Here is a 54061-nt window from a genome sequence, read left to right as displayed (position 1 = left end):
TCGGCATCCAGCATCCCATCGCTGCGAGCCAGTTCGATGGTGAGGTCGCGTTTAAAATCCTGAAAGCCGCGAAACCCCAGCAGGCGGCAAAACCGCACGATGGACGCTTCGCCCGCCTGGGTATCCTGCGCCAGCCCGGCGACGGTCAACAGGGTGACCCGCTGCGGGTTTTGCAAAATAAACTGGGCGATGCGCTGGCTGGTGCGGCTCAGGCTGCTTTGCATCGCCCCGAGGGTGGCGAGGATTTTACCGGGTTGCAGTGGCGGCATAGTGAAGGTGTCGGGTGTATGATTCATCGCTATCCTGAACGGGCTTCCGTCAGATCCCCCAGAACATCAGGTTAATCGCGTTTTTAATGTCATTTTCCCATTTGCTCAGATCGGCAACTTCCTCGCCGATGACCGCGGCCGGGACACTGGCCATATCGGTGGTCATTACCCGATAGTGCTCATCTCCGATAGGCACAACCGGGTAAAGCTCGCGGGAAACTTTATCGGACAGTAAACGGGCGCTGGCTAATGGGATCACCATACGCCGTCCTGGCGTATCAATAATGTCACTCTGGACATCAACGAACAGACTGTAGCGGCTCTCCCGCTTGTAGCTATATACCCGGAATTGCATATCACCAGTCCCTGTTTTCGTCTGCAAAAGATCCGTTTGCGTCGATAAAGCGGGCTACTTCAGCCATGCCTTCCTGATTTTCAGTCTGCCAGCGTTCGGCACGAAGACGACGGGCTTCATTCTGCATGGCGCTATTAACCAGGCCCGAAATATTAACGTCTGCGGCTTTAAGCAACTGATAGTTATCGCTATCAATGGTAACCGTGATTCGCTGCTTCATAGTACATACTCCACATGCATACTTGTCGTATGCATGTCAGTATATACCAGTCAACCCAGGAACAGCGCATCCCGGTGCAGTTTGATCACTACTTTTTTCAGCGGTGCGCGAAGCCAGTCGTGGCAGCCGGGCTTGTGCGGTTCGCCGGGCATAAAGATGGCGAACATGCCCGGTTCCAGCGTGAGGGTCTGGGCATTGTGGATGGCGTTGCACAGCTGGTAATCCTGCTCCGGGTGCCACTCCTTCAGCTCGCGCGCGCTCTCTGCGATGCCGTAATGCACGGTTTCGCAGCCTTCCAACAGCAGTTGAATATCAATATACGCGCGGTGCAGCTCGGCTTTTTTCTCCTGCGGCGGCTGGGTGGTCAGCGTCATCACGTTCATAAATAGCCGTTCGCCGTCCAGGGTGTAGCTGTCCGGCTGCTTTTGCGCCGGGTTTTCCGCCAGCGCCTGAACGATAGCGTCGTACAGCGGTTGGGCTAAGCCTGCCGCCGCTAAATGGTCGATATGGCCTGTAAACATCCGTTACTCCTTTGCGAATAAAGCTGCACCCAGTAACCCGGCGTCCTGGCGGCAGTGGGCGGGCAGCAGTTCGACGTGATAAACCGCCGGCTCCTGCGCCAGCGCGGTTTTGACGCGATCCAGATAGCCCGGCGCGAGGCCGACGCTGCCGCCAATCACCACGCACTGGCAGTCAAAAGCGGCTTTGATATCGGCGATTAAGCGTGCCAGGGTGCGGGCAGACCGTTCGACAAGCGCCAGCGCCTGGGGATGGCCCTGCTGCGCGTGGGCAAAAATGGCTTTTGCATCCAGCCCGGCTAAATCATCGCGCGCGGCGGCGGCAATCCCTCGCCCGGAGGCGAAGGCTTCCACACAGCCAATCCGCCCACAGCCGCAGCGCGGTCCGTTTGGATCGGCGAGAGTGTGGCCCAGATGCCCGGCCAGCCCGCCAGGGCCCTGTAACAGTTTGCCGTGGCTGATAACGCCGCCGCCGACGCCGGTAGAGACGGTTAAAAACACCATGTGTTCGACGGTCGCCGACAGCGCCTGGTATTCCGCCCACGCGGCGGCCTGGGCGTCGTTCAGGGCGATGCCCGGCAGGCCGGTGATTTGCGTCAGGGTTTGGGTGAGGGGGAAGTTTTCCAGCCCGCCGAGGTTAGCGGGGTTAATCGACGTCAATACGCCATCCTGAATAATCCCGGTGGAGGCGATGGCGAAGCGCGTGGCCTGTGCGGCAAGCGGGGTGACCAGCCCGCGCAGCGCCGTCTCCAGCGCCTCGGGGGTTTTGCTGGCGGGTGTCGGCAATTCACGGCGCGTGAGCAGGGTTAAGCCATTGTCGATCAGCGCGGCTGCCAGTTTGGTGCCGCCAATGTCTATCGCCAGGGTGGTCATTTTTTCACGTCCTGTATGGCGTCCCGGAACCACTGGCAAACATGCTCGAGCCGGGTGATTGCCGAGCCGACGGTGACGGCGAATGCGCCGTGGCGCAGCGCCTGTGCCGCCAGTTCCGGCGAGTTGTAGCGGCCTTCCGCCATCACCCGGCAGCCTTTGGCCGCCAGCGCCGAGACCAGCGCCAGATCCGGCTCTTTGGGCGTGACGTCGGTGGTATAGCCGGACAGCGTGGTGCCGATAAGCTCTGTGCCCAACTGGTGGCAATGCAGGCCGTCCTCCTGCGTAGAGCAGTCCGCCATCGCCAGCAGGCCGTGCTGATGAATACGCGCCAGCACATCCTCAACGCTTGCCGGGCGCGGTCGCGCGGTGCCATCAAAGGCGATGATATCGGCCCCGGCAGCAGCAAGGGCGTCGACATCCTCCAGCCACGGGGTGATGCGTACCGGGAAGTCCGGTAGGTCGCGTTTGATAATGCCGATAATCGGCGCACTCACCACGGCGCGCGTGGCTTTAAGATTATCGATACCTTCAATGCGCAACCCCGCCGCGCCCGCCTGTTCCGCCGCCAGCGCCATGGCCGCGACAATCTCCGGCTTATCAAGCGGGCTGCCCGGTACTGGCTGGCAGGAGACGATGAGCCCGCCGAGGTGAGAGATGCGATTTTCCAACTGCATGAGCAATGACATGATTACTCCACTTGTTACCTGAATATGAAATTACACTCCAAATGAAGATAAAGAGCGTGCGGGGGGGCTGCAACCTTTCATACCAGGTTATGTGAAGTGGGTTGGGTTTTTGGCGCGGGGATTACTCGCCCGCTTTTTGCTCGGCTTTGATTTCGCGGATCAACCGATCGGCATATTCCCCGACGATCATCTCCACGGCTTCACTGCGGGTGATATTGCTGAGCAGCGCCAGCAGCTCGATTTTTTGCAGGATCGACATTTTCAGCGACAGCGAAACGGCTTTTTTCTTCTCTTTATCCAGAGAGACATAGCTGACGGGTTCGCTGGATTTACGCTCGGCATTAACGTTCAGCGCTTCGCCCATGCGGCGCAGCTGTTTTTTATCCAGCAGTCCAGGGCTGGTGAGTTGGTAAGTGTGGTGCGCTTTGCTGTATTTGATTTCAGCGGAGTAAAATTCTCTGAGCTCTTTGAGCACCCGGGTCAGGGTGGGTTCAGAGCAGGCCAGCGTCGCGATGATTTTGGCGGCGGAGACAGGCTTGCCCGGCCCCAGCAGGGTGGCCAGCGTATAGACTCGGGCTTGTCGCGTACTCAGTTGCATAATGAAAAACAGCCTGCGTTCAAAGTTTAAGTTCCTCGTGCCAGACGACGCGGCGCAAAATCATCGCCAAACGCCCGGAGGCTGGCAACGTATTCCCTGTAAAAAAATGCGTCTCGTTGTCCATCGATTGCATATTGGCTAATTTTTCACCGTGGCGGTGAGCAGTCGAATGCTGTCCTGCGCCTGCTCGCTGGCGATGCCGTAAACCTGCGCGCGGGCAAGAATACCCGATGCCCAGCGGCGATGGGTCGCCGGTTCGCACATCGCGCCCTGGGATTTAAACACCGCCTGGGTGGAGTTCAAAATACGCAGCGCATCGGCGTGATCGGTGGGCGACACCATCAACGCCGCTTCGATCTTGCTGATTTGATTCGGATGGATCGCGGTTTTGCCTACCAGCCCGTGGGCCATATCCAGCGCCAGCTCGCGGTCCATGATCTGGTGATCGTCGATGTGCTCGCATACCGGCGCGGTCAGGGCAAAATCGCGCGAGGCGAAAACCGCCACCAGCATTTTGATCGCATAGCCCATCGGGCCGTCGTACAGCGTCAGATGGCGCGAACGGCGCAGGGAAATCACGTTCATCAGATCGTTGCCGCCGATACGCAGGGCGATGATCCGTGAGTGACATGGGTGATCCACCAGCGTGGTGGCCAGCTCGCGCATCTGCACCACATCGAACACTTCTTCGGTTTCCAGCGTCGGCATCATGCATAAGTCGGTGGGTTCAAGGATGCGCCACCAGGCGGGCAGCGAGGCCAGCGTGAATTTCGGCAGCACGAAGCCGTCAATGGCGCTGAGGTCCATCTCCTGCACCAGCCGCTCGCCCATCACGGTATCGCGCGGCCTGATAAACACCAGCGGCCAACTCGCGTTGCCCTGGGCGGCTTTCGCTTGCGTGAGTTGGATCAGCAACGCGCGTAAATTTTCCAGCGCTTGCGGAATATCGCCTTCGCTGACCGCGTCTTCCAGGCAAATCACCAGCGAGCGCAGCCCGCTGATTTTATTGTTCAGGATGGCGTCAGCAATATCGGTGCGGGTCGCGGGCATATACAACGTCGCGCCCAGACGCCAGGGTGAAAGCCGTTTATCCATCAGAGCACCTTTTTAATGATTGTGACTGCCCGATACTGGCCGATGGCGTCGCCCACTTCGGTAATGGCGATGCCTTTTTCCCGCGCCAGGTAGACCAGCAGCGCCACGTCAGGATCGTCTACGGAGCGTACCAGCACATGGTCCGGCACCCGGCGCAATACCGCGCGGGTGGCTTCGGCGATGCCGGGCTTGATGCGGTTGATACTGGAAATCTGGTAGGTTTCTGCCAGCGTCTGGATGACGCATTCGCTTTGCTGCTGAAGCTGCGTTTTTCTCGCCGCCGACAGGTCGCCGCGCGGCAGCGCGCTGAAATCCAGGCGCTGGCGGTATTGCGCCACGGTATCCACCAGCATCCGGCTGCATTCGAATTGCGCCAGGTGATCGCAAATCACACAGCCGTGTAAACCTTCGGCGGACCAGATGGAGCGGGAAATCATGCCGGACACCGGCGCGCCCATAATGCCGAACGGGATTAGCCAGTCGTCATCGCTGGCGGTAAGCCACGCTTTGCCGCACGGATCGGCCAGCACCGCGAGGCGCGGCTGTTGCGGGTAGCCAGCACGATGTTGCAAACTGCGCCGCAGCTCGCCGGAAATCGCGCCTTTCCCGGTCCAGCCGTCCACAAATACAATGCCGTCGCTGCCGTGGCGCGCTTCAATCCACGCCAGCGCGGTTTCATCAATGCCCCGGTCGCGGATGATGCTGATGCCGTAATGATGAGATTCTTTGCCCATCTCGCGCAGGGTCTGATGCAGCATTACGCCCAGCGGCACGCCCGCGCGCACCAGGCTTGCCAGAACAATCGGCGCATCGCCGAAGCGTTCCGCCAGCGCCTGTGCCAGCATCACCACCTCTTTGGCTAAGCGCTCCGCGCCGCGATCCAGCGCCTGGGAGAAAATATCCAGATGCCAGGCGGTAGGTTCCGGCTCCTGGCTGAGCATTTCCGAATAGTGGCGCGCGCCGGATTGGATCAACTGCTCTTTCTGGTCAACCGGCGTCATTTCCAGCTCGACCGGGTTGAGTAAAAAGTGGACGTCCTGCGCAGCGTAAGAGCCGGAAAACGGCGTGAAATCAGTCATACAGTTCTCCAAACAGCGTTTGTGTGATGCGCTGGGCAAACTGGCTCTGGCGCGGCAGGCCAAACCAGGTGCAGAGCCGCATAAAGCGGTGGTCGCTTAAGCTGTCCCCGAGGCCAATCACCGGGAAAACCCCACGCTGCTGGCGCAGTTTTTCCAGCAGATAAGTGACCGCCAGCCCTTTTTCCACCACCGTTGGCAGCCAGGCGACGTTATTGCTGTTGCGATGGATGTAGTAGCCCTCGGTGGGGAAAGTCTGTTCGATTTCGTCGGCGATGGCGTTGAGTTCGTCCAGCCGGGTGCTGTCGCGGTGTTTCATGACCAGATACACCGGCACGTCGCCGTATTCGTAGTTAATCCGCGCCCAGCCGTTGATATTGCGCGCCGCCATCAGCTCGGTAATCGCGCTTTGCATGGCGAGCAGTTTGTCTGCATAAGGCTGTAATTTCGCCAGCATCAACGACTTCCAGGTGTCGTCGGGATGGCCTTGCGGGTCGAGGATCACCGCGCCGTGGGTGGTCACCGCCCACGAGCGGAACGGGATGGTGACGCGGGCGATCTCTTCGGTGCCGCGCGCGGTCACCGGGATCAGCTCGGCGTGCTCCAGCATCCAGTCCACCAGCATTGCCTGCTCTTCGGTCATAAAACTGCGCGGCTCAAGGCTGCGATCCAGCGCGCCGGTGCGAAATGGGGCCAGATCCAGCTCGTCCACCATTTTGCGGCGGGTCTGGAATAACGTGTCGTCGAGATCGGAAAATATCACCGGTCTATTCATAGCTAATCACCTCTACGCGGGGCGCAACCTGGCGTAGCGCATCCAGCAACACCGCATCGATGCTGGTAGCGGGGGTTTCTGCGCACAGTAAAATGCGGTCGAACTGCTGGTGCGCAACGTTATAAACAAAATTGGGGATGCCGAGGCCGTAATTGTCGGTAAAGGCAATGGCGGACTGGATGGCGAACCCGGTCGCGATCGGCGAGCGGGTGGTGGAACTGTATTTGACCTCAGCCCCGGCTTTTTCCAGCCGTTCCGCCAGCAAAAACGGTTCCCAGACAAATTCGCTGGTGCCCAGTACCAGGATCTTTTCACCGGCCCGGGGAAGGATATGCGCGCCCAGATCCGCCGCTGGCGTATCCATACCCAGCCGCCCCCAGCGTTGCGGGCCGGTAATCGGTACGCTACCCGCCGCCGTGATGTTTACCGCAGGCATCACCGGAACCGGCGCATCAGGATTCGGCTCCCAGTGCCAGTCGCCCTGCACCAGCGAGACGGTAGTCACGGGCAGCGTGCAACGCCGCGCCAGCGCATCGCCGCTCCAGTCAGTGAGGGTGACCGCAACCACCTGGGTTAACTGCGACAGCCCGGCGTTTTGCAACGCTTCCAGCAAATTAATAAACGTGTTGCCGGTGGTGGCTTCGTCGTCGATTAACACCAGTGTACGGGCGTTGACCACCCGACGGCGCAGTTCGGCGTTGTCTGGCAGATAGATCAGGTGATCCGTGGCGTGGCTGTGGTTCTCTTTAAACTCGCACAGCAACTCACCGGGAACCGGATGGCGCGTCGAAGTCAGATACACCGGGTCCGCCACCCGATTACGCAGTTCATCAAATACGCCTGCGCCAAGCCCGACGGCGGTTTCCGCCATACCGATAAACAGCACCGGGCCCGCATCAGGTTCGGGAAACTGCTCCGCCAACTGTCGATACACCGATCGCATAACGCCAGGCGCAACCGGAATATGACGGCCCAGCACTTTGCTGACGAACAAAAAGGCGCGCTTCGGATTGCGGCGCTCGGCCAGCTCAAACAGCTCGTCTACTTGTCGCATGCCGCCAGTGGGCGTCACGCGTAATGTGCCGCTGGAAAGCGTGCGGCTAAATTCACTCATGGTTATTCTCTTCGCTTAACTGATTGGCAAGCACCGGCGGGTAGCTGACCGCCTCGGTCACGGGCCTGACGATGGCGGGCGCAAAGACGCGTTCCGCTTCATCCAGCACATCCTGCTGGCTCATCAGCCCAAGCTGGCGGAAGGCGAACAGGCCGGGCAGGTTTACGCCGCTAAACTGCGTGTAACCGATGCCGCCGGAAGGGCGCATATTGATTTCCAGCAGCAGGGGTTTGCCGCTGGCGTTGTTGCGGGTTTGCACGTTGACCAGCCCATCGGCTTTCATCAGGCGCGCACAGGCTTTCGCCAGTTCGAAAGCATCGCCGTGGTTTTCCAGATACTGTAACGAGCCCTCTTTACGACGGCCCACCGCCGCCAGCACGTTGCCGTCTTCTACCAGCATATCCACTGAATATTCCGGGCCGGGCAGGTAGGGCATCAGCACCAGCGGTTCGAATTCGCCGGCCTGTTCCAGGGCGCTGAGATAAAAGCGCGCGTTTACTTTGCGGCTGTCCGGGTTAATAAACTGCGCCATCGGCGAGACGCTTTCATCAAACCGCCAGAATCCCATGCCATAAATGCCTTTCACCGGTTTGACGCACAGCGATTTGCTGGCGAACGGCGAGCGGGCAATCAGCGCACGCAGCGCATCCACTGATTCCACACGCAGAGAAGGCACCACCGGCAGACCGGCTTTTTCCATAGCGTGAGCGTATTCGACTTTGTCGTCGGCCAGCGCAAACATGGCGGGCTGGAGAGAACCGGTGGTGAGCGTTACGCCGCTGGCGGTAATCGCCGGGCGATGGGCTTCAAACCAGGCGGCGTGGCGGCCAGTATGGATCGCCTTTACGCCCAGTTTTTTCACTGTGGAAAGGATAAACGCCAGCCGCTGGTCGGCGTCTTTCGGTTCAATCAGGGCGATATCCGCCAAGGACAAGATCTCATGGCGATCGTTACGGTGCGACGCAACCACCGTCACATCGGTCTGCTTAAGATGAGCGAACGCGCGGATGCCCTTAATCAGGTCGCGCTGGGAAGACAAGCCTTCCATTAGCCAGATTTTAATGGTCATTTTTTTTATTACCGATGGGACGGAGTTGAATGGCTACAGTTAGTTTACAAGTCTAGGAAGCGGTAAAAAAGTTGTCAATCATAATATGATCTGATTTTAGCGAGGTTTACTTCTGCGTTTTACTTCGCGTTTTGTTAAGGTTTTTCCGTAAATCATTGTGCGTTGTATGTTTTTAATTTTATGAAAAATAAGTAATTTACCTTTCTTTAAAAATTGGTAGGTAAAATGATCTTGTTCATTAACAGCATCATGATATGATTTTCATCTGAAGGATTTTGGCGTAAAAAATCACCCTTTTTCACGAGCAACTTTATGGAGATCTGACCATGGTTTCATTAACTAAAAACCAAACTGTTTCACTCAGCAAGCAATCGTCGGCGCTCAACCAACTGCATTTCGGCCTCGGCTGGGACCCTATTAAAAAGAAAGGGATGTTAGGCAAACTGTTTGGCGGTAATGATTCCATCGATCTCGACGCGGGCTGCGTACTGCTCGATAAATCCGGCGGCAAAATTGACACCGTCTGGTTCCGCAAACTGAAATCATCCTGTAACTCCGTGGTGCACAGCGGCGATAACCTGACCGGCGAAGGCGACGGCGATGACGAAGTGATCCGCGTGGATCTGACGCGTCTGCCAGCCCAGGTGGAATACCTGGCGTTCACCGTCAACAGTTTCCGTGGCCAGAGCTTTAACGACGTGGAAAACGCGTTCTGCCGCGTGGTCGATCAGAACAACAAAGAGCTGGCGCGCTATCAGCTGAACGAGCAGGGCTCTCACACCGGCATCGTGATCGCCTCCCTGCGCCGCAACAACGGCGAGTGGGATTTCACCGCGCTGGGCAAAGCCTGTAGCGGCCGCACCATTGACGATATGCACAGCGACATCGTCGCGGCGGTGGTGCGCTCATGAACATGACGGCGGGAGGCAATGCCTCCGTTCCTTCTCAAACCTTGACGGTGCGCGTGCTGTCCGGCGCGGCGGTTGACGCCTCCGCGTTCCGGTTGTTCGCCACCGGCAAAGTGAAGGGCGATGCCGATATGGTGTTTTACGGCCAGCCTAAGAATGATGACGCGACCATTGCGCTGACCAATGACGGTAATAACGCCGCGTTTACCGTGGATCTCAACCGTCTTCAGGCCGATGTGCAAAAAGTGGCCTTTACCGTGACGTGCGACGGCAACCAGACCGTGGCGGGCCTGCAACGCCTGGCGATTCAGGTCGAGGCGGCGGGCACGGTGCTGCTGAACGGCGTGGTCGATCTCAATGGCCGCCAGGAAGCGGCGCTGATTTTAGGCGAACTGTATCGCCGCAACAGCGAGTGGAAATTCCGTTTTATCGCCCAGGGCTTTAACGGCGGGCTGAAACCGCTGGCGGAGCATTTTGGCGTGGATGTGGCAGACAGCCCGGCACCGACGGCGGCCCCCGCGCCAGCGCCAGCGCCCGCAGCGTCTAAAATTAATCTCAGCAAGGTTTCCCTGACCAAAGAGAAACCGGCAATTAGCCTGACCAAGCGCGATAACTTCGGCGAGATCCGCATCAACCTGAACTGGCATCGCGGCAATCCGGCGACCGGTTTACGCGCGGTGTTTGGCGGCAGCAAAGGCATCGACCTGGATTTAGGCGCGTTTGTTGAACTGAGCGACGGCTACAAAACCGTGATTCAGGCATTGGGCAACCGCTTCGGTTCCATGGACAGCGAGCCGTATGTTCAGTTGCAGGGCGACGATCGCACCGGCGAGTTTTCTACCGGCGAGTGGCTGCACGTTAATGGCCGCGAGTGGAAGCATATCCGCGAAGTGCTGATTTTCGCCTTTATCTACGAAGGCGTCCCGAGCTGGGATAAGACCGACGGCGTGGTGTCGCTGTTCATCCCGGACCAGCCGCCAATCGAGACGCGAATGACCGAAGGGCAGAACAACCGCAACATGTGCGCCATCGCCCGTCTGGTTAACGAAAACGGCAATATAAAAGTAGAACGAATTAATCAGTTCTTTAATGGACATAGCGATATGGACAAGGCGTTCGGCTGGGGCTTTAGCTGGAAAGCGGGTTCCAAGTAATTTCTTTGGCAGAGGGTGACAGAATGAGTTTTTTCAACAAGGTAAAAGGGGCGTTTAACGCCAGCCGCGACGAGTTAACCAAACAGGTTGGCCGTTTTAAGAACAAAAAATTTATGCAGGGGACGGTGGCGGTCTGCGCGCGCATCGCGGTATCCAGCGATGGCGTCAGTTCCGAAGAGAAGCAGAAGATGATCGGTTTTCTGCGCGCCTCTGACGAGTTGAAAGTCTTCGATACCTCTGAGGTTATCGACTTCTTTAACAAACTGGTGAGCAGCTTCGATTTCGATATGGAAATCGGCAAGGGCGAAACCATGAAGTACATTCTGGCGCTGAAAGATCAGCCTGAAGCCGCTCAACTGGCGGTGCGTGTGGGGATTGCGGTGGCGAAAAGCGACGGCAATTTCGACCCGGACGAGCAGAAAGCGGCGCGTGAAATCGCCCTGGCACTGGGCTTTGAACCGGCCGAATTCGGTCTTTGATAGCATTTCTTAAGGGTTTTGTATGGTATCTACGCATATTGGCTTTCCAACAGAAACGGTCGTGGTATTCGTTGCGTTGGCAGTGGGAGCCATTTTTATCGACCTGTTCATGCACCGGCATGACAAACCGATCTCGCTGAAAAGCGCGGCGCTGTGGTCCGTCTTCTGGGTCGTGGTGGCGATGGCGTTCGCGGGGTTCCTGTATGTTCACCACGGCGCGGAAGTCGCCAGCCTGTTTGTGACCGGTTACGCGCTGGAGAAAGTGCTGTCGGTCGATAACCTGTTCGTGATGATGGCGATTTTCTCGTGGTTCGCCGTGCCGGACCGCTACCGCCACCGCGTGCTGTACTGGGGCATTATCGGCGCCATCGTGTTCAGGGGGATTTTCGTTGCGATTGGTACCGGCCTGCTTAGCCTGGGTCCGTACGTTGAAATCGTCTTTGCGCTGATCGTCGCCTGGACAGCGGTGATGATGCTGAAAAGCGGCGACGACGATGACGAGATTGAGGATTACTCCCAGCATCTCGCCTACCGTATGGTTAAGCGCTTCTTCCCAATCTGGCCGAAACTGAGAGGGCACGCCTTCCTGTTGAACCAGAAAGAAGTGGACGAAGAGCTGGCGAAGCCGGAAAACAAAGACATTACTATTGGCCGTGGCCAGAAAGCCGCGCTGTACGCGACCCCGCTGATGCTGTGTGTGGCGGTGGTGGAACTGTCGGACGTGATGTTCGCCTTTGACTCCGTACCGGCCATCATCGCGGTCAGCCGCGAGCCGCTGATTGTGTATAGCGCCATGATGTTCGCGATCCTCGGCCTGCGTACCCTGTACTTTGTTCTGGAAGCCCTTAAGCAGTATCTGGTGCACCTGGAAAAAGCCGTTATCGTGTTGCTGTTCTTTATCGCCGCTAAACTTGGCCTGAACGCAACCGACCATATCTGGCACCACGGCTTTAATATTTCGGCAACGACCAGCCTGTTAGTCGTTCTGGGTGTGCTTGCGTTGGGTATTGTGGCGAGCATCATGTTCCCCGGTAAACCCGATTCTGAGGAGAAAAAGGAGGGTTAACCTCCTTATCCCCGGCAAATAACAACATCAACCAGAGAGGATTGAACAATGAGTGTTTCTCTTTCTAAAGGCGGGAACGTATCACTGAGTAAAGAAGCGCCGACCATGAAGAACGTGCTGATTGGTCTGGGCTGGGATGTGCGCGCTACCGATGGCCAGGACTTCGACCTCGACGCCTCCGCCTTTCTGCTGTCTGCCAGTGGAAAAGTACGCAGCGATGCAGATTTCATTTTCTACAACAACCTGAAATCCGCTGACGGCTCCGTGACCCATACCGGCGATAACCGTACCGGTGAAGGCGACGGCGATGATGAAACCCTGAAAATCAAACTGGATCTGATCCCGGCTGACGTCGACAAGATTGTCTTCGTGGTCACCATTCACGACGCGCAGGTGCGCCGTCAAAGCTTCGGTCAGGTCTCCGGCGCGTTTATCCGCCTGGTGAATGACGATAACCAGACCGAAGTGGCGCGCTACGACCTGACTGAAGACGCCTCCACGGAAACCGCGATGCTGTTTGGCGAGTTGTACCGCCACAACACCGAGTGGAAATTCCGCGCGGTAGGCCAGGGCTATGCAGGTGGACTGAGCTCTGTTTGCGCCCAGTACGGCATCAATGCCTCTTAATTTGAATACACAGCGGGCAGTGAACGCTGCCCGTCTCTCTCCCTAAAAGCAGGAGCTTTAAAATGGCAGTTTCTCTCGTAAAAGGCGGTAACGTATCTCTCACTAAAGAAGCACCGACCATGAACATCGCCATGGCTGGCCTGGGCTGGGATGCGCGTGTCACCGATGGACAGGGCTTCGACCTGGACGCATCCGTGTTTATGGTTGGCGAAGATGGCAAAGTGCTGAGCGACAGCAGCTTCATCTTTTTCAACAACAAACTCAGCGCCTGCGGCTCCGTTGAGCACCAGGGCGACAACCGTACCGGCGAAGGCGACGGTGACGACGAGCAGATCAAAATCGATCTGGCCAAAGTCCCTGCTGAGGTGAAAAAGCTGGTTTTCGCGGTCACCATTTATGACGCAGAAGCCCGTAAGCAGAACTTCGGTATGGTAAGCAACAGTTACATGCGTATCTTTAACAATGACAACGGTTCTGAAATCGCCCGTTTCGATCTGTCTGAAGATGCGTCCACGGAAACGGCGATGGTGTTTGGCGAACTGTACCGCCACGGCGTAGAGTGGAAATTCAAAGCGGTAGGACAGGGCTTCGCAGGCGGGTTGTCTGCGCTGGCTTCGCAGCATGGTGTTAACGTTTAACGTTTGACGCTGTGGTTATACAAAACCTCGGTTCGCCGGGGTTTTTTTATGGTTGTTGTTTAGGGAAGGGGGGCGGATTTGTTCAGTGGAATTGTTCCGTTCGCCTGGGCTTTCGAGTCAGTCTCTGGCGCCAGTGTACGCGAACGGGCCAGTGGGGCTCGCCGCCGCCCCCCTGGCGACCCCGGCTCCCCCGAGCGAAATCGCCGCTTCGCGGTGCCCTCGGCTTATCGCGTCCGGCTCCGGGTCGGGCGCGATGCTACATCCTGTAGCTCGCACCCTCTGGCGGCATCCATGCCGCCAGCCCCGGCCTCCCGCGAACGCCTCGGCGATTTCGATGGGGAGGAAAACCCCCGCAATACGTTCAGGTTTTCAATGAAGCCAAAGTGTTGCTGAAAGTATGAAAAATACTTACAGCGACAAAGACAGCTTCGTAAAAAATAAAAATCTCAAAATTGGGGGTGTTGAGTCCGGCATCAAAATCGCCGAGGCGCAATTGACGAGCCAGGTCAGCCCCGCAGGGATGCGGGGCTGAGGTCGTGAGCTACAGGATGTAGCATCACGACCGACCTGAAGCGAGGAGATGGAGCCGAGGGCAGCGGCGTAGCCGCCGATTTTGCTGGCCGGGAGCGGGGATTGCAAAGGGGAGTGCGGAACTCCCCTTTGCCCGTTCGCGCGCTACCGAGTTGCGTCGAGCCACAAACGCCTGGCGAACGGAACAATTCCACCGAACGGAACTTACTCCGGCAACTCCGTCACCCGAACCCGCTGTACCGGCGAGCGGCGTTTCGACCAGGCGGGATGAAAATGCCGCCAGTGGGCATCCTGCGCTGCCGCCAGCAGCTCATAATCCCCTCGGGTATCGCCCCAGGCGCGCAGATGGTATTCACCCAAATGCCCGTACACGTTCTCCAGCCGTTTTACCTTTTGCTCGCAGCGGCAGTTATGACCAGTAATGCGGCCCGTCAACGCGCCATCGCTCACTTCCAGTTGGGTGCCAATTAGCTTAATCCCCAGGCGGTCTGCGAAGGGTTGCAGCACCAGGGCCGGTGAAGCGGAACAGATGGTCACTTCCGCGCCGGAATTGACTTCCGCCGCCACCGCCAGCAGGCCGGTGGGGCGCATCAGACGGTTCCAGTAGATCTCGCAGAATGCCTCGGCTTTCTGGCGTAGCCAGTGTTCGTCCACACCGGTCAGAAAGGTTTGGATCAACACTTCTTTCAGTTCGTCCCGGGTAAGCTTTTTGCGCATGCAGCGCAGCGTCGGCAAGGCCAGGCGCACCATGCGCGCAGCGAACACGCGCTTGCCGAAGGCGAAGCGGAGAAAGGGAATAAAGCTGTCGTGGTGCGTCAGGGTGCCGTCGAAATCAAAAACTGACAGAACCTTTGCAGCGTGTGGCGTGGTGCTCATTCCAGAAACTCCCGTAAACAAATTCATCTTTCCATTCTGTTAAAGGGGATGATAGCAGAACCCCTGCCGGGTGGCAGCGCTGTTGGCTGAACGTGATAACCCAGGCAGACAAGCGATGCTGTCATTTTTTAGCCAAAGGGCGGGGCTGCTCAGTTAATTATTTAAAAAACAAAGAGATAATCTCAATTTTGCCAGCTTTTATTAAAATTCTAATCTTTTCATGGCGTTATCATTTTCCTGGCGTAACTTCACGCTTTCAGGCCGGACCTGTCTAAAGTAATGACTTGCCGGGTCGTTAAATGATGTATCTCTCCTTGCATAAGCTTATACATCATGTGGAAAACAACGCACTCTCGCTTCACCCTTATGCTTATCGGCTTTTTTGTGGTTTTACTGGGCGTGACGTTTTTGGTCATTCGCCAGTTTGTGGCACCACAGCTTATCGCGACGGAAAGCGAACTGATTCGCTACACGGTTGATGCCCAAAGTGATGCCATCACCGAGCAGATGAACCGCGTCAAGGCCCAGCAGCGCACCATCACGGAAGTGGTCAGCGGCCTTGAAAGCGACCAAATCGATCGGTTGCTGCCGACGCTTGTGAATCAATACAACGATCTCAACGTGTTTGGCGGCGGGATATGGCCCCTGCCGGGCAACCGTGCGCCGGACCGCGACCGCTTTAGCACCTTTTTCGCGCGCGATAATGGCGGCAATTTGCAGGTCAACACCGTCTGGAACCAGCCGGAGTCCGATAAATACTGGGAGCAGCCCTGGTACAAAGACGGCATGAACGCCCCGAAAGGTGAATGCGCCTGGGCCAAAGCCTATCAGGACGCCGCCAGCCCGCAGCCGCGCACTAACTGCGCTATGGCAATCTGGCGCGACGGCAAAGTCTGGGGTGTCGCCACCATCGACGTGACCCTCGGCTTCTTCAACAATCTGGCGAAGCAAATGAGCGAAGCCAGCCAGGGACGCGTGCTGATCGTCGAGCAAGACGGCAAAGTGGTCGGCAATGGCTCGCCAGAGCAGGGCAAAGCGGATCTGCAATACCTGCGCGATCTGAAAATCCCGGCGGAAGCCACCGTATTGCAACTGCTGAAACAGGCAGGCGCAGAGCACGTCAGCGAGGTGTATGAAGGCGAGAACGGCGAGCAGACCCTGATGGTGCAGTCCATCAGCGGCAGCCCGTGGTATCTGGTGGTGGATATTCCCTCCAGCCTGCTGTCCCGCCAGTCATCCAGCATCATTACCCAGATTTCCCTGGTGCAGATTGGGCTTGGCTTGCTGCTGGTCCTGGCACTGTTAGGCTTTGTGCGCACCCTGTTCAAAAACCTGGATGCGCTGAATAAAAATATTGTGTCACTGTCCAGCGGCGGCGCAGATTTAACCCAGCGTTTGCCGCAAAGCAAAAGCCCGGAGTTCAACGCGGTTATCAACAGCTTCAACAGCTTTATCGCCTATTTACAGGATTTGATGGGGCAGGTGGGGCAGAGCGCGATGGCGATCTCGTCGGCGTCACGCCAGATTGCCGGCGGCAACCTCGATCTCTCTTCGCGCACGGAACAGCAGTCTGCGTCGATTGTTGAAACGGCGGCCTCAATGGAGCAACTCACCAGTACGGTGCGCCAGAACGCCGACAACGCCGTGCAGGCTAACCAACTGGCGTCTCAGGCATCTGACGTGGCTCGGGAGGGCACGGCGGTCGTCAGCAAAGTGGTCACCACCATGGATAAGATCAACACCTCATCCAGCAAAGTGGTGGATATCATCGGCGTGATCGACGGGATCGCCTTCCAGACCAATATCCTGGCGCTCAACGCGGCGGTGGAAGCGGCGCGCGCTGGGGAACAGGGGCGTGGCTTCGCGGTGGTGGCTGGCGAAGTGCGTAATCTGGCAAGCCGTAGCGCACAGGCAGCCCAGGAGATTAAAAAGCTGATTGAAGAATCGGTCAGCAATATCGAACAGGGCAGCGCACTGGTGCGCCAGGCGGGTACCACGATGGATGGCCTGATGGAGCGGGTGGAAGGCGTCACCGTGCTGATCTCGGAAATCAGCTCCGCCAGCAGCGAACAGAGCCGCGGTATCGACCAGATCAACCTGGCGATCAACCAGCTCGACAACACCACCCAGCAGAACGCCGCGCTGGTGGAGCAGGTCTCCGCCGCCGCCCAGTCTATGGAAGAGCAGTCCAACCAGCTGGAGCTGGTGGTGGCAGGCTTTAAAATCTAACCTCAACGGCGGCTGGGCGTGTCGTGTGTCTATACTTGGGTGACAGGAAATCACACCAGGGAGACACACGACGATGACCCAGCCAACCCGTAAACCGGTTCTGTTTGTGCTCACCAGCTACAGCGATGTGGCGCACAACATTTCCGGTTTTTATTTTTCTGAACTCGTTCACCCCTTGCACGTGCTGGAACAGGCGGGCATACCCACTGTTATTGCTTCGATCCAGGGCGGCTTGCCGCCGGTATATGGCGTGGATTTAGATGACGACGTTAATGCCCGCTACTGGAATGACGATGCGTTCCAGCAACGGCTCAGCCATACTCTGAAGCTGTCGGAAACCCATAGCGACGATTACAGCGCGGTACTGTTTGTCGGCGGACACGGCACCATGTGGGATTTCCCGGACTGCCCGGACGTTCAGCGCCTCATCCGCGATCTGTACGAAGCGGATAAACCGGTCGCTGCCGTTTGTCATGGGCCGGCGGCGCTGGTTAACGCCACGCTCAGCGACGGGCGTTATCTGGTGGATGGCAAGCGGATCGCGGCTTTTACCGATGCGGAAGAACGCGCGGTAAAACTGGATGAGGTGGTGCCATTCTTACTGGAAACCACCCTGAAGAGCCGTGGCGCACAGCACCAGGCGGTAGGGGAGTGGCAGCCGCTGACCCTCGTCGACGGCAACCTGATCACCGGGCAGAACCCGCAGTCCGCCACTGGCGTCGGCGAAGCCCTGCGCGATAAACTTAACGGCTAACCGTTACGGCGTTCCATTGTCGCCATGACGGCGGAACGCCGGGCGTTGCCCAAGCCGCGCAAACCAGGCGTCAATGGCAGGGACGGCAGGACGATCGATTGGCGTCATTTTCCAGCGGTTCACCGACAGGCCGAGCACGATATCCGCCAGGGTGAAAGTCTGGCCGGTCACCCACATCCCGCTTTGCTGGAGTTTGTTATCCAGAAGAGTGATGCAGCGGTTCCAGTCGGCAATGCTGGCGTCAATCTCGCTTTGCAGGTTGTAAGCTGGGTTTTTGCGCACCAGCGCGTTAAAGGCATAGCGCCAGGCGCTGTTTAACTCGGTGGCCTGCCAGTCCATCCATTTTTCCACCCGCGCCCGGCCACGCGGCGTGCTCGACAGCAAATCATCGCGGCCCGCTTTCCCCACCAGGTAGCGGCAAATGGTATTGGATTCCCACAGCACAAAGCCTTCATCAATCAACACCGGCACCAGCCCGTTGGGATTGAGCGCCAGGAACTCCGCCGTATCGGTGGGCGCAAAGCCGCTGCCGTAATCTTCCTGATGATAATCAAGGCCCAGCTCTTCACAGGTCCAGAGCACTTTGCGCACGTTAATCGAGGTACTTTTTCCTAAGATTTTTAGCATCTGCCGCCGTTCTCTATTTACGGGTGATAGAGAGAATATAGCAGCACGTTGTTCAGGCGTGCCGTTTGCGGGCAAAGCTGGCCGACAGGCGATCCAGCAGGATTGCCATCAGCACTACCACCACGCCGCTTTGCAAGCCGAGGCCGATATCCAGTTGTTGAATGCTGCTTAAAATGTCGTTGCCGAGACCGCCCGCGCCGACCATTGAGGCGATAATCACCATCGACATCGCCATCATGATGGTCTGGTTAACCCCCGCCATAATCGACGGCTGTGCGGCGGGAAGCTGTACCTTCCACAGCAGTTGCCACGGCGTACAGCCGAAGGCGAGGCCCGCCTCAATGCGCGCTGTGTTCACCTGGCGGATACCCAGATCCGTGAGTCTGACCACTGGCGGCATCGAGAATAAAATAGTGGCGAAAATCCCCGGCGGACGGCCCAGGCCGAACAATATCGTCGCCGGGATCAAATACACAAACGCGGGCATGGTTTGCATAAAATCCAGCAGGGTACGCACCACGCTGCCCACCGTTGCCCGGCGCGCGCTCCAGATCCCCAGCGGAATGCCGATCAGCAAACTGAAGAAGGTGGATGACAGCGTTAGCGCCAGGGTAATTGAGGCGTGCTCGCTATAGCCGCTGTAGATGATGTACAGCGTCGCGAGCAGGGCGAACAGAGCGAACGCTTTGCCGATGCGCCATACGCCAATGCCCACCGCGAGGATCACCAGCCCCCAGGGTGTCAGCCAGCCGATAAAGGTTTCCAGCCCACCGGCGAAGCTGTCAATCACCCCTGCAATGCCGTCAAAAATGCCGCCCGCGTGGGCCAGCAGGGTGTGGATCGCGCTGTCTATTTCGCGGCTAAAATCTAAGGGATACGCCATAAATACCTACTCAACTATCGATGATTATGCCTGGGGTTGCCAGACGTCGGCATAGCTGTCCGCCAGCTGCCAGCGCGCCGTATCCACGCCGGAAAACAGGTGTCGCACATAGGGCGTTGCCGGGGCGTTGATAATCTTTTCCGGCGGACCAACCTGGATCAGCTTGCCGGCTTCCATAATCGCGATGCGGTTGCCGAGGCGCAGCGCCTCTTCCATATCATGGGTAACAAACACGATGGTACGCTGCTCCGCCTCCTGCAAACTGAGCAACAGCGTCTGCATTTCGCGGCGGATAATCGGGTCGAGCGCCGAGAATGCCTCGTCCATCAGCAATACCGCAGGATCCACCACCAGCGCCCGCGCCAGCCCAACGCGCTGCTGCATCCCGCCGGACAGCTCCGCCGGGTATTTATCTTCAACGTGCGACAGGCCAACTTTTGCCAGCATCTCCCGCGCACGCTGATGGCGAACCTCACGCGCCACGCCCGCCACTTCCAGACCGAACGCCACGTTATCCAGCACATTGCGCTCATCGAACAACGCGAAGGACTGGAATACCATCCCGGTTTTCTCGCGTCGCAGGGCGATCATCTGTGCCGTGCTCAGCGAACCCAGAGCCTGCCCCTGGAAGCGCACTTCGCCGGAAGTTGGGGTGATCAATGCGTTCAGGGTGCGCAGCAACGTTGATTTCCCCGAGCCCGATAGCCCGACAATCACAAAAATCTCGCCAGGCCAGATACGTAAATTAATATCGGTTAAGGCATTTACCGTCGGTTTATTTTCTTTGCGCGCAAACAAACCCTTGCGCGGCACAGAAGAATAATTCTTTTCGACATGGTGTAATTCAATGATGGGTTGTGACATAGCCGGACCGTTTATTTCCTGATTTGGTTATACGCTATCGCAAAAACGATATAAGCAGTGATATCTTTTTTAAATTTGGTTAGCTCCATTTTGCAATAGCTTATTAATAATTGAGCAATAGGCGTTGATACTAAAATTGTCATTAATAAATTTACATTAAGCATGATGGTTTTTAATTATTAAACAATAAAATTCAATAAATTACATTGTTTCTTTAACGGCAGGTACGCCTGGGGATTCTTGCTATTTAGCCTGAGTCCCGGCCTGAAGATGCCTCTTCACAGAATGAAAATGGCGTGAGATAAAAAATAACACGAATTAATGACTCTTCTTCTGGTCGGATTTAAAGATGCTTATAAATAAACCGAATATCGTTATTCTGATGGCGGATCAGTTAACGGCGAGTGCATTACGCACTTATGGAAATAACGTCAGCCTGACGCCCAATATTGATAAATTAGCCAGCGAAGGGGTGGTGTTTGAATCCGCCTATTGCAACAGCCCGCTGTGCGCGCCGTCGCGGGCGGCCCTGATGACCGGCCAGTTTTTATCGAAGAACGGGGTATTTGATAACGCGGCGGAATTCCGCGCCGATTCCCCCACCTTCTGCCACTACCTGCGCGAACAGGGTTACCGTACCTGGCTATCCGGGAAAATGCACTTCTGCGGACCGGACCAGCTGCACGGCTTTGACGAGCGACTGACCACCGATATTTACCCGGCGGATTTCGGCTGGACGCCGGACTGGCAGTACCCAGAGCGCCGCCTCGACTGGTTCCATAATATGAGTTCAGTGCTGGAAGCCGGGGAGTGCGTGCGCACCAACCAGCTTGATTTTGATGACGAGGCGCTGTTTATGGCCCGCCAGCGGCTGTATGACGCGGCGCGCCAGCCGGACGACAGGCCGTTCCTGATGCTGCTGTCGCTTACCCATCCGCACGATCCGTTTGCCATTCCGCGCCGCTATCTGGACCGATTTAACGAAGCGGATATTGATTTGCCGGTGACCGGGACAGGGGACGTAGAAACCGATCCGCACTCCGGGCGGCTGCGCGCGATGTACCAGCTGGAAGAGGGGTTGCTGAGCGAGGCGGACATCCGCCGCGCCCGCCACGCCTATTACGGCGCGCTGGCCTACGTAGACGATTGCTTCGGCGACGTGATCCGTACCCTCGAAGAAACAGGCCTGGCGGAAGACACGGTGGTGTTTGTGATTGCCGACCACGGCGAAATGCTCGGCGAACGCGGCCTCTGGTACAAGATGACCTTTTTCGAAGGGGCGGTGCGCGTGCCGCTGATCGTCCATAACCCGAAGCGCTTTGCCGCACATCGGGTGAGTGAAAACGTCTCGCTGGTGGATTTACTGCCGACCTTTACCGATCTGGCAGGTGGCGCATCGCGTCTTGCATCCCCGGTTGCGCCGCTGGACGGCCACAGCCTGGTGCCGCATCTGCGCGGTCAGCCGGGTTCAGACGAAGCCTGCGGTGAATACCTGGCGGAAGGGGCGATTGAGCCGGTGGTGATGATCCGCCGCGGCCCGTGGAAATACATTCATTCACTCAGCGAAGCGGCGCAGCTCTACAACCTGAAGCAGGACCCGCACGAGCGCCGCAACCTGATCCGCGATCCGGCGCATCAGGACACCGTACAGGCGTTTGCCGCCGAAGTCGCCGCACGCTGGGATCTCGATACGCTGAATAAGGACGTACGCGCCAGCCAGCAAAAACGCCTGTATTTGACCGCCATAGCCGGGCGCGACGCCATTCCGCAATGGGATTTTCAGCCGCACCAGGCGGCATCGCACCGCTTTATCCGCAATCACCAGACGTTGGATGAGCAGGAGGCTTTTGCCCGCTTTCCGCGTCCCACTAAACACCCTGTCGGGGAATAATGATGATGAGCATGAAAAAATTAACCACCTTACTGCTTTTGGCAAGCACAGCAGGGCTCTCTTTCGCCAGTTATGCCGCCGATGACGCAAACTGCGCCACCGTTACCCAATCCGATCCGGGCTGGACCGATATCGCCGCTACTAACGCCCTGTCCGGCGCGGTGCTTAATGCGCTGGGCTATCAGCAAAAAGTGCAGAATCTGTCGGTAGCGCTGGCGTTCCAGGGACTGAAAACTGGCCAGGTGGATGTGTTCCTCGGCAACTGGATGCCAGCCCAGACGCCGGTTATCAGCAAATTCACCGAGGACGGCGTTATCAAAGTGCTGGGCGCGAACCTACCGTCCGCTAAATTCACCCTTGCGGTGCCGGATTACGTCGCTGCCGCCGGGGTCAAAGATTTTGCCGACTTGCAGAAATTCGCCGATAAGTTCGACCATAAAATTTACGGTATTGCACCGGGCGCGCCCGCAAACCAGAACATCAAAAAGGTTATCGACCAGAAGGAACTGGGCCTGAAGGGGTGGAAGCTGGTGGAATCCAGCGAAAGCGGCATGCTGGCGCAGGTGACGCGTGCGGTGAGCCGTAAAGACTGGGTGGTGTTCCTCGGCTGGGAACCGCACGCCATGAATACCCGCTTTAAGCTGACCTACCTGAGCGGCGGCGACCCGTGGTTTGGCCCGAACTACGGCAGCGCGACCGTTAACACCGTCACGCGCAAAGATTTTGCGACTCAGTGCCCGAATCTCAACCGTTTCTTCACGCAGCTTAAATTCGACGTGGCGCTGGAAAACGCGGTGATTACCCGCGTACTGGATGACAAACAGGACGTTAACGACGCGGCGCGCGCTGAGTTAGCCAAACGCCCGGAATTGCTGAACGGCTGGCTCAACGGCGTTACCACCCGTAACGGCGAACCGGCAGAATCGGCGGTAAAGAAAGCGCTGGGGATTTAACCCGCAAGGTTCAGTCCCTTGTAACAACATTGCCCACACATATAACGATTGGCTATAACGCATATTTATTTATTCGTTCTAAGCCTTAGACCGGATGGTTATATTTCTTTGAAAACGCAGTTAAAGAGAGAAAACCTTACGCGCCTCTAAGGCGCGTATTTGTGGGGCTCTGGGGACACCGACACATCATGATTGTTTTGCGGAATATTTCGAAGATCTTCCACCACGGCAAGGATGCGCTTACCGCGGTGGATGACGTCAGCCTCGATATCGAGCGCGGGCAAATTTACGGCATTATCGGCTACAGCGGCGCGGGGAAAAGTACCCTGATCCGCCTGCTTAACGGGCTGGAAAAACCGACCTCCGGCAGCGTGACGATTGCCGGGCAGAATATCTCTGCCGCCAGCGGGGAAACCCTGCGCCGGGCGCGGCTGAAAATCAGCATGGTATTCCAGCACTTTAACCTGCTGTGGTCGCGTACCGTCAGCGAGAACATCGCGTTCTCAATGCAGATTGCAGGCGTCCCGAAAGCGGAAATCAAAAAGCGCGTGGCGGAGCTGATTGACCTGGTCGGCCTGAACGGGCGCGAAAATGCGTATCCGTCAAAGCTTAGCGGCGGTCAGAAACAGCGCGTAGGCATCGCCCGTGCGCTGGCGAATAACCCGGACGTGCTGCTGTGCGATGAAGCGACCTCGGCGCTCGATCCGCAGACCACCGATCAGATCCTCGATCTGCTGGCGGACATCAATCGCCGCTTTGGCCTGACCATCGTGCTGATCACCCATGAAATGCACGTCGTGCGCAAAATTTGCGATCGCGTGGCGGTAATGGAAAACGGCCGCGTGGTGGAAGAGGGCGAAGTGCTCAGCGTCTTTACCCATCCGCAGCAGGAAATTACCCGCCAGTTTGTGCGCCAGATTAGCCAGGAAAGCGACGCCTTCGATGAAACGTTGGTCAACAACCTGGACGGCGCCATTATCAAACTGACGTTTGTCGGCCACAGCACCCATCAGCCGGTGGTCGGTGAACTGACCCTGCGCTACGGCCTGCCGTTTAATATTCTGCACGGCAAGATGAGCCAGACCGCCCACGGCGTATTTGGTCAACTGTGGCTGCACGTCACGGCGAATAATCAACAACTGGAAAGCATTCTCGCGGATTTGCGCCAGCATGAGATCCACTGCGAGGTCATCAAACATGGATGATTCACTGTTTCCGCACCTGAAATGGCCGCAACTGCTGGCGGCAACCCAGGAAACCTTATACATGACTGCGCTGTCCGGTGTGGCGACCTTCGCTCTCGGCATCGTGCTCGGCCTGGCGCTGTTCCTGACCGCGAAAGGCGGCTTATTCCAGAACCGCGCGATTTATAGCGTGATTTCCATTGTGGTGAACGTGTTCCGCTCGATCCCGTTCATCATCCTGATTGTGCTGTTGATCCCGTTTACCAAAGCGATGGTCGGCACCATTCTCGGGGCCAACGCAGCGCTGCCTGCGCTGATCGTCGGCGCTGCGCCGTTCTACGCACGGCTGGTGGAAATCGCCCTGCGTGAAGTGGATAAAGGCGTCATTGAAGCCACCCGCTCCATGGGCGCGCGCATGAGTACCCTGATTTTTCGTGTTTTGCTGCCTGAATCATCACCCGCGTTAGTGTCAGGCATCACCGTTACATTGATCGCCCTGGTCAGTTACAGCGCCATGGCCGGTGTGATTGGTGCTGGCGGGTTAGGAAATCTTGCTTATCTGGAAGGATTCCAGCGTAACCACAATGACGTCACCCTGGTGGCGACGGTGACCATCCTGATCATCGTTTTCATCATTCAGTTTATTGGTGATGCCATTACCTCTTATTTAGATAAACGTTAAAAACAATAGAGAACACACATCATGAAAAAAGTACTGACACTGATAGCAGCAGCAACCCTGAGTTTCTCCGCCTGGGCCGACACCCTGACCGTAGGCGCGTCTAACGTGCCGCATGCGGAAATCCTCGAACAGGCGAAACCGATTCTGGCGAAGCAGGGTATTGACCTGGAGATCCGTCCGTTCCAGGATTACATCCTGCCGAACACCGCGCTGGCCAGCCGTGATATTGACGCAAACTACTTCCAGCACATCCCTTACCTGAACAGCGTTCTGAAAGACCATGCTGGCGACAAAACCTATGATTTCGTCAGCGCAGGCGCGATCCATATCGAGCCGATCGGCATTTACTCCAAAAAGTACAAATCCCTGAAAGATCTGCCGGAAAATGGCCGCGTGATCATGCGTGATGCGGTGGCGGAAGAGGGCCGTATCCTGTCTATCTTTGAAAAAGAAGACGTGATCAAACTGAAGCCGGGCGTGGATAAAGTTTCCGCACGCATCAGCGACGTGGTGGAAAACCCGAAAAAACTCCAGTTCCTGCCGAACGTAGAAGGGTCTCTGCTGCCGCAGATGTATAACAACGACGAAGGCGATGCGGTGGTGATCAACGCCAACTACGCCATCGATGCGGGTCTGGACCCGGTGAAAGATCCGATCGCGGTTGAGAGCGGCGAAAACAACCCGTACGCCAACATCATCACCGTACATAAAGGCGACGAGAAGAAAAAAGATATCGTCGCGTTGGTAGATGTCCTGCACTCCAAAGAGATTCAGGACTGGATCCGCACCAAATACAAAGGCGCGGTTATCCCGGTTAATAATTAAGATACCGCTGTTAAAAAACGCCCGTCAGCCTGTGCTGGCGGGCGTTTTGCTTTCTAACGCAGATTAGCGCGGTCCAGACCGTTAGCGGCATCGAGCGCGCCCGGCGTCATGCGCGATAAAATTTGCAGCCGGTTCCAGCAGTTGATCAGCGCAATGGCGAAAGTCAATTCAGAGAGCTCCGCCTCGCTGAAATGCGCCTGCACTGCGCGATATAACTCGTCCCCTACGCCGTGCTCGCTAATGCGCGTTAAGGCTTCCGCCAGCGCCAGCGCCGCTTTCTCTTTGGCGCTGAACAGCGGTGATTCGCGCCAGATCGGCAGGTGGTGAATGCGCAATTCGCGCTCCTCTTTTAACTTTGCCTGCTTGACGTGCATATCAAGGCAAAACGCGCAGCCGTTAAGCTGGGATACACGAATATCGATCAGGTTCTTGATGGTTAAATCCAGCGAGCTTTTGTGCGACGCGATGCTGGCGTCTGCGAGCGCTTTCGCCAGCGCCGGGGCCGCCTGGAAATGATTGATGCGAGTCGTCATTGTCTTATCCTCTTTGTGGCAGGTGTTGAGTGTGAAAGGGAGCGCTACGTTCCGATAAGCTGTATCTTAAAGCGATATGACGTACCCGAAAGGGTCAAAAACCGTTAAAACAGGTAGGACATGGCGATGGGATACCGGGAGATTTATGAGCGTTACCGGCACAACATTCTCGCGGGAGTGTTAAAGCCGGGGGACAAACTGCCGTCTATCCGCGTACTGGCTGAAGAACTCAACGTGGCCCGTAAAACCGTCGAGGCGGCGTATGCGGTGCTGGTGGGCGAGGGCTATCTGGTGAGCCAGGGGGCGAAAGGCACCTGCGTAAACCCGGATTTGGTGATTCATTCCCCGCTGCCGGACAGGGCACCCAATAGCGACGATGCGGCGTTGAATCAGTTTCTCGATCTGCGCGACGGGGCGGGCTATCTGCGGCTCGGCCTTCCGGCGCTGGATGCGTTCCCGAATAAAAAGTGGCTGTTGCTGGCCGGAAAAGCGGTGCGCGCCTTGCGTCCGAATGAGATGACCAACCCGCCGGTCATGGGTTACACCCCACTGCGCGAAGCCATCGCCAGCTATGTGAATATCTCTCGCGGGCTGAACTGCACGGCGGAACAGATATTCGTCACCAGCGGCTATCGCAGCAACATGATGCTGATCCTCCACGCGCTGGGAACTAAAAGCGACAAAGTGGTATTCGAAGATCCGGGTTATTTTTTCGGTCAGCGGCTGTTAAAGCGCTTTGTGACACAGTTGCACTACGCGCCGGTGGATCGACAGGGCATCGACGTGGATTACCTGCTGCGCCATCATGCCGACGCCCGCTTTGCCCTCGTCACGCCATCGCATCACAGCCCACTCGCCGTGACGCTCTCGCTGCCGCGTAAACACCAGTTGCTGGAGTGGGCGGCGGCCAGCCAGAGCTGGATTATTGAGGACGATTATGACGGCGAGTTTCACTACACTCGCAAAGTGCTGCCTGCGCTGAAGAGCCTGGATAGCCAGGACCGGGTGATTTACGTGGGAACCTTCAGCAAAACCGTAATGCCTGCCGTTCGCATCAGCTATATCGTCATGCCGAAAGCGGCCATTGCGCGGTTTCGGGAAATTGGCGAAATCATGGAAGCCGGGCAGCCGGTATTAACCCAAAAAATCCTCGCGGCGTTTCTCGCAGAAGGCCATTTTTATAAGCATCTCAAGAAAATGCGCGCGCTGTACCAGCAGCGGCGGAAATTGCTGCTGGAGGCGCTGCAAACGGTTTATCCGGGGCTGTTCGAGGTGGAGCTTTCCGACGGCGGGATGCATATCGTCGCCTTTCTGCGCACCAGCACGCGCGATAACGAATTAGCGGCGCTCTGGCAGCGCCATCAGTTACAGGTCAGCGCACTGTCCGGCTGGTATTGCCTGAGCGCAAAACGCTATGGACTGGTGATGAGCTACACCAATATCGCGTCTACCGGGCAGGCCATCGCGCTCATCAGCCGCCCACGTACCGAAACCCTGGCATTATTAACTTAGCTCGCCGGGGAAAGCTGCTGGGCGGCGGCGAGAATATGCAGCGCTGCGCCCTGTTCCAACGGGCGTGAAAAATAATAACCCTGCATAAAATGCACGCCGCACTGTTTCAGGATGGCGACCTGGGTTTCGGTTTCCACGCCTTCGGCAATAACATCAAAATCCAGGCTTTCAGAAATATCCTTCACCGCCTGAACAATAGTGCGGCCTTTATTTTCAATGTTATTAATAAACGACCGGTCGATTTTAATGAAGTCGATGTTCATATTATGGATGACCGACAGGCTGGAATAACCGGTGCCGAAGTCATCGACCGAAAATTTCACGCCGCGCTTCTGCAACTGGCTCACCTTCTGGTAAATAGTGTGCTGCTCTGAGTGAATAATCGATTCGGTGACTTCGAGGTGTAATAAATGCGGGGGAATGGCATAGCGGTCAATCACGTTATTGACGTTATCAACGAATTCTTTATCGTAGAACTGAATAATGGAGATATTGACGCACATCGAAATACCCGACTTCAGCTTTAACATTTCAGAGAGGATCCGGCAGGCTTCTTCCATTATCCAGTTACCGATCTGGACAATACGCCCGCTCTGCTCCATTAACGGAATAAATTCCGCCGGAGAGATATCCCGGCCCTGGAAATGCCAGCGCAGCAGCGCTTCGAAACTGACGATTTCGCCGTTGCTGTCGACGATGGGTTGATACACCGCGCGAAACTCGTTGCGATCCAGCGCGTAGCGCAGCGCCTCGTTCAGGGTGATTTTGCGCCGCAGGCTCTCTTCAAGTTCATGATTATAAAAAGCAACGCGCTCCGGATATTTGCCCTTCTGGGAATACATGGCGATATCCGCCAGTTGAATCAGGCGGGTAATTGAGGTGTCGTGTTCCGGGCACACCGCAATGCCGATGGTTGCGCCCAGCGTGATGGTTTGATCGTCCAGCAGGATAGGCCGCGACAGGCTGGTGACCATATTTTCTGCCAGCTGCCAGGTCAGGTGACGGTCGGTTTCGGTGGTCAGATAGATAAATTCATCGCCGCCCCAGCGGCAGATTAAATTCCCCTGGCGATAAAAATCGTTCAGCCGGGCGCTGAGGGAAATTAACACCATATCGCCGATATCATGACCGAGCGTATCATTGATATTTTTGAAACCGTCTAAATCAATAAAGAAGATTGAAAACCCTTTTTCTTTATTGTCTCTATAGCGACTGGAAATTTCTTCCGCGGCAGATAAAAACGACACCCGGTTATATAAGCCGGTAAGCGCATCAATATGGGATATTTCGTAAACTTCCTGGGTGCGCCGTTTGATGGTTTTTTCCATCCGTTCTAATAGCGTCTGGTTTCGATAGCGTAATAAAATGGCTTCTTTAATATAACGGGCAGCTTTCATTGAAGAGATAATCATCGTCAGGGTAAAGCAGACGCCCAGGAAGCCTAAATTAACCCGGTATTGCTCGGGCTGCAAAATTAATAAGACCGACATCGGCAGCAAGATAATAATGTTATACAGCGAGGATAACATCAAATTACCGGATAATACGCTGGTGGCACCGCCCGCCATCGCGGAAAGAATAACAAGGGTGGCGGTAAATTCCTCGGTTGAAAAAGAATGATAAAAACACAGGATATAGGCGCTCCAGATCGCGGCGGTCAGCAGACAGCCGGATGAAAAACGTACAATCCAGGAAATATCGCCTTTTCGTTCAGGACGCGCATTTACCCACAATTGAGTATCTATGATGCGAATAGTGAGGACGACCATCATCAGTCCCCACCAGGTCAATTTGGTGAAAAGGTTACTTGAATGAAGAAATGAGAAGGCCAGGGTAGAGGAGGTGATAAAGGTGATTAAGATGCCGGGTAATGCATTGTTGTATAACAGTTTTACCCCTTCCGACAGGTATAGCTTTGTATGTTCTTGATTTTTAGTCATTATTATTCACACCGCTGTCATACCGTGATGGCTAATACATTAATATGGCTTATGTAAAAGAATACGTAAAAGTATTATCGGCCAGGACAGCGAAAATGTTAATTATTTTGCGTTTTCGCAAGAGGATCTGTGGAGAAGGGCAAAATAGCGTGTTCAGAGCGCCGTTATCAAAAAACGACAGCGCCCTGACAGGTGTGGCTGGCGGAATAATCTATCGGCGAGCAATAAAATTATCCGGCAAATTTTCATCAAAAAGTTAAGTATTGCCGATTTATTGAACGACAGCCGGATTCACCTTATTTGATGTTCAGATGCTTGTAGTAATACGTCGTGGAACACGATGCGCCGTCCGGCATCAATGCATAGTCTGGAATGTCTCCCACCCGCTGCCAGCCAGTTTGCTGATAAAAAATCTCTGCGCCGCTACCGGTTGCCGTATCCAGCACCAGCACTGATTTATGCTGATCTGCGGCCTGCTTTTCCAGCTCAGCCATTAACTTTTGTGCAATACCCTGGCGCCGCGCGGCTGGGCTGACCAACAACTTTGCGACATCCGCGCGGTGCGGCTGGTTTTCGGGCTGATCGAGGATTAACTGCACCGTGCCGGTGATCTGCTGTTGCGCATCCAAAGCAACCAGCACAAGACGTTCCGCACGTGCGGCGCTGTCTGCTACCCGGGTCCAGAATGCCTGCGCTTTGTCGCCTGTCATCGGCAACATAAAGCTCACCGATGCGCCGTCGTTGACGCAGTCGATCAGTAACTGGCTTAAGGCATCCCGCTGCGCCCGGATTTGCGGCGCAGTAAAGAGGGTAATTGTGGTCATTTTCGGAACCTTTTTTTTGAGGATGTCTTACCTTGTCAGGAAGCCATATCGCTGACAAGCGGCAGAATCAGAGGTTTTTCTTATGATGATGTGGGCACCGATGATGATTGCTGCCGCCGTGGCGATGCCTGCCATTCCGCTGCCGGTATTCTGCCTGATGGTTGGCGCAAGCCATCGGCCTGGGCAGTATTTTGACGCCGTATGCCACCGGCCCAAGCCCGATTTACTACGGTAGTGGGTATTTACCAACTTCTGACTACTGGCGTTACGGCGCGATTTTCGGCGGGTTGTTTTTAATGCTGCTGATTGCCACCGGGCTGTTGTGGATGCCGGTGATACAGTAGAGCGTTCGGCTTCTGGCAAAGCAGCAGATCACGGCCCGATCTGCTGCTTGTACATTTGGTTACCTGCCGATACCAATCACTCACGGAAGGCTAACTCTCACATCACTATAGTGAACTCAACGGCCCACAGGGGCTGAATCACACACTACTTGAGGGTTAGAAAATGAAAAAAGTATTAGCACTGGTTGTTGCTGCCACTATGGGCCTGTCTGCTGCGGCATTCGCTGCTGATACCGCTGCAGCTCCGGCTACCGCCACTGCCGCGCCGGCCAAAGCGCACACCACCCAAACTACCCATAAGAAAAAACACGCGAAAGTAGAGCAGAAAGCCCAGGCAGCGAAAAAGCACCACAAAAAAGCCGCCGCGAAACCGGCCTCTGAACCGGCTGCGCAAAAAGCCCAGGCCGCTAAAAAACACCACAAACAAGCGGCGCACAAAGCTGCAGCAAAACCGGCTGCTCAGCCAGCGGCATAATGCCACACCCGGCGAACCGGGTGCGATGAAGAGCCCTGATTCCCTCTGGAATCGGGGTTTTTATTTTTCTGACGCCAGATGCGCGGCAATGTAACGTTGATAGCGCGACGCTTTGATAAACGTTAAGTCCACCAGCACCAGCCCATCAATGCAGTGACTGAACACCGGATCGCTGCCGAAGTCGATAAACTGCACGCCGCCCGGCTCGCAGAGTTCCGAATACTGTTTATACAGCGGCGGAATACCGCATCCCAGGTTGTCGAGCAGCGATTTCAACCGGGTGAGATCGTCGTGATAATTCTCGCCAGTGAATTCCCGCAGTACATCGGGCAGCGAAGCGGGGCAGGGGCGACGCGACGCCGCCAGCGGATGAGTGGGCGGGAACCATAGCCGGTAAAAGGCAATCAGCAAATCGCTGGCGGCAGGGGGTAAACCGCCAGAAATGGAGACCGGCCCGAACAGATAGCGATACTGCGGATAGCGGGCCAGATAGGCGCCGATCCCGGACCATAAATAATCCAGCCCGCGTCGTCCCCAGTACTGCGGCTGAATAAAGCTGCGGCCCAGTTCAATGCCCTGGTCCAGCACGCCATTCATCTGCTGGTCATAGTGAAACAGGCTGTGGCTGTAGAGCGCGTCATGACCACGGGCGTGAATAGCCTCGCGGGTTGGGATAAAGCGATAGGCACCAACGATTTCCAGCTCGTCGTCATCCCACAGGATCAGGTGCCAGTAATCGTCGTCATAACGATCGATATCCCGGCGTTTGCCGGAGCCTTCCCCCACGGCGCGAAACGCCACTTCCCGCAATCGGCCCAGCTCGCGCAGCACTGGCGCGTCTTCCACGCCGTTACGCCGCCATAGCCAGATGCTTTTACCGTCAGGTGTTGTGCCTAATGACTCCGCCTCCATGAGTGCCCGGCGCAGTGTAATGCGCGCTTCTGCCGGCGCGATGGCGCTTTCACTGCGAAAACAGCCCTTATGACCCGCACGGGTCAGCAACAGATGCTGGCGAAACCGGCTGGCGGTTTCCCGCGAGGGTTGGTTGGGCGAATGCCAGTAATGCCAGGGGATGCGCTCGCCGATGCGCAACGTTATGCGGCTGCCGCGTTTGGTAAACATTTCGCGGATCAGCAACAGCATGGCGAGCGAAGGTGACAGCAGGCTGCTGCCATAAAACATCAGGCTATTGCGCCCGGTGATGTGCACCGGCAATACGGTAGCGTGGTGTTTGCCAGCAACTTTCACGAAACCGGCATTCCACGGGCCTTCCTGAATGCCGTTCAGCCCCATGCGCGCCACTTCCCCGGCGGGGAAGAAAATCAGTACGCCGCCGTTCGCCAGATGCTCATCCATCTCTTTCACCGACGACTTGCGGGTGCGATTGCTGAGATTATCTACCCGGATAAACAGCGATGCGAGCGGCTGCAAATGGCCAAGCAGGGGATTGGTCACCACTTTAATGTCCCGGCGTACCCGGGAAACGGCATTCAGCAACGCCAGCCCGTCGAGGGTGCCGGTGGGGTGGTTGGCGACAATCACCAACGGGCCGGTTTCAGGGATTTGTTCGAGGTCGCGGGCAGGGATATCACAGTCAATTTGAAGGTGTTCAAGCACTTGCTCCACCATATCCAGACCCCGAAGGTGACGGTACTGGCTGGCGAATTCCTGAAATTCCTGTTGGTACAATAATCGTTTGATGCTGCGTTTTAGCAAAGGTGATGCGGGGGCGGTGGGCCATAAATCATCGAGAACGCTATCGATGCTGAACATGGTCGTCTCTCCAGTCGTTTTGACCTGACGGTAGACCAGATTTATGACCGTGGCATTTCAACGCAGTGACGTGAGGATGGCAGTAAAAAGGGAGCCTTAGCTCCCTTGCCGATCATTTTAGGATCTTCTTCTCGGCCAGATCGAGGGCGAAATAGCTGAAGATCAAATCCGCGCCTGCGCGTTTAATCGCGCCCAGGCTTTCGAGGGTCACTTTCTCTTCATCAATTGCGCCCGCCTGGGCGGCAAATTTGATCATCGCGTATTCACCGCTCACCTGGTATGCGCCCAGCGGCAGAGTGGTGCGCTCGCGGATATCGCGCAGCACGTCCAGGTATGCCCCGGCCGGTTTCACCATCAACGCGTCCGCGCCTTCCGCTTCGTCAATCAGCGATTCACGGATCGCTTCGCGGCGGTTCAGCGGGTTCATCTGATAGGTTTTACGGTCGCCTTTCAGCGCCGTGCCTGCGGCTTCGCGGAACGGGCCGTAGAACGACGAGGCGAATTTAGTGGAGTACGAAAAAATAGCGGTATCGGTGAAGCCCGCAGCGTCCAGCGCCTGGCGGATGGCTTTCACCTGGCCGTCCATCGCAGCAGACGGGGCGATAAAATCTGCGCCTGCCGCGGCGGCGACCACCGCCTGTTTGCCGAGGTTCGCCAGGGTCGCGTCGTTATCCACGCCGTGATCGCACAGCACACCACAGTGGCCGTGGGAGGTGTATTCGCAGAAACAGGTGTCGGACATGACGATCATTTCCGGGACCGCGTCTTTGCAGATGCGCGACATGCGCGCCACCAGGCCGTTTTCATTCCAGGCATCGCTACCGGTGGCGTCGGTGTGGTGGGAAATACCAAACGTCATCACCGAGCGAATTCCGGCATTGGCAAAGCGCTCGATCTCGCGCGCCAGATATTTTTCCGGAATACGCATTACGCCAGGCATAGCGGTAATGGCTTTGTAATCATCGATCTCTTCTTCAACAAAGATGGGCAACACCAGATCGTTTAAGGTCAGGGTTGTCTCTTCGAACATAGCGCGCAGCGCGGGTGATTGACGCAGACGGCGCGGGCGAGAAATCAGGGAGAAATCAGACATGGTAGCTATCTTATGTGAGTCAAAGAGGCCGTTATTTTACCTTATGTGATACAAATTTGTTTCACGAATCTCGGCGTAAAAAAAGCAATGCAATTGCATTGGCAATGCATTTGCATTACATTGCGTGTGTAAACCGTGAAACGGGAGGGATAAATGAATAACGTAGTCATGGCAGGCGTAACACTGCGAGCTTCCTCGAAATTAACCGCTCGTAGCCAGACAACCATTCCGGCTTCTGTTAGAGATGCTATGAATTTAAAACCTGGCGAAGAGATTGAATATGCCGTCCTGGCTGACGGGCAGGTGCTGATGACGAGAAAGCAAACGGATGCCGAAGACGATCCGGTTATGGAAGGTTTTCTGAGCTTCCTCGCTCACGATATTCAGCACAATCCGTCGCAGATCCACGCGCTGGATACAGCGTTCTGGGATGACGTAGAGGCCTTAACTAAAGGTGTGGATGTCGATCTCGATGCGCCGCTTGCTGATGAGAAATGATAATGAATGGATTGCGGGCAGAGGCCCCATGGAAAGTGTATCAACACCCCTGCTTTGTTGCCCAGGTTAAGGCGCTTCGGGACGAGGTAGCCGCGCTCAAACATCACTATCCTGATGACTACCGAAACAAAGCGCCAACCAGGCTGTTAGCGGCTATCAACAAAGCCCGCAAAGATATCTCTGCTGACCCAACCCAGGCAAAGTATCGCCTGGGTGACACGCTGGGCGTGGGTTACAGGCACTGGTTTCGGGCAAAATTTCTCGGCCAGTATCGTTTGTTCTTTCGCTATAGCCTGAGAGAACGCATCATCATTCTCGCGTGGGTCAATGATTCGCAAACCAGGCGAGCTTACGGTCATAAGCGAGATGCGTATAAGGTTTTTGGTGCAATGTTGGCGTCAGGGCATCCACCGGATGACTGGGAGACGCTGGTGAAAGAGACGGTGAAGCAAATTAACCTGAGTCTGTGTGAACCCCTGCCTTTAAATGTACAAAACCCGGCATAGCGCCGGGTTTGCTGTTTCAGGCGCCCGTTTTATTCGTCACTTACCGGGACCTGCGCCGAGGCGGTGACGACCACCGGCTTATTGCCAGTCAGCTCGGTGACCAGGTTATTCACCCCGTCGCTCATGTTCACAAAGCGGGTGAGCGGTGAGCGGGTGACCACCACGAAAACGCCGATATTGCTCTGGGGCACCATCGCCATATAGGTGATGAACCCGCCGCCGCCGCCGGTTTTCTGAAGAATGCCTGGACGGCCATTTTTCGGCTGCATATATACCCAACCCAGGCCCAGCGCGTCGGCACGGCCCGGCACGTCCATACCAATGACTTTGGTGAACTGGCTACGCTGGTAAATCAGCGTTTGCATCCGGTCCGCCTGGCTGGTGCGGGTATGGAAATCGGACGCCAGGAATTGCTGCATCCAGCGCATCATATCGTCAGGCGTGGAGTAGATCCCGCCGCTGCCAATGGCCGCCAGGGTGTTGTTACACGGGCTGGCGCCTTTTTCCGCCACCATTAAGCGACGGCACTGATCCGGCGATGGCGTAAAAGTGGTGTCTTTCATGCCAAGCGGACGGGCGATGTATTCGTCAAACAGCTGCGGATAGGGCTTGCCAGCCGCGCGGGACAGCGCGTCCGCCAGCAGATCAAACGCGATATTGGAGTAAGCGACCACGGTGCCGGGCGCGGCTTTTAAATTCGCTGTGGCAAGCCAGTTCCAGCGCTGCTCACGGGTCGGCCAGACAAACACCGGACGATGTGCCGCACCGCCCGGTTGTTCGCGGGGCAGGGCGCTGGTGTGAGTCGCCAGATTCACCAGAGTAATGGGTTTACCCTGGTACGTCGGCACCCGCGCGCCGGGAGGGGCGTATTTACTCAACGGATCGTCGAGCTTTACGGTGCCCTGATCGAGCAGCTTTACCAGCATTTCGCTGGTCATCAGCTTGGTGAGCGAGGCCACGCGTACCACAGAGTCAAGCTGCGGGCGCACATTATTACCCGGGCGGGTTTCGCCAAAGCTGCGAAATACCCGCTGGTTGCCGTCAATCACCACCAGCGCCATGCCCGTTGCACCGCTGCCATAATAAATATGCTCAGCGTAACGGTCAGTGATTTCGGAAGCGAAGACCGGATCGGGGGAAGTTTGCGCCTGGCTTGCGGCAGGCAACAGCACGGCACTCAGTGCGGCGAAAGTAAGCAGACAACGTTTCAACGAAGCAATCCATTCAGTCAGTGGCGATAAACGCTATTTATACTATGGTTGCCGCTCCGGCAATGGGCGGATTAACGAAGTGTAGCGAGAAAAAACGTAACCACGGATTACAGTGGCGCAATTTTTGCCACGGCTCACAGTGCAAGCTGTTAAAAAACAGGGAATACGCTACGTTTTTACCGTTGCGTACGCAACGGAACAGATTGTTACCCAATGGGCCCGGAACTAACCAGGCAGCGCTATGTCTGATTGTCGCTGCCCCTGAGGCAAATTTTTGGGTTGTGATTCAACCCTGAACTGGATGTAAAAACGTTACGCGCAGCAATCGCGATAACAACAAGAATGAGCAGGAGTGAAGTGATGTTTAAATCGTTCTTTCCCAGGCCGACCGCTTTTTTTCTGTCGGCGTTTATTTGGGCGATGATCGCCGTGATTTTCTGGCAGGCGGGCGGTGCCGCATGGGCCGCCAGGCTGGTGGGTGCAAGTAAAGAGGTGCCGATTAGCGCAGCGCGGTTCTGGTCGCTCAGCTATCTGACTTTTTACGCTTACTACGCCCTCTGCGTGGGCCTGTTCGCCCTGTTCTGGTTTATCCGCAGCCCGCATCGCTGGCAGTACTGGTCGATTCTCGGTTCCGCACTGATTATTTTTGTCACCTGGTTTCTGGTGGAAGTGGGCGTGGCGGTCAACGCCTGGTATGCACCGTTCTACGATCTGATCCAGACCGCGCTCAGCTCGCCGCATAAAGTGTCTATCAATCAGTTCTACAACGAAGTGGGCATATTTTTAGGTATCGCCCTGATCGCGGTGGTGGTGAGCGTGTTGAATAACTTTTTCATCAGCCACTACGTATTCCGCTGGCGTACCGCGATGAACGAATACTATATGACGCACTGGCAGCGCCTGCGCCATATCGAAGGGGCCGCGCAGCGTGTGCAGGAAGACACCATGCGCTTTGCCTCTACGCTGGAAAGCATGGGCGTCAGCTTTATTAACGCTATTATGACGCTGATCGCCTTTCTGCCGGTGCTGGTAGCGCTGTCCCCGCATGTGAAAGAGCTGCCGATTATCGGCTATGTGCCCTATGGCCTGGTGGTTGCCGCGATTATCTGGTCGCTGATGGGCACCGGTTTGCTGGCGGTGGTGGGGATCAAACTGCCGGGGCTGGAATTTAAAAACCAGCGTGTGGAAGCCGCGTACCGTAAAGAACTGGTTTACGGCGAAGATGACGCCAACCGCGCCACGCCGCCGACGGTGCGGGAACTGTTCGGCGCAGTGCGCCGCAACTATTTCCGTCTGTACTTCCACTATATGTATTTCAACATCGCCCGCATTTTGTATTTGCAGGTCGATAACGTATTCGGGTTGTTCCTGCTGTTTCCATCGATTGTCGCGGGTACTATTACCCTCGGCCTGATGACCCAAATCACCAACGTATTCGGCCAGGTACGCGGGGCGTTCCAGTACCTGATTAGCTCCTGGACCACGCTGGTAGAATTGATGTCTATCTATAAGCGTCTGCGCAGTTTCGAGCGTGAGCTGGATACGCCAGCGCAGGAGATGGCCGAAGCGAATTAACCCCCTACACGGAGCGCGAATGCGACTGCAAAACGGAAAACACCTAAGCCTGCTGGCGCTGTTGGTGCTGGCAGGCTGCGCCAGCGAACCCACCCCGGAGAAACCCTCCGGCCCCACGGTGGATGTGGCGCAAACGGTGAAGCGTAAAATGCCTGCCAGCGTAAAAGATCGCGACGGCTGGGCGAAGGAAATCGCCACGGCATTCGACAGCCAGAAAATCGCGCCTACCGAAGAGAACGTCTGTTCGGTGCTGGCAGTGGCTGAGCAGGAAGCCAACTATCAGGCCGACCCGGTGGTGCCAGGCTTAAGTAAAATTGCCTGGAAAGAGATTGAACGCCGCGCCGACCGGGTTCACGTGCCGATGTTCCTGGTGCGCACTGCGCTGATGATCACATCGCCCAACGGCAAGAGCTACAGCGAGCGGCTCGATAAAGTGACCACCGAGAAACAGCTGAGCGCCATTTTCGATGACTTTATCGGCATGGTTCCCATGGGCCAGACGCTGTTCGGCAATTTAAACCCGGTGCATACCGGCGGTCCGATGCAGGTCAGCATTGCGTTCGCCGAAGCCCACACCCGGGGTTATCCGTGGAAGATGGACGGCACGGTGCGCCAGGAAGTGTTTAGCCGACGCGGCGGTTTGTGGTTTGGGATTTACCATCTGCTGAACTATCCGGCCAATTACACCCAACCGCTGTACCGCTACGCCGACTTTAACGCGGGCTGGTACGCCAGCCGCAATGCGGCATTTCAGTATGCAGTCAGTAAAGCCAGCGGCGTGAAGCTGGCGCTGGACGGCGACTTAATTCGTTACGACAGCGACGAGCCCGGCAACACCGAGCTGGCGGTGCGCAAACTGAAAACCGGTCTTAGCGACAGCGACATTCATCGCGCCCTGAAGAAAGGCGATGGGTTAGATTTCGAGCAGACGGCGTTGTACAAGAAAGTGTATGAGTTGGCGGAGAAGAAAACCGGTAAACCGCTGGCGCGTGAAATGCTGCCGGGTATCCAGCTTGAGAGCCCGAAAATCACCCGCAATCTCACCACGGCGTGGTTTGCAAAGCGGGTTGACGATCGTCGGGCTCGCTGTATGAACAAATCGTAAGGTTAATAGCGTCGTTGTTGAAAGCGTAGCCACAGGCTAATCGCCGCCGCGATCAGGCAGCCCACTAAAAAGGGCACCAGTCCAAAGATCGTGCCGACCAGCATTCCTATCTCGATGTGCGGTCGGCCGCTCTCCTTCACATCAAGTTGCATCAAGTGCTCAAACACACCGGGTGCATTCACCAACATGTTCAGAATCTGCGATCCGACCCAGAAGCAGAACAGGACAAAAACCGCGTACGCGATGTTGCCGAGCGTGGTCGACGGCTCGCGCTTTTTCCCTGCGATGATGGTGGACTTCGACAAAGTAAACTCTGCCATAATGACCTCCCGGAAACGCATAAAACCCAGGCATTTCGCCTGATGACTCACAGGCGAGTCTGACAGTTGATTGCAAATGTCAATATCGGATTTCTGGTAAATTCGTGTCCAGATTACTCCTGGATGTCAGAAGTATGTCTGTAGTCACATTTTTGTAACTTTTATGAATGGCGATTAACATCATGCTTTTGGCTTATTTGTCACGGCGTGTAAAGGCGCGCGCCACGCCGCAGACAGCCTGTAAACGATATGCGATGATGCCGTTTTTCTTCTCTGGAGCGACCATGAATCTGCCCACAAAAATTCGCCGCGACTGGCACTACTATGCCGTGGCTATTGGCCTGATTTTTATCATGAACGGCGTCGTCGGCCTGCTGGGTTTTGAAGCCAAAGGCTGGCAAACTTATGCGGTAGGGCTGGTAACTTGGGTAATCAGCTTCTGGCTGGCGGGGTTAGTGATTCGCCGTCGCCCGGAAGAGCCGGACGCGGCGAAAGAGTAACGATTACAGCGTAATGGTGCTCTTCAGGGCGCTGTCCTGGGCGTGGCGCTCCAGCGCCAGCTCAATCAGTTTAGTAATCAACTGCTGATAACTGATGCCGCTGGCCTGCCACAGCTTCGGATACATGCTGATATTGGTAAAGCCGGGCAGAGTGTTGATCTCATTGATAATTACCTGGTTATCCGGCGTCAGGAACACGTCTACCCTCGCCATGCCGCTGCACTCCAGCGTCTGGTAAGCCTGTACCGCGATGGCGCGAATTTTATCGTTGATTTCTGTAGGAATCGCCGCAGGCACGTCCACCCGCGCGGCGTTGCCGTCAATGTATTTGGTGTCGTACGAGTAGAACGCGCTGTTGACGACGATCTCACCGCAGGTGCTGGCCTCGGGACGATCGTTACCCAGCACGGCGCACTCGATCTCCCGGCCCACGATCCCGGTTTCAACCACCACTTTATGATCGAATTCAAACGCCAGATCCACCGCCGCCCGGTATTCCGCCTCGTTGGTCACTTTACTCACACCGACCGATGAACCCTGGTTTGCGGGCTTAATAAACATCGGTACGCCCAGCTTAGTTACAACATACTCAAAGTCATACTGCGAGCGATTGGCGCGAGTCAGGGTGATAAAAGGCGCAACGGACAGGCCGGCATCGCGCAGTAAACGCTTGGCAACATCTTTATCCATGCTGACGGCGGAGCCCAGCACGCCGGAGCCGACAAACGGCAAATTAGCGACGCGCAATAACCCTTGCAGGCAGCCATCTTCGCCGAGGGGACCGTGGACGATAGGGAAAATCACATCCACCTGCGGCAGCCTTTCATGGCTATGGGTTTCGATAAGCTGTTGCACGGTCTGACCGGGGATCAGCGCCAGGGTTTTCTCAGAGCGGTTAAGTGCAATATGCGCGGGATCGTCGGCGTTGAGCAGGTATCCGCTGGCGTCATTCAGATGCCATTCGCCCTGCTTATCAATGCCCATCAGCACCACATCAAACTTCTCTTTATCAATGGCGTCGACGATATTTTTCGCTGATTGAAGTGATACCTCGTGTTCAGAGGATTTGCCGCCGAACACAATCCCTACCCGCAGTTTTGCCATTTCTTTGTCCATCTCATAAAAACGAAAGCACACAACATAGCACGCTCAATCCGGCTATTCATGCTCAATCGTAGGGGGATATAGACGGCAGCCGCTATACTGGTAGTTCACTGGAATGGAGGGCGTGGATGGCGACGACGGGCGGAATGGTGACCGGGCTTTTACTCACTGCGCTGGCGGGGTGGGGCCTTTATGAGTATTTGCCGCCACAGTACAACCCCTTCGCACCGCTCTCCCCCAGCGACCCGCCCACCGTGGTAACCCGTTATAAGCTGCGTCAGTTAGCCAACGATCCGGCGGCCTGTATGGCAGTGCTCAGGCAGGCCAGCGAGCAGGGGATGATCCAGTTTCGGGAACAATCCAGCACGACCGGTAACTGCCCGCTGGATTCTCCGGTGCGCGTCACCCGTTTTGGCGAGGTGCAGCTTAGCAGCAGCTTTCTCGCCAGTTGCCCGCTGGCGCTGAGTTCGGCGATGTACATCCAGCAGCGCGCGGCGCCGTTGGCGCAGCAGATTATGGGCAGCCCGCTGCGGCGCATCGATCATCTTGGCAGCTTTGCCTGCCGCAATATCTACAATCGAGAGCAGGCGCGGCGTAGCGAACATGCCACGGCGGACGCGCTGGACATCAGTGGGTTTCGCTTTGCCAACGGCCAGCAAGTCACGGTACGCAAAGGATGGAATGAAAGCGGGCCGCGCGGCGAAGTGGTGCATGAGCTGTTCAGCCACAGTTGCGCGTATTATGGAAATTCTCTCGGGCCGAACTATAACGCCGCCCATGCCGATCATTTCCATTTAGGCATGCGCGGATTCGGAATTTGTCGTTAAAGCATATTCCCCGGCGTGCAGGCGGTTATTTCGTGATGTGTGTCACGTTTGTTGGCTTTTGTGTGATAAATCACTAAATTTCACCGCACCGCATGGATCGCAAGAAGTCGCAGGCCGACTCTTGCTACCCTGCCATAAGATCTTCACATCTTATTGAAAACGCGCGTTATGGAATCCTGGAAAGTTAATCTTATCTCTGTCTGGTTCGGCTGCTTTTTTACCGGGCTGGCCATCAGCCAGATTTTACCGTTTTTGCCGCTGTACGTGGCGCAGCTTGGCGTGACCTCTCATGAAGCGCTGTCGATGTGGTCAGGGCTGACCTTTAGCGTCACGTTTCTGGTTTCCGCTATCGTCTCGCCGATGTGGGGTAGTCTGGCGGACCGCAAAGGCCGCAAACTGATGCTGCTGCGCGCGTCGCTGGGCATGGCGGTGGCGATCCTGTTGCAGGCGTTTGCCACCAACGTCTGGCAATTGTTCTTTTTACGCGCCCTGATGGGCCTGACATCTGGCTACATTCCTAACGCGATGGCGCTGGTGGCGTCCCAGGTGCCGCGCGAGCGCAGCGGCTGGGCGCTGAGCACGCTTTCCACCGCCCAAATCAGCGGCGTGATCGCCGGGCCGCTAATGGGTGGTTTTCTTGCAGACTGGGTTGGTTTGCATTGGGTATTTTTAATCACCGCCGGGTTATTAATGGTCAGTTTTGTCGTCACGCTGTTCTTTATTAAAGAGGGCGTACGGACGGTTGTGACCAAAGATCAGCGCCTGAGCGGCAAAGCGGTGTTTGCCTCGTTACCTTATCCGGGTCTTATCGTCAGCCTGTTTGTCACTACTCTGGTGATCCAGTTATGTAACGGCTCAGTCGGCCCGATTCTGGCGCTGTTTATCCAGTCGTTAGCCCCGGACAGCAATAACATCGCGTTTTTAAGCGGCCTGATTGCCGCCGTGCCCGGGGTTTCTGCGCTAATGAGCGCGCCGCGTCTTGGCAAACTGGGCGATCGTATCGGTACCGCGCGGATCTTAATGGCGACGCTAATCGTCGCCGTGGTGCTGTTTTTCGCCATGTCGTTTGTTACCAACCCGGTGCAACTCGGCATTCTGCGTTTTCTGCTGGGTTTTGCGGATGGCGCCATGCTGCCAGCGGTACAAACGCTGCTACTGAAATATTCCAGCGACCAGATCACCGGGCGTATTTTCGGGTATAACCAGTCGTTTATGTATCTTGGCAACGTTGTCGGGCCGTTGATGGGCGCGGGCGTCAGCGCCGCTGCGGGCTTTCGCTGGGTATTTATCGCCACGGCAGTGGTTGTACTGATAAATATCGTCCAGCTCGCGGTTGCACTTAATCGCACCGCCGGGAAGAGACGGGAGTAAGCTGATGATATATCATATACAAAAAGAGCGGAGGCCAGAGATTAATAATGGTTGGTGAAGGGTTTAATCGTCCTCTGCAATCATATATATTCAGTGAAACGTTTCGCTGAATATATTATTCGTGGTTTCACATAAATACGATAAAATCGGCAAAATACTACTTTTCCCCCCTATCAAAAATGGGGAGGGGATGTTAACGTCATTTGACTTTTTAAAGGGATAATCTTCATGAAAAACTTAATTGCTGAACTATTAGTGACACTGGCTGATAAAGAGCATGAGTCAAAAGCGTTAGTGGCTCAGGTTGAAGCGTTGGAGATTGTGGTGACAGCGCTGTTGCGTCGCATGGAGCCCAGCGAGCAAGAGGCGCTTATCAACAGCATCGACGGTGCAATGGATGGTGCGCGCGTAAAGTCTGAGGTCTCTGTAGAGGATTCGGAGCTCCTACAGCAGTACCTGAAAAAGCTCCTTAAGCATCCAAGATCCTGATATGTATCTTTAAATGCCTGTTATTTCTTAAGCTTAAGTGAAATTAATCGCTACGCTGATCTCTCTATTATTTCAATGTCATGATGCCGTCGGGAAATAAATAAAAAGCCTTTTTATTTCCCGGCTATCATGCCGCGCTTATTTGTTTAGCCGAAATATAATTAACGATATTACCGTTTCGGTAATTGAACGGCATTTTGCGTAGTCTGAAAATTGCGCCCCTGGATAATAAGCGAACGATCGGGCTTATTTCGCTTTGCTTATTTTTGGTAATGTGTAAAAAAAGACACACAAATTAGTGTTATCCCGGTGGCAATCCTGAAACGCGCCAGTGGTTTTTCTCCTGCGCCAGGCCAGGCTTAAAACGCCTTATTTCAATTGGGATAGTGCTATGAAATCAACATTACTTTTCACAATCCTGGCAGGAATGTTAAGCAGTACGCCAGTCCATGCCGCCGAAAGAGCCTTAACCCCGCAACAGCAGCGAATGACCACCTGCAACCAGCAGGCGACATCGCAGGATCTCAAAGGCGACGCGCGAAAAACCTATATGAGCAATTGCCTGAAGAACAGCCAGTCTGCGCCGGGCGATAAAAGTTTGACGCCTCAGCAGCAAAAAATGAAAAGCTGTAATACCGAAGCGGGAAATAAATCCCTTAGCGGAGATGCGCGTAAAACCTTTATGAGTGAGTGTCTGAAAAAGGCCAGTTAATCATCCATTAGGGTGAGTTTCATTTAGGGCTCACCCTAAATTTCATACTCCGCGCCGTTGACCCGTTTCTATACTCTGGGAAATTTATCCAGTAAATCTCCTATACCAATGAATGATGAACAGACCTTCAGCAAATGGCGTCTCTGGGATATTTCGGCGCGCGAAAAGCCTCTTAACGACGATAAACACCGCAGCGGTTTACGCTTTGCCCGTCGTATCTGGTTGCCACGCACGGTAGGCCATTTTTGCAGTTTCATCATGTTTGCCGGGGTGCTGGTAGACCAGGCGCTGCCAGGATGGTGGTGGCTGGCGCTGGTGATGTACGCCTTTGTGTGGCCGCACCTGGCATTGCAAATTGCTGAACGCGCGTCGGACCCGATGTCGGCGGAGCGGCGCAACCTGATTATCGATACCCTGATGGCGGGCATCGGGATTGCCATCATGGGCGGCAATGCGCTTCCCTGCCTGCTGCTTGCGATGATGGTCAACATGAACAATATCGGCGCATTCGGCGTGCGTTTTTTTGCCACAGGGCTTGTGCTGCAAATGATGACGGCGCTGATGGCCATGCAGTTTATCGACGCGCCTTTTAACGTCACTACCACGCCACTGCAATTTTTCCTCAGTTTACCGACGCTGATCATCTATCCGGCGCTGTTCGCCTTTGTTTGCTATCGCACGGCGGTCAATCTGGCGGAGCATAAGCGGCGGCTACAACTGATCAGCACTCGCGACGGAATGACGGGGGTATATAACCGCCGCCACTGGGAGCAATTGCTGAGCATTGAATATGAAAATGCGCTGCGCTATCGCCGCGCCTCAACGCTGCTGCTGATCGACATCGACCATTTTAAGCAAATTAATGATACTTACGGGCACGATGCCGGCGATAAAGCGATCATTGCCGTGACGCAGTATTTACAGTTAACGCTGCGGGTTAGCGATGTCATCGGGCGGTTTGGCGGCGATGAGTTCGCGGTGATCATGAGCGGGACGACCCCGGAAAGCGCCGTCGCCGCGATGGATCGCGTCCACGAGCGTTTGCAAAACCTGAAAATTGATAATGCCGCGTCGCTGAAGGTGCAAATAAGCGTCGGCATCGCACCGTTCAGTACCCATATGAAAGATTACCAGGCGTGGCTGAAAGCCGCAGACACCGCGCTTTATCAGGCTAAGAAGGCGGGACGTAACCGAACCGAAGTCTATACGGTCACATGAGCGCGTATCTGCGCTCATGTAACACGGCATGTTAACCCTTACTCAGCGCCTCGGATTTCGCCATGCATGTCGTCATGGCTTCCATCACCGCCGCGCGCAGGCCTTTCTCTTCCAGCACTTTTACCGCTTCAATCGTGGTACCACCCGGCGAGCACACCATATCCTTAAGTTCGCCGGGATGTTTCCCGGTTTCCAGCACCATTTTGGCCGAACCCAACACCGCCTGCGCGGCAAATTTATAGGCCTGGGCGCGCGGCATCCCGCCCAGTACGGCGGCGTCCGCCATCGCTTCGATAAACATAAAAACATAGGCGGGTGCGGAACCGCTCACGCCCACGACCGAGTGGATCATGTATTCCGGCACGTTTTCCGCCTGGCCGAAACTGCGGAACATGGCCAGCACCGCGTCGGTTTCTTCCGGTGACACCAGCGCATTGGCGGTAATCGACGTCATCCCGGCATTGACCAGCGATGGCGTGTTAGGCATAGCGCGAATAATTTTGCGGTCATGGCCCAGCGCCACGGCGAGCTGATCGAGCGTGATCCCGGCGGCGATAGACACCACCAGCGAATCTTTATTGAGGCTGGACGCGATATCGCCCATCACTTTCAACATGATGTTGGGTTTTACCGCGCCAAATACGATATCCGCCGCCTGGGCGACTTCCTGTGCGCTTTGCGCGCCGTTGATGCCATATTCGCTCTGCAACGCGGCGACGTTATCGGCTGAAGGGGTATAGACCCAGATATTGCTGGCGGATACGTCGCCGTTGGCGATCAAGCCGCCGAGAATGGCTTTCCCCATATTTCCACAGCCAATAAAACCGATCTTCTTATCCATTTCATCCCTCCATCATGGTTATTTTACGTTGTGCATGGCCTCTAGCTTAACGCGCCTTTTACCGTTTTCGCTATGGCGGCGGCTTTATCCGGTCGTTAAAAGTCGCCATACTTTTACCCAAAGCGGGTAGAATCCGCGTTTTAATTGTCACGCCGCAGGCGGATCTGGAGTCAAAATGTCGATATGGGTAGATGCCGATGCGTGTCCGAACGTAATTAAAGAAGTGCTGTGGCGCGCGGCGGATCGCTGCCAGGTCATGGTGACAATGGTGGCGAACCAGAATCTGCGCGTGCCCCCGTCGAAATTTGTCCGCGCCTGGCGGGTAGAGGCCGGGTTTGACGTGGCGGATAACGAAATTGTACGCCACTGCCAGCCAGGAGATTTGGTGATCACCGCCGATATCCCGCTGGCGGCGGAAGTGATTGCCAAAGGCGCGCATGCGTTAAATCCGCGTGGCGAACGCTATATCGAGGCCACCATTCGCGAGCGCTTAACCATGCGCGATTTTATGGATACGCTGCGGGCCAGCGGCATCCAGACTGGCGGACCGTCAACCCTCAGCCCGCGCGACAGGCAACAGTTCGCCGCCGAGTTGGATAAGTGGTTACTGGCCCGCGCCCGTCGCGTTTAGGTCCAACTGTCGTCGTCGCCGCCGAAATCGTTGCCGAAATCATCATCATTACCGAAGTCCGCATCGTCATTGATGGCATAGTCGTTGACGTTATCCTGGGGTAGCCCGGCGTCCTGGTTGAGAAACTGGCTGTCATCCGCTTCGTTATAATCTTCAACGGCGTTGATTGCGCCGGTATCTGTCGGCTGGGTCGGATCGTCAATGATATTCACGATCTCTTCCGGCTGGCTGTGGCTGAACATGCTGGTTAGCATATTCGCCATAATCACGCCGCCGGCCACGCCCACAGCCGTTTGCAGCGCACCGCCCATAAATCCCTGGCCTCTCGGCGCGCCATAGCCCTGCGCACTGGGTGGCGGCGCGTTGTACTGGCCCGGCGCGGCGCGGGCGTATTGGTCGGCACCCGGGATAGGCTTGTCTACCGGGCGGGCAGGGGCATGATTACCGCCGCCGAATAGCCCGGCAAGAAAACCGCCGCTGCTCTGTTTTTGCTCCGCTTCATGCTCGCGCTGCGCCAGCTGGCCTTCCAGCGCCTGTAGGCGCTGGTTCAACTGTTTGATGGCGGCCTCCTGAATCAGGATGGTTTGCGCCATATAATAGGGGGCCTGCGGCTGCTGCTGGAGATGGTTGACGATACGCGCCTCGGCTTCAGCGTCGCGTGGTGCGCTCTGGCTTTCAGCCTGTTGCAGACGGCTAAAAAGCCCATCGATCAGGCGTTGCTCTTCGGATTGCATGATTCATATCTCCGTCATTATGCATCTGTAATAACTATAATCCTGATTTATCCCCCCGTTCGCGTTACGGGATAAATCTGCAAAACAGGCCCGGTTCTTAAAAGTGGAATCCAGAATGCGTATCAGGGGGTTGTAATTGATAGTCAGTTTCAAGTAAGGTGGGCGCACCTTTCAGTGGTAGAAATTCTTTACATGCAACAGCCTTATTCCACACGGCTTGGTGGCGGTAAAAAGTCGATACATTTCATTTTCGTAACTAAATTTTTACACCTTTCCTGTGTACTAGCTTGCTGGTATGATTACCATTCTAAACGTTAATGACGTCATCTCAACGGCTGAGATGCTGAGGACAATCCTTTCATGACTCAACCCCTTTTTCTGGTCGGGCCGCGCGGATGTGGCAAAACAACGGTGGGTCAGCGTTTAGCGGCATCGCTGGGGTTTCATTTTGTCGATACCGACCGCTGGCTGTTAGAACAAAGCGGCGCGACGGTGGCGGAAATTGTGGAACAAGAAGGATGGCCGGGGTTCCGCGCCAGGGAAAGCCAGGCGTTGCAGGCGGTGACGCAGCCCGCCACGGTGGTCGCCACCGGCGGAGGTATGGTGCTGGCGGAGGTGAACCGTCTGTTTATGCGCAATCACGGCGCGGTGATCTATTTGCAGGTTCCGGCTGTCACCCTGGCACAGCGCCTGCTGGCATCGCCGGAAGAAGAGCAGCGGCCCACGCTGACCGGCAAACCGATGGTCGAAGAAATCGAAGATGTGCTGGCTCAGCGAGAAGCGCTCTACCAGGCGGCGGCGCACCATGTTATTGACGCCAGTCTGCCGGTTGACCTTATCATTGCGCGTATTCTGGAAGTGTTGCGTTTAGCACGCGCCAGCTAGCGGTTGTCTATACTTAATACTTCGAATCCATTGATAAGGAAGTGTTATGGCATCCAGACCCCCGTATCCCCGAGAAGCGCGCATTGTTACGATTGAGAAAGGCACCCCAGGGCAGACGGTGACCTGGTATCAGCTGCGGGCGGATCATCCGAAACCTGACGCATTGATTAGCGAGCATGACACGGAAGCCGAAGCGCTGGATGCGAAGCGGCGCTATGAAGATCCTGATAAAACGTGACGCCATTCACAAGGGAGAGCGGCTGGCTCTCCCTTCCTTCCTCCCTTCACTTCGCCAAATTCTGAATTTTCAATCGCCGGAGCGGTTAAATTCCCGTTACTATTAAAACCTTACTTTAAGACCCGCCGCGACGAGGAGAAAATGCGCGGCAAGATTACCAGAAGCTGCCAGGCTTTATGGTTAATTTATCTCCAATAAATGCATGGCGCGGTAAGCAGTGCAGTAGAAAAGCAAGAGATTAGACAGGCGGAATGAACATGAACCCTACGTTAGCGATACTCACGATTGGCGTTGTACCTGTCAGTGCCATTATGCCGTTACTGGCGGAGCAGGTCCCGGAAGAACAAATTAAGCATATGAGTTTAATGGGATCGCTCAGCAAAGAAGAAGCGCTGCAAGACTATGGCGTCGAGCCCGGTCATGAGGGCATGCTGACATTACTCAGCAATAAAGAAGTCGTGGAAGTGTCGCGTCAAAAAACCGAGCTGGCGTTGCAAAGCGCCATTGAAGTGCTGGAGAACCAGGGGTATGACGTCATTCTGCTCATGAGCACTTACCGCTTCACCAAACTCCATGCCCGCAACGCGATCTTACTGGAGCCGCAGCGCATCATTCCGCCGCTGGTCGCTTCCATTGTCGATGGTCACCAGGTTGGCGTGATTGTGCCAATCCCGGAACTGCTGCCGTTACAGGCTGAAAAATGGGCGATGCTGGAAAACCCGCCGCTGTATGCGCTGGCGAGCCCGGTATTCGGCACCGAGCAGGAGTTGCTGGATGCCGGACGGACGCTCATCGAGCAGGGCGCGGATGTGCTGATGCTGGATTGCCTTGGCTATTACCAGATTCACCGCGATCTGTTGCAGCAGGAGCTGGATGTGCCGGTGCTACTCTCCAACGTGCTGGTGGCCCATCTGGCCTCTGAACTGCTGGTTTAACACAATTTTGTGAGCTGAAGTGGGCTTGCCTGAGATACCCGTCATTGTTAACGCTGCAAGTTATCTGAATTCGGGTATATTGGTTTTTCGACCATTTCTATAAGGGCCAGTCCATGCTTCAAAGTAATGAATACTTCTCCGGTAAAGTGAAATCCATCGGTTTTACCAGTAGCAGCACTGGCCGCGCCAGTGTCGGGGTGATGGCGGAAGGGGAATATACTTTCGGCACCGCCCAGCCTGAAGAAATGACGGTCGTCAGTGGCGCACTGCGCGTGCTGCTGCCAGGGGACGTTGAGTGGAAAACTTACGGACCGGGCGACGTCTTTCATGTGCCTGGCCACAGCGAGTTCCACCTGCAAGTGGCGGAACCCACCTCTTATTTATGCCGCTATCTGTAATTTATTCACCCTCCTCGCGAGGGTGAATGCTGTTAGCGCTGGGCTTCGCCGCCCAACCCTTCCACCAGGCTCTTAATCAGGGCTGCCAGTTCGCCGGTCATCAGAATAAAATCGGCATCGAAACGCTGAGCCACGTCTTCACGGTCGATATCTTCATTCTGATCGCGCAGTTCGTCGGCAAACTTCAGGCGCTTGATCGAACCGTCTTCACACATCATAAACTGGATGCGCTGCTGCCAGTCGAGCGCCAGTTTGGTCACCACTTTGCCCGCTTCGATATGCACGGCGATTTCGTCGCTCACCAGCTCCTGCTGCTTACAGCGGATCACGCCGCCGTCTTCCAGCATGGCTTTCAACTCGGCTTCGTCCATCAACTGGAAACCCTGCGCGGCGCTGCCGCTGCGCACCCATTCGGTCAGGGTCAGTTCCGGCGGCGTTTCCAGGGTTAGCGGCACCACCGGCAGCGAACCCAGGCTTTTTCGCAGCAGCGCCAGGGTGTCTTCGGCTTTTTTGGCGCTGGCACAGTCGACCATAATCAATCCGTTAACGGTATCGATCCACATCATGGTCTGGTTAAAACGGCTGAAGGCGCGCGGCAGTAAAGAGTGCAATACTTCATCTTTCAGCGAATCTTTTTCGGTCTTTTTTAGCTTGCGTCCCTGGTCTGCTTCCAGTTTGGCGATTTTCGCTTCCAGCGCCTGTTTGATCACCGGCGCAGGCAGGATTTTTTCCTCTTTACGGGCGCAGATAACAATTTGACCGTTCGCAGTATGCGTCAGCGCATCACTCTGTGAGCCCATCGGTGGCACCCAACCGGTTTTCGCCATATCCTGGCTGCCACAGGGAGTAAAGGAAAACGCCGCCAGCTGTTTTTCCATTTCTTCGGCTCGCAGCGAGATGTCGCGGCTAACGCGATAAACCATTAAATTTTTGAACCACAGCATGATATTTTCCACGGTCTGGTAGTTAAACGCAGCGGGCATGATAACCAAACCGCCGCTCAGTTTCATGGCCTTTGAGAGAAAGGCCCGCAACCGTCACGCTGATCTGCATAAATAAGGGGCTTCTTGTGCGTATTGGGATTGATTTAGGTGGTACGAAAACTGAAGTGATCGCGCTGTCTGACGACGGTCAGCAATTGTACCGTCACCGGCTGCCCACGCCGCGTGACGATTACGCGCAAACTATCGAAACCATCGCTGAACTGGTGCGCCTGGCGGAAGAGGCCACCGGCGAGCGCGGCACCGTGGGGATGGGCATCCCCGGCTCGATTTCGCCCTATACCGGCGTGGTCAAGAATGCCAACTCAACCTGGCTTAACGGTAAGCCGTTCGATAGCGATCTCAGCGCCCGACTGGGGCGTGAAGTGCGCCTGGCGAATGACGCTAACTGCCTGGCGGTGTCCGAAGCGGTAGACGGCGCGGCGGCAGGGGCGCAAACGGTGTTTGCGGTGATTATCGGCACCGGCTGCGGGTCCGGGATTGCGTTAGGCGGCCGCAGCCATATTGGCGGCAACGGCACGGCGGGCGAGTGGGGCCATAATCCGCTGCCGTGGATGGACGCCGACGAGTTGCGCTATCGCGAAGAAGTGCCGTGTTATTGCGGTAAGCAAGGATGTATCGAGACGTTTATTTCCGGCACCGGTTTCGCCACCGATTACCGTCGGTTAAGCGGGCATCCCCATAAAGGCAGCGAGATTATCCTGCGGGTTGAACAACAGGATCCGGTGGCTGAACTGGCGCTCAGCCGTTACGAGATGCGGCTCGCCAAATCGCTGGCGCACGTGGTGAATATTCTCGATCCTGATGTGATTGTGCTGGGCGGCGGGATGAGCAATGTGGATCGGCTGTATCAGACGGTGCCACAATTGATTAAGCCGTGGGTGTTTGGTGGGGAGTGCGAGACGCCGATATTGAAGGCGAAGCACGGGGATTCGAGTGGGGTACGCGGGGCGGCGTGGTTATGGCCTCAGTAGTGGGCTAGCTCTGGGGTGGAATGTTTCGTTCGCTCTAAGGGTTTATTTATAGGGTGGAATGTTTCGTTCGCTCAAACTATGTTCATTCATGCGACACCGGTGTACGCGAACGAGTCGGAGACGCTCGCCGCCGCGTCCCCGACACCCCAGGCTCCCGGCCAACAAAATCGGCGGCTTTGCCGCTGCCCTCGGCTCCATCTCCTCGCTTCAGGTCGGTCGTGATGCTACATCCTGTAGCTCACGACCTCAGCCCCGCATCCCTGCGGGGCTGACCTGGCTCGTCAATTGCGCCTCGGCGATTTTGATGCCGGATGAAAACCCCCTGCTTTGACTCCGCTGGTGTGAGGGGAGTTAACTTACTGCGTATTCCTTTGCTAATCGGCTGATGCCGAGGCCGTTTATCTTTTTCACTTTGATTTGTACCGGGATGCGTTCTTTCATGGCTTCGACGTGGCTGATGACGCCGATGGTTTTGCCGCTGGCGTTCAGGGCGTCCAGCGCGTCGAGGGCGATGTCCAGCGTTTCGGCGTCGAGGGTGCCGAAGCCTTCATCGAGGAACAGCGAGTCGATGCGGGTTTTGTGGCTCACCAGATCCGAGAGCGCCAGCGCCAGCGCCAGGCTGACCAGGAAGCTTTCGCCGCCGGAGAGGGTGCGGGTGTCGCGTACCGCATCCGCCTGCCAGGTATCCACCACTTCCAGCTCCAGCTCTTCGCTCAGTTTACGCTTCAGCAGGTAGCGCCCGTGCAGCCGGTTAAGCTGCTGGTTCGCCAGCCAGACCAGGTTGTCGAGGGTTAAACCCTGGGCGAACTTGCGGAATTTATCGCCTTTTTGCGAGCCGATTAAATGGTTGAGATGCGCCCAGGTCACCAGATGGGCGCTGGCGTTATCTATCTGCTGTTGCAGACCCGCGAGCCGCTCGCGGTTGTCCGTATCCTGTTTGAGTTGCTGGTTCAGTTCACCCTGGCGGGTGGCGTTTTCGCGCAGCGTCTGGCTAAGTTGCGCCAGTGTCGCCTGTAAGGCATCCAGATCTACTGCCCTATCAATCTCAGCAGGCATGGCTTGCAGATGCGCGTTCAGCGCCTGTTCCGCCTGAGCCAGCCGGGTTTGCTGTTCGTGAAGCTGGCGCTCGGTTTGGATTTTTAACGCGTTGAGGCGCTCCAGGTCCTGTGGCTCCAGCACTGCGGCAAGAAATGCAGTTTCATCAGCAAAGCGGCTTTGCGCCAGGGCTTGCTCAAACTGCTGTGACAACTGCGCTTCTCGTGCCTGCTCCTGTTTGCACTGTTCGCTGAGTGTTGCCCACTGCGCTTCCAGCGTCAGGCACTGGTTGTGACACGGCTGCCAGTGATCCAGCGGTTCGCCGGTAAAGGGGGCGGGCTGCGCGTCTTCTTCCGGCAGCACTGCCAGGATTTCATCACAGCGGATAAGCAAGTTTTGTAGGGCAAGCTGGCGGGTTTGCTGCTGTTGCCACTGTTGTGCTTCCTGCTCGCGCGCCCGCAGCCAGTCAGCTTCCTGGATCTCATCCGGCAGCGCCAGATCCAGGGCGGCAAATTGTTCGCTGAGCGCCTGGTAGCGCGCTGCCGTTTCTGCTTCATATTGCGTGATAGCCTGCTGCCTGGCGCGGGCGTCATCCGCCAGGAGCTGGTGCTGTTGCAGCAGGTAAAGCTGCTGTTCGTAC

Annotated in this window: 60 protein-coding genes and 1 pseudogene (2 of these 61 running past the window's edge); 33 read left to right on the top strand and 28 right to left on the bottom strand. The window is 56.0% G+C overall.

Going from position 1 to position 54061, the window contains the following annotated elements; genetic code table 11:
• The 12 genes from ACVV26_RS16950 to ACVV26_RS16895 all read right to left on the bottom strand — a co-directional run.
• A protein-coding gene (locus ACVV26_RS16950; RefSeq protein WP_474798385.1) for a MurR/RpiR family transcriptional regulator crosses the window boundary here: on the bottom strand, nt 1-296 show its 5' portion. Its footprint begins 580 nt before the window's first position; only the first 296 of its 876 coding nucleotides appear in the window; its start codon is at nt 294-296; its stop codon lies off the left edge, out of view.
• Between the two features lie 22 nt (nt 297-318).
• On the bottom strand, nt 319-624 hold the full coding sequence (gene ccdB / locus ACVV26_RS16945; RefSeq protein WP_474798383.1) for a type II toxin-antitoxin system toxin CcdB: 306 nt from the start codon (nt 622-624) through the stop codon (nt 319-321).
• A 1-nt stretch (nt 625) separates the two neighbouring features.
• A complete protein-coding gene (gene ccdA / locus ACVV26_RS16940) occupies nt 626-844 on the bottom strand; it encodes a type II toxin-antitoxin system antitoxin CcdA (RefSeq protein WP_312983641.1) in 219 nt (72 codons plus the stop codon).
• 50 nt (nt 845-894) lie between these two features.
• Complete coding sequence (gene nanQ / locus ACVV26_RS16935; protein WP_474798381.1) at nt 895-1365, bottom strand: N-acetylneuraminate anomerase; 471 nt, start codon at nt 1363-1365, stop codon at nt 895-897.
• A gap of 3 nt (nt 1366-1368) precedes the next feature.
• Complete coding sequence (gene nanK, locus ACVV26_RS16930; protein ID WP_474798379.1) at nt 1369-2235, bottom strand: N-acetylmannosamine kinase; 867 nt, start codon at nt 2233-2235, stop codon at nt 1369-1371.
• Nucleotides 2232-2921 carry an N-acetylmannosamine-6-phosphate 2-epimerase gene (locus tag ACVV26_RS16925; RefSeq protein WP_474798377.1) on the bottom strand — a complete coding sequence of 230 codons (690 nt, stop codon included), beginning with the start codon at nt 2919-2921 and terminating at the stop codon, nt 2232-2234. Before ACVV26_RS16925 ends, nanK begins: the two co-directional genes overlap by 4 nt.
• Nucleotides 2922-3042: 121 nt before the next feature.
• Nucleotides 3043-3519 carry a tellurium resistance protein TerW gene (locus ACVV26_RS16920; protein ID WP_474798376.1) on the bottom strand — a complete coding sequence of 159 codons (477 nt, stop codon included), beginning with the start codon at nt 3517-3519 and terminating at the stop codon, nt 3043-3045.
• 138 nt (nt 3520-3657) lie between these two features.
• The gene (locus ACVV26_RS16915; protein ID WP_474798374.1) at nt 3658-4614 is read right to left on the bottom strand and encodes an HpcH/HpaI aldolase/citrate lyase family protein; all 957 of its coding nucleotides are present in this window, start codon (nt 4612-4614) and stop codon (nt 3658-3660) included.
• Nucleotides 4614-5693 carry a cysteine protease StiP family protein gene (locus tag ACVV26_RS16910; protein WP_474798373.1) on the bottom strand — a complete coding sequence of 360 codons (1080 nt, stop codon included), beginning with the start codon at nt 5691-5693 and terminating at the stop codon, nt 4614-4616. The genes ACVV26_RS16915 and ACVV26_RS16910 overlap by 1 nt, the downstream gene beginning before the upstream one ends.
• Complete coding sequence (locus tag ACVV26_RS16905) at nt 5686-6465, bottom strand: HAD family hydrolase (protein WP_474798371.1); 780 nt, start codon at nt 6463-6465, stop codon at nt 5686-5688. Before ACVV26_RS16905 ends, ACVV26_RS16910 begins: the two co-directional genes overlap by 8 nt.
• Nucleotides 6458-7579: a phosphoribosyltransferase domain-containing protein gene (locus ACVV26_RS16900; RefSeq protein ID WP_474798370.1), complete on the bottom strand. Its 1122-nt coding sequence runs from the start codon at nt 7577-7579 to the stop codon at nt 6458-6460. The genes ACVV26_RS16905 and ACVV26_RS16900 overlap by 8 nt, the downstream gene beginning before the upstream one ends.
• On the bottom strand, nt 7572-8648 hold the full coding sequence (locus ACVV26_RS16895; protein WP_474798369.1) for an ATP-grasp domain-containing protein: 1077 nt from the start codon (nt 8646-8648) through the stop codon (nt 7572-7574). Before ACVV26_RS16895 ends, ACVV26_RS16900 begins: the two co-directional genes overlap by 8 nt.
• A 326-nt stretch (nt 8649-8974) precedes the next feature.
• Here ACVV26_RS16895 and ACVV26_RS16890 point away from each other — a divergent pair, with 326 nt between their 5' ends.
• From ACVV26_RS16890 to ACVV26_RS16860, 7 genes are all read left to right on the top strand, one after another.
• The gene (locus tag ACVV26_RS16890; protein ID WP_125295067.1) at nt 8975-9559 is read left to right on the top strand and encodes a TerD family protein; all 585 of its coding nucleotides are present in this window, start codon (nt 8975-8977) and stop codon (nt 9557-9559) included.
• Nucleotides 9556-10710 (top strand): TerD family protein, encoded by a 1155-nt coding sequence (locus tag ACVV26_RS16885; protein ID WP_474798368.1) that lies wholly within the window; start codon nt 9556-9558, stop codon nt 10708-10710. Before ACVV26_RS16890 ends, ACVV26_RS16885 begins: the two co-directional genes overlap by 4 nt.
• 23 nt (nt 10711-10733) lie before the next feature.
• Nucleotides 10734-11189 (top strand): tellurite resistance TerB family protein, encoded by a 456-nt coding sequence (locus ACVV26_RS16880; RefSeq protein WP_144130008.1) that lies wholly within the window; start codon nt 10734-10736, stop codon nt 11187-11189.
• 22 nt (nt 11190-11211) lie between these two features.
• Nucleotides 11212-12255 carry a tellurium resistance membrane protein TerC gene (terC, locus tag ACVV26_RS16875; protein ID WP_312983665.1) on the top strand — a complete coding sequence of 348 codons (1044 nt, stop codon included), beginning with the start codon at nt 11212-11214 and terminating at the stop codon, nt 12253-12255.
• A 48-nt stretch (nt 12256-12303) separates the two neighbouring features.
• Nucleotides 12304-12882 carry a TerD family protein gene (locus ACVV26_RS16870; RefSeq protein ID WP_312983667.1) on the top strand — a complete coding sequence of 193 codons (579 nt, stop codon included), beginning with the start codon at nt 12304-12306 and terminating at the stop codon, nt 12880-12882.
• Nucleotides 12883-12944: 62 nt separating this feature from the next.
• Nucleotides 12945-13520, top strand: coding sequence for a TerD family protein (locus ACVV26_RS16865; RefSeq protein ID WP_474798366.1), 576 nt, complete (start codon nt 12945-12947; stop codon nt 13518-13520).
• 397 nt (nt 13521-13917) lie between these two features.
• Nucleotides 13918-14052, top strand: coding sequence for a hypothetical protein (locus ACVV26_RS16860; RefSeq protein WP_474798364.1), 135 nt, complete (start codon nt 13918-13920; stop codon nt 14050-14052).
• Between the two features lie 203 nt (nt 14053-14255).
• On the opposite strand, the gene ACVV26_RS16855 is transcribed toward ACVV26_RS16860, so the two are convergent.
• Entirely contained in the window at nt 14256-14927 is a 672-nt protein-coding gene (locus tag ACVV26_RS16855) for an HAD family hydrolase (RefSeq protein ID WP_474798363.1), read from the bottom strand.
• 333 nt (nt 14928-15260) lie between these two features.
• Between ACVV26_RS16855 and ACVV26_RS16850 the strand changes: the two genes are divergently transcribed.
• Nucleotides 15261-17156, top strand: coding sequence for a methyl-accepting chemotaxis protein (locus ACVV26_RS16850; RefSeq protein ID WP_474798362.1), 1896 nt, complete (start codon nt 15261-15263; stop codon nt 17154-17156).
• Between the two features lie 73 nt (nt 17157-17229).
• A complete protein-coding gene (locus ACVV26_RS16845; RefSeq protein ID WP_474798360.1) occupies nt 17230-17910 on the top strand; it encodes a type 1 glutamine amidotransferase domain-containing protein in 681 nt (226 codons plus the stop codon).
• 3 nt (nt 17911-17913) lie between these two features.
• Here the strand turns inward: ACVV26_RS16845 and ACVV26_RS16840 are convergent, their stop codons facing one another.
• From ACVV26_RS16840 to ACVV26_RS16830, 3 genes are read right to left on the bottom strand one after another with little or no spacing between them, the layout of a single operon-like run.
• Complete coding sequence (locus ACVV26_RS16840; protein WP_474798359.1) at nt 17914-18537, bottom strand: glutathione S-transferase family protein; 624 nt, start codon at nt 18535-18537, stop codon at nt 17914-17916.
• Between the two features lie 52 nt (nt 18538-18589).
• The gene (locus tag ACVV26_RS16835; RefSeq protein ID WP_474798357.1) at nt 18590-19420 is read right to left on the bottom strand and encodes an ABC transporter permease; all 831 of its coding nucleotides are present in this window, start codon (nt 19418-19420) and stop codon (nt 18590-18592) included.
• Between the two features lie 24 nt (nt 19421-19444).
• Complete coding sequence (locus ACVV26_RS16830; RefSeq protein ID WP_474798356.1) at nt 19445-20284, bottom strand: ATP-binding cassette domain-containing protein; 840 nt, start codon at nt 20282-20284, stop codon at nt 19445-19447.
• Nucleotides 20285-20633: 349 nt separating this feature from the next.
• Here ACVV26_RS16830 and betC point away from each other — a divergent pair, with 349 nt between their 5' ends.
• From betC to ACVV26_RS16805, 5 genes are all read left to right on the top strand, one after another.
• Nucleotides 20634-22175, top strand: coding sequence for a choline-sulfatase (gene betC, locus ACVV26_RS16825; RefSeq protein WP_474798355.1), 1542 nt, complete (start codon nt 20634-20636; stop codon nt 22173-22175).
• A gap of 11 nt (nt 22176-22186) precedes the next feature.
• The gene (gene choX, locus ACVV26_RS16820; RefSeq protein ID WP_474798354.1) at nt 22187-23128 is read left to right on the top strand and encodes a choline ABC transporter substrate-binding protein; all 942 of its coding nucleotides are present in this window, start codon (nt 22187-22189) and stop codon (nt 23126-23128) included.
• Between the two features lie 188 nt (nt 23129-23316).
• The gene (locus tag ACVV26_RS16815; protein WP_312983688.1) at nt 23317-24333 is read left to right on the top strand and encodes a methionine ABC transporter ATP-binding protein; all 1017 of its coding nucleotides are present in this window, start codon (nt 23317-23319) and stop codon (nt 24331-24333) included.
• Nucleotides 24326-24994, top strand: a complete 669-nt coding sequence (locus ACVV26_RS16810; RefSeq protein ID WP_161662033.1) for a methionine ABC transporter permease — start codon at nt 24326-24328, stop codon at nt 24992-24994. Before ACVV26_RS16815 ends, ACVV26_RS16810 begins: the two co-directional genes overlap by 8 nt.
• Before the next feature lie 21 nt (nt 24995-25015).
• The gene (locus ACVV26_RS16805) at nt 25016-25819 is read left to right on the top strand and encodes a MetQ/NlpA family ABC transporter substrate-binding protein (RefSeq protein ID WP_474798353.1); all 804 of its coding nucleotides are present in this window, start codon (nt 25016-25018) and stop codon (nt 25817-25819) included.
• Nucleotides 25820-25872: 53 nt separating this feature from the next.
• Here the strand turns inward: ACVV26_RS16805 and ACVV26_RS16800 are convergent, their stop codons facing one another.
• Nucleotides 25873-26352: a carboxymuconolactone decarboxylase family protein gene (locus ACVV26_RS16800; RefSeq protein ID WP_474798351.1), complete on the bottom strand. Its 480-nt coding sequence runs from the start codon at nt 26350-26352 to the stop codon at nt 25873-25875.
• 120 nt (nt 26353-26472) lie between these two features.
• On the opposite strand from ACVV26_RS16800, the gene pdxR reads away from it, so the two are divergent.
• Nucleotides 26473-27864, top strand: coding sequence for a MocR-like pyridoxine biosynthesis transcription factor PdxR (gene pdxR / locus ACVV26_RS16795; protein ID WP_474798349.1), 1392 nt, complete (start codon nt 26473-26475; stop codon nt 27862-27864).
• Here the strand turns inward: pdxR and ACVV26_RS16790 are convergent.
• Together ACVV26_RS16790 and ACVV26_RS16785 are read right to left on the bottom strand one after the other, a co-directional pair.
• A complete protein-coding gene (locus ACVV26_RS16790; protein ID WP_474798348.1) occupies nt 27861-29804 on the bottom strand; it encodes a putative bifunctional diguanylate cyclase/phosphodiesterase in 1944 nt (647 codons plus the stop codon). The two genes, pdxR and ACVV26_RS16790, sit on opposite strands and share 4 nt — an antisense overlap.
• Nucleotides 29805-30100: 296 nt before the next feature.
• On the bottom strand, nt 30101-30628 hold the full coding sequence (locus ACVV26_RS16785) for a GNAT family N-acetyltransferase (RefSeq protein ID WP_474798347.1): 528 nt from the start codon (nt 30626-30628) through the stop codon (nt 30101-30103).
• A 94-nt stretch (nt 30629-30722) separates the two neighbouring features.
• Here ACVV26_RS16785 and ACVV26_RS16780 point away from each other — a divergent pair.
• Both ACVV26_RS16780 and asr read left to right on the top strand, forming a co-directional pair.
• A pseudogene (locus ACVV26_RS16780) lies at nt 30723-30972 on the top strand (anion permease); the annotation flags it as partial.
• A 163-nt stretch (nt 30973-31135) separates the two neighbouring features.
• Entirely contained in the window at nt 31136-31447 is a 312-nt protein-coding gene (asr, locus tag ACVV26_RS16775) for an acid resistance repetitive basic protein Asr (RefSeq protein WP_474798345.1), read from the top strand.
• 60 nt (nt 31448-31507) lie between these two features.
• Here asr and olsF read toward each other — a convergent pair whose 3' ends face one another.
• Nucleotides 31508-33220, bottom strand: coding sequence for a bifunctional ornithine lipid synthase OlsF (olsF, locus tag ACVV26_RS16770; protein WP_474798343.1), 1713 nt, complete (start codon nt 33218-33220; stop codon nt 31508-31510).
• A 112-nt stretch (nt 33221-33332) separates the two neighbouring features.
• A complete protein-coding gene (hemB, locus tag ACVV26_RS16765; protein ID WP_312983699.1) occupies nt 33333-34313 on the bottom strand; it encodes a porphobilinogen synthase in 981 nt (326 codons plus the stop codon).
• 153 nt (nt 34314-34466) lie between these two features.
• On the opposite strand from hemB, the gene ACVV26_RS16760 reads away from it, so the two are divergent.
• Together ACVV26_RS16760 and ACVV26_RS16755 are read left to right on the top strand one after the other, a co-directional pair.
• Complete coding sequence (locus ACVV26_RS16760) at nt 34467-34811, top strand: type II toxin-antitoxin system PrlF family antitoxin (protein ID WP_474798342.1); 345 nt, start codon at nt 34467-34469, stop codon at nt 34809-34811.
• A gap of 2 nt (nt 34812-34813) precedes the next feature.
• A complete protein-coding gene (locus ACVV26_RS16755; protein ID WP_474798341.1) occupies nt 34814-35317 on the top strand; it encodes a type II toxin-antitoxin system YhaV family toxin in 504 nt (167 codons plus the stop codon).
• A gap of 29 nt (nt 35318-35346) precedes the next feature.
• On the opposite strand, the gene ampH is transcribed toward ACVV26_RS16755, so the two are convergent.
• Entirely contained in the window at nt 35347-36528 is a 1182-nt protein-coding gene (gene ampH, locus ACVV26_RS16750; protein WP_312983703.1) for a D-alanyl-D-alanine-carboxypeptidase/endopeptidase AmpH, read from the bottom strand.
• A 360-nt stretch (nt 36529-36888) separates the two neighbouring features.
• Here ampH and sbmA point away from each other — a divergent pair, with 360 nt between their 5' ends.
• Together sbmA and ACVV26_RS16740 are read left to right on the top strand one after the other, a co-directional pair.
• The gene (gene sbmA / locus ACVV26_RS16745; RefSeq protein ID WP_474798340.1) at nt 36889-38103 is read left to right on the top strand and encodes a peptide antibiotic transporter SbmA; all 1215 of its coding nucleotides are present in this window, start codon (nt 36889-36891) and stop codon (nt 38101-38103) included.
• 19 nt (nt 38104-38122) lie between these two features.
• Nucleotides 38123-39208 carry a DUF1615 domain-containing protein gene (locus ACVV26_RS16740; protein ID WP_474798338.1) on the top strand — a complete coding sequence of 362 codons (1086 nt, stop codon included), beginning with the start codon at nt 38123-38125 and terminating at the stop codon, nt 39206-39208.
• 2 nt (nt 39209-39210) lie between these two features.
• Here the strand turns inward: ACVV26_RS16740 and ACVV26_RS16735 are convergent, their stop codons facing one another.
• Nucleotides 39211-39528: a DUF2755 family protein gene (locus ACVV26_RS16735; RefSeq protein WP_312983711.1), complete on the bottom strand. Its 318-nt coding sequence runs from the start codon at nt 39526-39528 to the stop codon at nt 39211-39213.
• 284 nt (nt 39529-39812) lie between these two features.
• Between ACVV26_RS16735 and ACVV26_RS16730 the strand changes: the two genes are divergently transcribed.
• Nucleotides 39813-40028 (top strand): DUF2754 domain-containing protein, encoded by a 216-nt coding sequence (locus ACVV26_RS16730; RefSeq protein WP_312983713.1) that lies wholly within the window; start codon nt 39813-39815, stop codon nt 40026-40028.
• 3 nt (nt 40029-40031) lie between these two features.
• On the opposite strand, the gene ddlA is transcribed toward ACVV26_RS16730, so the two are convergent.
• A complete protein-coding gene (gene ddlA / locus ACVV26_RS16725; RefSeq protein ID WP_474798337.1) occupies nt 40032-41132 on the bottom strand; it encodes a D-alanine--D-alanine ligase in 1101 nt (366 codons plus the stop codon).
• A gap of 128 nt (nt 41133-41260) precedes the next feature.
• Between ddlA and ACVV26_RS16720 the strand changes: the two genes are divergently transcribed.
• From ACVV26_RS16720 to adrA, 5 genes are all read left to right on the top strand, one after another.
• Nucleotides 41261-41959: an extensin-like domain-containing protein gene (locus ACVV26_RS16720; protein WP_474798336.1), complete on the top strand. Its 699-nt coding sequence runs from the start codon at nt 41261-41263 to the stop codon at nt 41957-41959.
• Nucleotides 41960-42127: 168 nt separating this feature from the next.
• Nucleotides 42128-43330 carry a multidrug efflux MFS transporter gene (locus tag ACVV26_RS16715; protein ID WP_474798335.1) on the top strand — a complete coding sequence of 401 codons (1203 nt, stop codon included), beginning with the start codon at nt 42128-42130 and terminating at the stop codon, nt 43328-43330.
• Nucleotides 43331-43558: 228 nt separating this feature from the next.
• Entirely contained in the window at nt 43559-43819 is a 261-nt protein-coding gene (gene iraP, locus ACVV26_RS16710; protein WP_474798334.1) for an anti-adapter protein IraP, read from the top strand.
• A 391-nt stretch (nt 43820-44210) separates the two neighbouring features.
• Nucleotides 44211-44531, top strand: a complete 321-nt coding sequence (gene psiF / locus ACVV26_RS16705) for a phosphate starvation-inducible protein PsiF (RefSeq protein ID WP_474798333.1) — start codon at nt 44211-44213, stop codon at nt 44529-44531.
• Nucleotides 44532-44639: 108 nt separating this feature from the next.
• A complete protein-coding gene (adrA, locus tag ACVV26_RS16700; protein ID WP_474798332.1) occupies nt 44640-45749 on the top strand; it encodes a diguanylate cyclase AdrA in 1110 nt (369 codons plus the stop codon).
• Nucleotides 45750-45780: 31 nt separating this feature from the next.
• On the opposite strand, the gene proC is transcribed toward adrA, so the two are convergent.
• A complete protein-coding gene (gene proC, locus ACVV26_RS16695) occupies nt 45781-46590 on the bottom strand; it encodes a pyrroline-5-carboxylate reductase (RefSeq protein WP_474798331.1) in 810 nt (269 codons plus the stop codon).
• A 175-nt stretch (nt 46591-46765) separates the two neighbouring features.
• On the opposite strand from proC, the gene ACVV26_RS16690 reads away from it, so the two are divergent.
• Nucleotides 46766-47221 carry a YaiI/YqxD family protein gene (locus ACVV26_RS16690; RefSeq protein ID WP_474798330.1) on the top strand — a complete coding sequence of 152 codons (456 nt, stop codon included), beginning with the start codon at nt 46766-46768 and terminating at the stop codon, nt 47219-47221.
• Here ACVV26_RS16690 and ACVV26_RS16685 read toward each other — a convergent pair.
• A complete protein-coding gene (locus tag ACVV26_RS16685; RefSeq protein WP_474798329.1) occupies nt 47218-47955 on the bottom strand; it encodes a DUF2076 domain-containing protein in 738 nt (245 codons plus the stop codon). The two genes, ACVV26_RS16690 and ACVV26_RS16685, sit on opposite strands and share 4 nt — an antisense overlap.
• A 360-nt stretch (nt 47956-48315) precedes the next feature.
• Between ACVV26_RS16685 and aroL the strand changes: the two genes are divergently transcribed.
• The 4 genes from aroL to ppnP all read left to right on the top strand — a co-directional run bounded on the left by aroL (nt 48316) and on the right by ppnP (nt 50411).
• The gene (gene aroL / locus ACVV26_RS16680) at nt 48316-48840 is read left to right on the top strand and encodes a shikimate kinase AroL (protein WP_474798328.1); all 525 of its coding nucleotides are present in this window, start codon (nt 48316-48318) and stop codon (nt 48838-48840) included.
• A 46-nt stretch (nt 48841-48886) separates the two neighbouring features.
• Nucleotides 48887-49078, top strand: a complete 192-nt coding sequence (gene yaiA, locus ACVV26_RS16675) for a protein YaiA (protein ID WP_312983736.1) — start codon at nt 48887-48889, stop codon at nt 49076-49078.
• A gap of 257 nt (nt 49079-49335) precedes the next feature.
• Nucleotides 49336-50013, top strand: a complete 678-nt coding sequence (locus ACVV26_RS16670) for an AroM family protein (RefSeq protein ID WP_474798326.1) — start codon at nt 49336-49338, stop codon at nt 50011-50013.
• A 113-nt stretch (nt 50014-50126) separates the two neighbouring features.
• Entirely contained in the window at nt 50127-50411 is a 285-nt protein-coding gene (gene ppnP / locus ACVV26_RS16665; protein WP_312983738.1) for a pyrimidine/purine nucleoside phosphorylase, read from the top strand.
• Nucleotides 50412-50443: 32 nt separating this feature from the next.
• Here the strand turns inward: ppnP and rdgC are convergent, their stop codons facing one another.
• Nucleotides 50444-51355, bottom strand: a complete 912-nt coding sequence (gene rdgC, locus ACVV26_RS16660) for a recombination-associated protein RdgC (protein ID WP_312983742.1) — start codon at nt 51353-51355, stop codon at nt 50444-50446.
• Nucleotides 51356-51480: 125 nt separating this feature from the next.
• On the opposite strand from rdgC, the gene mak reads away from it, so the two are divergent.
• Nucleotides 51481-52386, top strand: a complete 906-nt coding sequence (mak, locus tag ACVV26_RS16655; protein ID WP_474798325.1) for a fructokinase — start codon at nt 51481-51483, stop codon at nt 52384-52386.
• Between the two features lie 351 nt (nt 52387-52737).
• Here mak and sbcC read toward each other — a convergent pair whose 3' ends face one another.
• Nucleotides 52738-54061, bottom strand: the 3' portion of a protein-coding gene (gene sbcC / locus ACVV26_RS16650) for an exonuclease subunit SbcC (RefSeq protein WP_474798324.1). It continues 1820 nt past the right edge of the window; only the last 1324 of its 3144 coding nucleotides appear in the window; its start codon lies beyond the right edge, outside the window; it ends in the stop codon at nt 52738-52740.

This window comes from Atlantibacter sp. MEI4A-1023 (assembly GCF_056155425.1).
The sequence above is the reverse complement of the archived record's forward strand: the minus strand, read 5'-3'. Positions and strand labels throughout refer to the sequence as shown.

What these genes read in the sequence shown, in the direction of transcription:
- ACVV26_RS16690 (WP_474798330.1), top strand. Translation starts at nt 46,766, where the DNA reads ATGTCGATATGGGTAGATGCCGATGCGTGTCCGAACGTAATTAAAGAA.
- ACVV26_RS16790 (WP_474798348.1), bottom strand. Translation starts at nt 29,804, where the DNA reads ATGACTAAAAATCAAGAACATACAAAGCTATACCTGTCGGAAGGGGTA.
- yaiA (WP_312983736.1), top strand. Translation starts at nt 48,887, where the DNA reads ATGGCATCCAGACCCCCGTATCCCCGAGAAGCGCGCATTGTTACGATT.
- ddlA (WP_474798337.1), bottom strand. Translation starts at nt 41,132, where the DNA reads ATGGCAAAACTGCGGGTAGGGATTGTGTTCGGCGGCAAATCCTCTGAA.
- ACVV26_RS16800 (WP_474798351.1), bottom strand. Translation starts at nt 26,352, where the DNA reads ATGACGACTCGCATCAATCATTTCCAGGCGGCCCCGGCGCTGGCGAAA.
- nanQ (WP_474798381.1), bottom strand. Translation starts at nt 1,365, where the DNA reads ATGTTTACAGGCCATATCGACCATTTAGCGGCGGCAGGCTTAGCCCAA.
- betC (WP_474798355.1), top strand. Translation starts at nt 20,634, where the DNA reads ATGCTTATAAATAAACCGAATATCGTTATTCTGATGGCGGATCAGTTA.
- ACVV26_RS16670 (WP_474798326.1), top strand. Translation starts at nt 49,336, where the DNA reads ATGAACCCTACGTTAGCGATACTCACGATTGGCGTTGTACCTGTCAGT.
- ACVV26_RS16735 (WP_312983711.1), bottom strand. Translation starts at nt 39,528, where the DNA reads ATGGCAGAGTTTACTTTGTCGAAGTCCACCATCATCGCAGGGAAAAAG.
- ACVV26_RS16905 (WP_474798371.1), bottom strand. Translation starts at nt 6,465, where the DNA reads ATGAATAGACCGGTGATATTTTCCGATCTCGACGACACGTTATTCCAG.
- asr (WP_474798345.1), top strand. Translation starts at nt 31,136, where the DNA reads ATGAAAAAAGTATTAGCACTGGTTGTTGCTGCCACTATGGGCCTGTCT.
- ACVV26_RS16885 (WP_474798368.1), top strand. Translation starts at nt 9,556, where the DNA reads ATGAACATGACGGCGGGAGGCAATGCCTCCGTTCCTTCTCAAACCTTG.
- ccdA (WP_312983641.1), bottom strand. Translation starts at nt 844, where the DNA reads ATGAAGCAGCGAATCACGGTTACCATTGATAGCGATAACTATCAGTTG.
- ACVV26_RS16920 (WP_474798376.1), bottom strand. Translation starts at nt 3,519, where the DNA reads ATGCAACTGAGTACGCGACAAGCCCGAGTCTATACGCTGGCCACCCTG.
- proC (WP_474798331.1), bottom strand. Translation starts at nt 46,590, where the DNA reads ATGGATAAGAAGATCGGTTTTATTGGCTGTGGAAATATGGGGAAAGCC.
- ACVV26_RS16810 (WP_161662033.1), top strand. Translation starts at nt 24,326, where the DNA reads ATGGATGATTCACTGTTTCCGCACCTGAAATGGCCGCAACTGCTGGCG.
- aroL (WP_474798328.1), top strand. Translation starts at nt 48,316, where the DNA reads ATGACTCAACCCCTTTTTCTGGTCGGGCCGCGCGGATGTGGCAAAACA.
- hemB (WP_312983699.1), bottom strand. Translation starts at nt 34,313, where the DNA reads ATGTCTGATTTCTCCCTGATTTCTCGCCCGCGCCGTCTGCGTCAATCA.
- ACVV26_RS16850 (WP_474798362.1), top strand. Translation starts at nt 15,261, where the DNA reads ATGTGGAAAACAACGCACTCTCGCTTCACCCTTATGCTTATCGGCTTT.
- nanK (WP_474798379.1), bottom strand. Translation starts at nt 2,235, where the DNA reads ATGACCACCCTGGCGATAGACATTGGCGGCACCAAACTGGCAGCCGCG.
- ACVV26_RS16815 (WP_312983688.1), top strand. Translation starts at nt 23,317, where the DNA reads ATGATTGTTTTGCGGAATATTTCGAAGATCTTCCACCACGGCAAGGAT.
- ACVV26_RS16785 (WP_474798347.1), bottom strand. Translation starts at nt 30,628, where the DNA reads ATGACCACAATTACCCTCTTTACTGCGCCGCAAATCCGGGCGCAGCGG.
- ACVV26_RS16865 (WP_474798366.1), top strand. Translation starts at nt 12,945, where the DNA reads ATGGCAGTTTCTCTCGTAAAAGGCGGTAACGTATCTCTCACTAAAGAA.
- ACVV26_RS16760 (WP_474798342.1), top strand. Translation starts at nt 34,467, where the DNA reads ATGAATAACGTAGTCATGGCAGGCGTAACACTGCGAGCTTCCTCGAAA.
- ACVV26_RS16925 (WP_474798377.1), bottom strand. Translation starts at nt 2,921, where the DNA reads ATGTCATTGCTCATGCAGTTGGAAAATCGCATCTCTCACCTCGGCGGG.
- ACVV26_RS16900 (WP_474798370.1), bottom strand. Translation starts at nt 7,579, where the DNA reads ATGAGTGAATTTAGCCGCACGCTTTCCAGCGGCACATTACGCGTGACG.
- ACVV26_RS16915 (WP_474798374.1), bottom strand. Translation starts at nt 4,614, where the DNA reads ATGGATAAACGGCTTTCACCCTGGCGTCTGGGCGCGACGTTGTATATG.
- ACVV26_RS16855 (WP_474798363.1), bottom strand. Translation starts at nt 14,927, where the DNA reads ATGAGCACCACGCCACACGCTGCAAAGGTTCTGTCAGTTTTTGATTTC.
- ACVV26_RS16840 (WP_474798359.1), bottom strand. Translation starts at nt 18,537, where the DNA reads ATGCTAAAAATCTTAGGAAAAAGTACCTCGATTAACGTGCGCAAAGTG.
- ACVV26_RS16895 (WP_474798369.1), bottom strand. Translation starts at nt 8,648, where the DNA reads ATGACCATTAAAATCTGGCTAATGGAAGGCTTGTCTTCCCAGCGCGAC.
- ppnP (WP_312983738.1), top strand. Translation starts at nt 50,127, where the DNA reads ATGCTTCAAAGTAATGAATACTTCTCCGGTAAAGTGAAATCCATCGGT.
- iraP (WP_474798334.1), top strand. Translation starts at nt 43,559, where the DNA reads ATGAAAAACTTAATTGCTGAACTATTAGTGACACTGGCTGATAAAGAG.
- sbmA (WP_474798340.1), top strand. Translation starts at nt 36,889, where the DNA reads ATGTTTAAATCGTTCTTTCCCAGGCCGACCGCTTTTTTTCTGTCGGCG.
- ACVV26_RS16910 (WP_474798373.1), bottom strand. Translation starts at nt 5,693, where the DNA reads ATGACTGATTTCACGCCGTTTTCCGGCTCTTACGCTGCGCAGGACGTC.
- ccdB (WP_474798383.1), bottom strand. Translation starts at nt 624, where the DNA reads ATGCAATTCCGGGTATATAGCTACAAGCGGGAGAGCCGCTACAGTCTG.
- ACVV26_RS16715 (WP_474798335.1), top strand. Translation starts at nt 42,128, where the DNA reads ATGGAATCCTGGAAAGTTAATCTTATCTCTGTCTGGTTCGGCTGCTTT.
- ACVV26_RS16805 (WP_474798353.1), top strand. Translation starts at nt 25,016, where the DNA reads ATGAAAAAAGTACTGACACTGATAGCAGCAGCAACCCTGAGTTTCTCC.
- ACVV26_RS16730 (WP_312983713.1), top strand. Translation starts at nt 39,813, where the DNA reads ATGAATCTGCCCACAAAAATTCGCCGCGACTGGCACTACTATGCCGTG.
- ACVV26_RS16720 (WP_474798336.1), top strand. Translation starts at nt 41,261, where the DNA reads ATGGCGACGACGGGCGGAATGGTGACCGGGCTTTTACTCACTGCGCTG.
- ACVV26_RS16870 (WP_312983667.1), top strand. Translation starts at nt 12,304, where the DNA reads ATGAGTGTTTCTCTTTCTAAAGGCGGGAACGTATCACTGAGTAAAGAA.
- pdxR (WP_474798349.1), top strand. Translation starts at nt 26,473, where the DNA reads ATGGCGATGGGATACCGGGAGATTTATGAGCGTTACCGGCACAACATT.
- adrA (WP_474798332.1), top strand. Translation starts at nt 44,640, where the DNA reads ATGAATGATGAACAGACCTTCAGCAAATGGCGTCTCTGGGATATTTCG.
- ACVV26_RS16830 (WP_474798356.1), bottom strand. Translation starts at nt 20,284, where the DNA reads ATGTCACAACCCATCATTGAATTACACCATGTCGAAAAGAATTATTCT.
- ACVV26_RS16890 (WP_125295067.1), top strand. Translation starts at nt 8,975, where the DNA reads ATGGTTTCATTAACTAAAAACCAAACTGTTTCACTCAGCAAGCAATCG.
- ACVV26_RS16835 (WP_474798357.1), bottom strand. Translation starts at nt 19,420, where the DNA reads ATGGCGTATCCCTTAGATTTTAGCCGCGAAATAGACAGCGCGATCCAC.
- rdgC (WP_312983742.1), bottom strand. Translation starts at nt 51,355, where the DNA reads ATGCTGTGGTTCAAAAATTTAATGGTTTATCGCGTTAGCCGCGACATC.
- psiF (WP_474798333.1), top strand. Translation starts at nt 44,211, where the DNA reads ATGAAATCAACATTACTTTTCACAATCCTGGCAGGAATGTTAAGCAGT.
- terC (WP_312983665.1), top strand. Translation starts at nt 11,212, where the DNA reads ATGGTATCTACGCATATTGGCTTTCCAACAGAAACGGTCGTGGTATTC.
- ACVV26_RS16755 (WP_474798341.1), top strand. Translation starts at nt 34,814, where the DNA reads ATGAATGGATTGCGGGCAGAGGCCCCATGGAAAGTGTATCAACACCCC.
- olsF (WP_474798343.1), bottom strand. Translation starts at nt 33,220, where the DNA reads ATGTTCAGCATCGATAGCGTTCTCGATGATTTATGGCCCACCGCCCCC.
- ACVV26_RS16880 (WP_144130008.1), top strand. Translation starts at nt 10,734, where the DNA reads ATGAGTTTTTTCAACAAGGTAAAAGGGGCGTTTAACGCCAGCCGCGAC.
- ACVV26_RS16685 (WP_474798329.1), bottom strand. Translation starts at nt 47,955, where the DNA reads ATGCAATCCGAAGAGCAACGCCTGATCGATGGGCTTTTTAGCCGTCTG.
- ACVV26_RS16845 (WP_474798360.1), top strand. Translation starts at nt 17,230, where the DNA reads ATGACCCAGCCAACCCGTAAACCGGTTCTGTTTGTGCTCACCAGCTAC.
- ACVV26_RS16860 (WP_474798364.1), top strand. Translation starts at nt 13,918, where the DNA reads ATGAAAAATACTTACAGCGACAAAGACAGCTTCGTAAAAAATAAAAAT.
- choX (WP_474798354.1), top strand. Translation starts at nt 22,187, where the DNA reads ATGAAAAAATTAACCACCTTACTGCTTTTGGCAAGCACAGCAGGGCTC.
- ACVV26_RS16740 (WP_474798338.1), top strand. Translation starts at nt 38,123, where the DNA reads ATGCGACTGCAAAACGGAAAACACCTAAGCCTGCTGGCGCTGTTGGTG.